The organism is Stenotrophomonas maltophilia group sp. P373, from assembly GCF_053295075.1.
Genome location: NZ_CM129994.1, coordinates 2,288,470 through 2,344,820 on the forward strand (window position 1 = coordinate 2,288,470; position 56,351 = coordinate 2,344,820).

Sequence of the window (56,351 nt, forward strand, 5' to 3'; positions counted from 1 at the left end):
GCGGTAAACGACCAGATCACTGATTCGGTCACCCAGGCCAACACCAAGGTGCTGGGCGATGCGCCCGCCGTGGCAGTGGGCAATCTGTACCAGGCCACCGCACAGGCGCTGGCCAATGCCGCCCACAACGCCACCAACGCGCAGCAGCAGTCCTACGTCACCGCGCAGTCGGCCACCACCATGGGCGTGGCCACCCTGTACTCGATCGATACCGCCACCACAGCGGTGGCGAGCAAGGAAATCCTCAGCACCCGCGTTCGCGGCCTGGGTTCCTGACCTGTCGTTCCGTAGCTGATCCGCCAACCTCAAGGAGATCGACATGGCATTCCCGACCGCTGTAAACGACCAGATCACCGATTCGGTCACCCAGGCCAACACCAAAGTGCTGGGCGACGCGCCCGCCGTCGCCATGGGCAATCTGTACCAGGCCACCGCACAGGCCCTGGCCAACGCCGCCCACAACGCCACCAATGCGCAGCAGCAGTCCTATGTGACGGCGCAGGCGGCCACCACCATGGGTGTGGCCACGCTGTATTCGATCGACACCGCCACCACAGGCGTGGCCACCAAGCAGATCCTCGGCGCGTGATGCGCCGGCAGGCAAGGAGCTGAGCCATGGCATTTCCCACGGCCGTCAACGACCAGATCACCGACTCGGTCAGCCAGGCCAACCTGCAGACGCTGGGCGTGGCGCCTGCCACGGCAATGGGCACGCTGTACCAGGCCACCGCGCAGGCACTGGCCAATGCCGCCCACAACGCGACGCTCGCCCAGCAGCAGATGTATGTCACGGCGCAGGCCGCGACCACGATGGGCGTCGCGCTGCTCTACGCCGTCGATACCGGCGCCACCGGCGCCGCCACCCGGAAGATTCTCGGCTGATTCCATTGAGTGCCGGCAATCTCCGTTCCTGTAGTGCTGTCCACCCTAGGAGCTTCCACCATGGCATTTCCCACCGCCGTCAACAGCCAGATCACCGATTCGGTCTCGCAGGTCAACACCAAGGTGCTTGGTGATGCGCCGGCTATCGCAATGGGCAACCTGTTCGTGGCCACCAGCCAGGCGCTGTCCAACGCCGCGCACAACGCCACCAACAACCAGCAGCAGTCCTACGTGACCATGCAGGCGTCGACCACCCAGGGGGTGTCCACGCTGTATGCGATCGATACCGCCTCCAACGGCGTGGCCACCCGCGAAATCCTGGGTCTGCGCTGACGTGTCGGCCCGGCGTGACGCCAACCACCGCGCCCCCGCTCAGGGCGGCGTCACGCCGGGCCCCTGATCGATGGCCGCATCGCCCGCCACCGGCTACCTGCTGGCCGCCACCAGCGCCGGATCCGGTGTGGCGATCGCCCTCGCCCCCTCGTTCGCGATGTCCGCCACCTACCTGGCGATGGCCGACAGCCTCGGCCTGGCAATGCAGAACGCGGTGGCCAACCAGCAACGCGGCCAGGTGACCGCCGGCGCAAGCCTGGCCCAGGTCCTGGCCCTGATCATCCAGAAGGGAGCCGTTCCGTCATGAGCAGTGAGAACACCGTCAACAGCCAGATCGTCGACAGCGTCAGTGCCGCCTCGACCCTGCTGGTGGCCCAGGGGCCGGCGCAGTCCTTCAGCATGCTGGACATGGTGATGCTGGAGACGCTGGGCACCGCCATGCACAACGCTGTCGCACGCCAGCAGGGTGCCGGCATGGTCAGCAACGCAGCGGTCACCGCGACCTGCGCGAAGATGATCAATGCCCCCTGGCCGGTGCCACCGCCTGCTCCGGAACCCCCTCCGCCGCCACCGCCGCAGGTCATCCCCCTGCCCGGCCCGGTGCCGGCGCCCCCTTCGCCTGCGGCCGTGATCGCCGCGGCCACCGCAGAAGGAAAGACCGCCATCGGCGTCCTGCAGGCACAGACCCACGGTGCCACTGCCGACGCTGCGGCCGCCACCAGCAGCCTGCATGCACTCCAAACGCTTGCAGGCAATGCGGCAGCGCCTGCGCCCGGTCCTGCGCCCGACGCCGCGTCCGGTCCGGATCCGGACGCAGGTCCCGCCCAGGATCCCGCGCCAGATTCTCCTTCTTCTTCCCCGGCAGCCGACGCTGACGCCGGGGCCTGACACCCTGCAGGCCGCCTGCGGCCCCACCCGCCCATCAAGGAGCCCGTATGGACCCGAGCAACGTCAACGCCCAGGTCATCGATGTGATCAACCAGGTGCAGACGGCCACCATGTCCGCATCCGTGGTGAAGACCAGTGGCGCCGGCAAGGCCTACCAGTCGGTGGCCCAGTCTGCGGCGATCGCCGTGCAGGATGCCGCCGACGCCCTGCGCAATGTCTCAACCATCGCGACCACCGCGGCCGGCGTGGCCATGGCCCAGTACCTGGCGACGGGGGACGAAAAGTATGCAAGGGTGCTCACGCAGGCGCAGAACATGATGCAGGGGGCCACCGACGACTTCAATCGCGTCGGCAATGCCGCTGCGACCGTCCTAAAGGAATTTCCGGCCCAGTGAGGCCACCAGGAGAGCCACGCATGAGCGTTTTCATTGCCGGTCGTTCCATCCCCCAGGCCAATCAGATCAGCCAACCCTGCAGGCATGTCCTTCAGTTCATCGACGGTGGCGAGCAATGGCTGAAGTGGGCCATGGAATCGCATGAGCACCGTTACGCTTTCTCCGACGAGGGCACGATGCTCGATGGGGTGCAGCAGGGTCTGCACGGTTCGCGCATGACATGGTTGCCACGCCTCGGGTTGCAGGTCGGCCCGATCAAGCTGCTCAGCCTTGGCGCCAGCGACCTCGGTGCCCTGCGCAACATGGAGTTTGACGAAGAAACACGCCTGTCGCACAACGAGGCGCAGCGGGTACTGGACAAACACCAGCTGCTGACCAACACCGACCTCGGGGCCTCGCGCGCGTTCCTGGCGGCGATCGGTGCGGCCGCTGCTCCCCTGCTGCAGCAACTGGATTTTCGTGAGTCGCTGGCGCTCCACCAACTGGCCGGTGAGGTAGGCATGCCTGCCACAGGGCGCGATGACCTGGCCGACGCTGCCCACTTCGCGCTGCTGCACGCGCGCAGGCCCATCGAGTTTGCCGACTACTTCCGTTTCTACCAGCGGGTGAGCGCAGGTGGCGGCAGTCGCGAGCATCGGCTGGCGCGTGCCACCCGCGCGTTGCAGCAGGTGCTGCCGATCCTGTTCGGCTTCCTGGACGGGCCGCAACTGCCACAGTTGCCGTCGCCAGAGCAGGTGCGTGAGGCGATCGACGCAAGCCTGGCCGCGAACCGGCAGATCGGCTACGCCCGCATCTCGCTGGCCGCCCAGCAGATGGCAGCCTGCTTCGACAACGATCCCGACCTGCTGCAGGATGACAGCCGGCTGCGCGAGGCCGTGCGGTGGCAGCTGCGCGATGCGCAGGAATTCCTCAACGAACATCCGGTTTCCCGCGGCCGCCTCGGCCAGGATGGTGCCAGCGTGCAGTTCCCGATCGATGGCTCCAGAGCGCAGGCGCTGGTGCAGGTGGAGGACAATGTGATCACCCTGCAGGACTACCGCCGAACCGGCGGCTACCTGGGCGATGAAGGGACGCTGGATTACCGGGCGGACGCGGTGTGAACCCGGCTCCGGCGCCAGGTGGCGATGGCGTGCAGGCAGCAACGGAGGCGCTCGCGTCGGCAGCCGGCGCGGCCGTTGCTGCCGGACGCCTGGCGGCCCGGCAACAGGCGCAGAAGATCCTGGCCGATGCCCAGGCGGCATTGCGCCACATCCTGGGGGAACGCAGCGACGGTGTTCCCCCCTCATCCCCAGCAGGAGCACCGACGATGACCTTCCCGACCCCGCTTCCCGGCAAGCCCACTCCCGCCCATCCGGCGGGCAAAACCCCGATGCAGATCGCCCAGGAGCTGGCGGACGCCGCGATGGCCGCCAGTGAAGACGGCATCCGCGCCGCGATGGAGGTGTCGCAACGCGCGGTCGACGCTGCCGCCGACGCGGCACGGCGCGCCGACGAAGCCGCCGAGCAGGCCGTGCAGCGCGCCGCAGAAGCAAACGCACGTTAACGCTGGATCTGCCACCCCAGCGCCCCGGGCAGGCCCGCGCCTGCACCGGGGCGTTGCTTTTACTGGTGCGGGGTTCGCCGGTAGCTGCGCGGGCTGACCCCTACCGCGCGCCGGAAGCTCTTCTCGAAGTGGCTCAGGTCACCGAAGCCGACCTGCAGCGCGACATCGGTAATGCGCAGGCGCTGCCCATCCCGCAGCAGCTGCTTGGCATGCTCGATGCGAAGTTGCTGCAGCAGCAGCTTGAACGTCGTGCCCAGCTCGCTGCGGAACAGGAATCCCAGGTGCGACTGGCTCACATGGGCCTGGCGAGCGAGGTCGCCCAGGGTGAGCGGCTCCGCAGCATGGTCCTTCAGATAGGCCAGCGCACGTTTCAGGCCGTCGTGCAGGCCCTCATGCGCTGCCCGCACCGTATCCGGCTGCACGGGCTCAGGAGCGACGATCTCCTCAAGCGTGGGCAGCCGTTGCGGCGCGCACCCGGCACCGCTGGCGACGTGGCCTGCTGCCAGATCCGGCGCGTGGCGTGCAAGATCCTCGCGGCGGATGCATCGGCCACCGGTCATCACCGCCAGCCGTACCACCACCCGCTCCATTTCCAATAGATTGCCGGGCCAGTCATGCGCGCACAGGGCTTCCAGCACATCGTCGCCCAGCACGTGGGGATTGAATCCATGCAGCTCAAGCGAACGCGCCGCCAGCGCACCGATGTCCTCCACCCGTTCGCGCAGCGGTGGAATATCCACTGTCAGGAACTCCAGCCCTGCCAGCAGGGCGCGCGAGAACTGCCTCTCTCTCACCCGTTGTTCCAGGTCCGCGCTGGTCGAAGCGATCACCCGTATCGGGCCGGCCGCCAGCGCTTCAGCATGGGCAGCAGGCAGCCCACGCATGCGATGTGACAGCTGGCCCTGCAGCGGCACCGGCAGTTCGTCGACTTCGTGGAAGTACAGCGTCCCGCCCTGTGCGCGCGCGAACCAGTCGCTGGCTTCGCCCTGCGGGTGGACACAGTTCACTTCGACGAACGGGCCCTGCCTGCAAGGGCCGCCACTGTGCAGGGCAGCGGCCAGCTCCATCTTCTCGGTACCGAACTCGCCGCGCAGCAGGACCGGGAGCGGGCTGGCCGCCGCGCGCTCGACGAATTCATCCATCTGTTTCAACGCCTCGCCAGCGCCGACCAGCAGCAGCGGCCGGCTAAGCGCCTGTTCGGCCCAGTCCTTTGCCTCGTAGCGCTTGATCAGGTGCGCGCAGCGCTGGGCAAACTGCTCCCCCAGCGCCAGCGCACTGCCGTCCAGCCGCCCCCCCTCACTTTCCAGGTGCAGTTCACCCAACAGCTCGCCGCCATAGCGGATGGGAACCCGCTGCAAGCAAACCTCTTCCGCATTCCCGGACGCCGCCGGCAACCCCGCTGCCGCCCCTGCCACCGCACCACGCAACCGCACTTGACCACCACGCATCACCTTGTGCCGGGACAGCTCCTTCACGAACGCGCCCAGCAGGTCGGGCAATGACGGATAGGGCCGATAAGCGCGCTGCAGCATCTCACTGACTTGCCTGTGCATCGAAACTCCCCTTTGGAATGGCGACCCGATGCATCTGCAACGGGCGATCTCGCGATGCAGGCCCTCCGGCATCATCGCGGGATGCTGCGACGTCCACGCCGCATGCCGTGCCCGCTGGTCGAACCGCTGTTGCCGTGCACGCTTTCCGCTCCCGCGGTGCCGGGAACTGCCATCGCTGCTGGAGGTCGGCAACGCGGACGTCGTCCAGGCCTGGGTCGTGCGCCACAGGGCGGCACTGCCTGTGACGCGGCGCTCCCTGTGTTCCGGCCATCGCGTCCCTGGATTATGGAGAGCGAGTTTCCAGAAAATAAGCATGATAATGACGTGAATATCCGCGCCGGATATCTGTCGCCCACGTTTCCGTGCGCCGCTCGCCGCTCGCCGCAAAGCAGGTGAAGGCAAGCCGCCGAAATCCCATCCACGCTGATGATCAGCGCGTCTGCCCGAACCAGAGGCGGGCACGTGTTGCGCCGCCATGACGGCTACACCGCCTGCTCGCCCAGCCCCGCAGGCCACCGCGCATGCCTGCCGCGCCGCCGCCCCCGATCAATGACCATTCGACCAGCAGAAGATTGCGCACCACGCACGGGTGGCATGCCTTCCGCTGCGATTGGCCTGTCGGCATACTCGCGCTCCCGACCGCAGCATGATCAAGGAGATCGACCGCATGGACCGCACCCCGCCACCCGTGCCCCCCAGGAACTACCTGATGTGGGCCATCCTGAGCATCATCGCCGGCTTCTGGCCGTTCGGCATCGTCGCCACCGTCTACGCCAACCGCAGCACGTCACTGGTCGCCAGCGGCCAGGTCGGCGCGGCCACCGAGGCTTCGCGCAAGGCCCTGCGCTGGATGATCGCCTCCTTCGTCACCTTGCCACTGTGCCTGGCACTGATGATCGGCTATGCCCTGATCGCGCGCGGCATGGCCTGATCGCCTGCTGCCGCCGTCGCGCCATGATGAATGGGAGGCGCGCGCGGCGGTGGCGGCGGCCCATGCCGCTCCTCTATAGTCAGTCCAGCTCGGCAGGCATGGTGCCTGCCCTCGAATCACAGGGAGTTGGACATGGGTCTGGTACAGGCGGTGAAGGGTGCGGTCGGTGGTGTGCTGGCCGACCAGTGGAAGGACTTCTACACCGTGCCCACGGGCCTGCCCTCGACGGCGGCCCTGTTCGCGGCGGTGCCGCGCGGCACCAACGCCGGTCGCGGTTCCAACACCAGCGGCTCGTCCAACATCATCACCAACGGCTCGAAGATCATCGTGCCGGAGGGCTACGGCCTGCTGCTGTTCCAGGACGGCGCGATCACCGCGTTCGTCGCCGAACCGGGCGGCTACGAGTGGCGTTCGGACGATCCCAACTCGCAGTCGATCTTCGCCGGCGACGGTCTGGTCAGCACCTTCATCAAGCAGAGCTGGGAACGCTTCAAGTTCGGCGGCCAGCCCGGTTCGCAGCAGGCGGCTTATTTCGTCTCGCTGAAGGAGCTGCCGGACAACCGCTTCGGTACCCAATCGGAAATCTACTGGGACGATGGCTTCCTCAATACCCAGGTGGGCGCGGTCACGCGCGGCTCGTACACGCTGAAGATCGTCGACCCGATCCTGTTCGTGAAGAACTTCGTGCCGGCCAGCTACCTGCAGCCGGGCCAGGTGTTCGACTTCACCGACCTGGACAACGCCGCCGCCAGCCAGCTGTTCAATGAAGTGGTCGGTTCGCTGGCACCGGCCTTCAGCCTGTACACGAACGATCCGGGCAAGGGCAACCGCATCACCAAGTTGCAGCAGGACTCGCTGGGCTTTGCACAGAGCCTGTCGGCCGCCGTCGAGCAGGGCTACCAGTGGAAGTCCGATCGCGGCCTGGCCATCGTCAAGACCGCCATTGTCTCGATCGAGTACGACGCCAACACCCGCGAACTGCTGAAGACCGTCCAGCGCGCAGATGCGCTGTCCGGCTCGCGCGGTAATTCCAACCTGCAGGCGAGCGTCGCCCAGGGCATCCAGTCGGCCGGCGAGAACGGCGGTGCGGCTGGCCTGGTCGGTGTCGGCATGGCCTCGGGCATGTTCGGTGTCGGCGGCATGCAGCAGCCGGTCACGCCGGCTGCCGACGATCCGGTGGCCAAGCTGAAGAAGGCCAAGGAAATGCTGGACCTGGGCCTGATCACCCAAGGCGACTACGACGCCCTGAAAGCAAAAGCACTGGGCCTGTAACAGCAGGACGCACAACGAACATGTCCGATCCCCGAAACGGCCCACCGCCGCTGCCCGGATCCGCGCCCGCGACGCCGCCGCCCTTGCCGGCGGCGTCGTTGGATGGGCCCGGTTCGCCGCAGGACGTCCCTCCCCTGCCCGGCAGCTTCCCGCTGGACACCTCGAAGCTGCCCCAGGCCATCCGCGATGAAGTGGAAGCGCCCGATCCTGTAGCCATCGATACCTCAGCCAGCGAGCTGAAGGACGGCCTTAACCGCTGCCCGAAGTGCGGCGCCACCGACATCCGGCCCAAGGCCGGCACCGATATCCTCGTCTGCCTGTACTGCCGTCACGAATGGCATGGCGCGCGCGTCGAGGAGGAATTCGGGCTGGGCGAGGCCATCGACCAGCTGCGCGGTACGGTCATCGCCTCCGGCGCGCGTGACATCGACGCCGACACCTCGGCGCTGATGACGTTCAAGTGCACGGGCTGCGGTGCCGAAGTCACGGTCAATACCGAAAGCACGATGACGGCGCGCTGCCACTGGTGCCGCCACGTCTTCGGCGTCAACGAACAGATCAGCAATGGTGCGGTGCCCGATGCGGTGCTGCCCTTCCACATCAAGAAGGACGATGCGGTCGCGCGCATCCGCCAGTTCGTCGACAAGCGCCGCATGTTCGCGCTGAAGGCGTTCAAGGAGCAGTTCACCCCGGAAAACGTGGTGGGCGTGTTCCTGCCCTACATGATCGTGGACAGCAATGTCAGCGCGGCCGTGGCCGGCAAGGGCGAGATCCAGACCCGGCAATACACGGTCGGCAGCGAGAAGAACAAACGCACCCTGTACGACGCCGATGTCTACCAGGTCGAACGCCAGGTGGATTTCACGGTTGATGACCTGCCCCTGGAATCCTCGGCCGAGCGCGGCAATCTGGATACCCGCGCCAACACCAACAACATCATCAACACCATCCTGCCGTTCGACACCAAGAACGCGGTGAAATGGAACGCCTCATACCTGGCCGGCTTCACCTCTGAGAAGCGCAACCTCGACGTGGAGAAGCTGCGGCCGCGGCTGGAAGACCAGCTGCTGTCGATCGCCCGCGCGCAGGTGGAAGGTTCGGTGAGGCGCTACAACCGTGGCGTGCGTTGGGAACAGGAACAGCTGGAGGTGCATGGCACTCGTTGGGTTTCGATGTACCTGCCGGTGTGGTTGTACTCCTACCACCAGCCCGGCAAGAACGGCGGCATGCTGCACTACATCGCGGTGAACGGCCGTACCGGCGAAACCATGGGCAGCGTGCCCGTGCAGCAATGGAAGATGCTGCTGGCGGCCCTGGCCACCGGCACCGTCATTGAAGCCCTCGCAATTGCCTTCCTGGTGGCATCGACATGAGCGACGACAGTGGCCTCTGGCTGTTGGCGGCAGGTCCGGCCGGCGCAACCGCGCTGTACTGGGCGCTGTACCGCTATTACCGCAACACCGACAAATCGCACTCCTTCGAACACGAGACCGAGATCGAGGCCAAACCGGTCACCGGCTCGGACCAGCAGGTCGGCCGGATCACCGGCACCGAGGACAAGCGTATCCGCGGTGACAACGTGTATGAGTACCGGAAACGGGTGGCAAGGGTGAAGCCGGATCAGTAGCGCCAGGCGATGCCTGGCTGCGGGAAGTGCCGGCCGCGGGCCGGCATTCCTTCGGTTTCTGGGCGCCAAGTGGGAGCCGGCCAGCGGCCGGCACTACCCTTCGCTGGGCTGCGCCAGCGCACATCCTCACACCGTCTCCCGCCCCACCGGTTCGATACTCGCGCGATCCACCCTTCCGAGGATCCTGCGATGGCTGCCCTGCTTGCCCGTAGCTGCCTGTCGGCGCTGTACTTCCTGGCCCTGCCCGCCCTTGCCCAGGACGCCTCGTCCGGCTTCGGCGAACAGACCACCCGCACCGACCAGATCACCCAATCGAGCAGCACCCAGACCCAGACCAGTGGCTCGGTGACCACCCAGACCACCACCAGTGGCAGCTCGCAGTCCGGGTCACGCAGCGAAAGCAAAGAGATCGACGTGGGCTTCGGTTTCCACGACGACAACGACGACTGGAGCCATGACCGCCACCGTGGCGGCCGCGATGTGCGCGACAGCGATCTGTTCGGCAGCTGGACACTGGGCCAGGAGAACGGCAACACCTGCACCATTGAGCTGAAGAACAGTGAGTGGTTCGGTGGCTACAGCGCCTACGTGCCTGCTGGCTGCCCGGACGGCTTCTTCTCGGCCAACCGCTGGGTACTGTCGGGCAACCAGCTGCTGCTGACCGATACCAACAACACCGTATTCGGGCGCTTCCGCGCGTCAGGCGGTGGGCGCTGGACGGGCTACCGTGAATCGGATGGGGCGCGTTTGTACCTCAATCCCAAGGGGCACTGATCGCGCCGTGCACACAACGGGCACGCGCTGATCGGGAAGATCAGGCGTCAGCCCCGCCCCGCCGCCGAAATGTCCGCCCCCACCGGCTCCCGTCTCGTCATCTATGCCGCCCTCGCGGGTAACCTCGCCATTGCCATCGCCAAGTTCGTCGCTGCCGGCATCTCCGGCAGCTCGGCCATGCTCAGCGAAGGCGTGCATTCGCTGGTCGACACATTGAATGAACTGCTGCTGCTGTACGGCCTGCGCCGTGCCGGCAAGGCGCCGGACCCGGTGCATCCCTTCGGCTATGGCCGCGAGCTGTACTTCTGGAGCTTCATCGTCGCCCTGCTGGTGTTCGCTGCTGGCGCCGGCGTCTCGGCGTACGAGGGCATCCAGCACATCCGCCGGCCGGAGCCGGCCACCAACCATGCGTTGAGCTACAGCGTGCTGGGCATTTCCATCCTGTTCGAGGGTGCTTCCTGGTGGGTGGCGCTGCGCGAGTTCCGGCGTACCAAAGGCAAGCTTGGCTACTTCGAAGCCTTCCGCCGCAGCAAGGATCCTTCCACCTTCACCGTACTGCTGGAAGACAGCGCTGCATTGCTCGGGCTGGGCTTCGCGTTGATCGGGCTGGTGGCCGCGCAGGTGCTGGACATGCCGGTGCTTGATGGGGTCGCCTCCCTTTGCATCGCCGGCGTGCTGGCCGCAACCGCCTTCCTCCTGGCCCGTGAAACCAAGGGCCTGCTGGTCGGAGAGCCTGCCCACCCTGCGGTGGCCGAGCGGATCATGGCGGTGGCCGAAACCGATCCGGATCTGCGCCGCGCCAATGGCGTGACCACCATGCAGATGGGCCCGGAACAGGTGGTGGCCATGCTCAGCGCCGAGTTCGAGGATGACCGCCGGACCCCGCAGATCGAAGCCTGCATCACCCGCATCGAAACGGCGGTGAAGCGCGAGTATCCGGAACTGGTGGCACTGTTCATCAAGCCGCAGACGCCGGAGGTGTATGCCTCCTGGCGCGCTGCATTGGCCGCACCGCCTGCGCCGGAATGACGCGGCGTCTGCGCCCGTTTCACCTGATCGATGCCACAGTGCCACGGTCTTTCACCCGAGCCTGCCACCACCGTGCCGGACTGGTTGCCCGCCTCCCTGCAGATCCTGCCGCGCCGCTTCTACCGGCGTCCATCGACCGACGTTGCGCCGGAGTTGCTCAACAAACTGCTGGTGCGCGACGATGGTCGCGCTGGCCGCATCGTCGAGGTTGAAGCCTATGCCGGCAGCGACGATCCCGCCGCGCACTCCTATCGCGGGCCAACGCCGCGCACGGCCAGCATGTTCGGTGAGGCCGGCCACCTCTATGTCTACTTCACGTACGGCATGCACTGGGGCAGCAACGTGGTCTGCGGCGAAGCAGGCGAAGGCGTGGCGGTGCTGCTGCGGGCCATCGAGCCATTGCTGGGCCTGGAGCGCATGCGCGAACTGCGCCCCGCCGCGCGCCGCGACCACGATCTGGCCAGTAGCCCCGGCAAGCTCTCGCAGGCCTTCGGGCTGGACCGCAGCTTCGACGGCGCCGACCTGGTGACCGGCAGCCACGGCGTCGTCATCGCCAGCGATGGGATGCCGCCGCCGAAGGATCCGGTGATCGGCCCCCGCATCGGCATCACGCGCGCTGTTGATTTCCCCTGGCGTTGGCACGTCCGTGATCATCGTCACGTATCGATTCAGCCACGTCGTACTCCCGTCCCTGCGAGGAAACGATGATGACCCCGCTCGACAAACCGCTGCGACGCGAACTGGACATCGATGGCCAGCCCTACACCCTCATCGTGGACCCTGAAGGACTGAAGCTGGTTGAAGAGGGGCGCCGCAAGGGCATCACGCTGCGCTGGCAGGACCTGGTGTCCGGTGATGCCGCACTGGCCACCGCCTTGCAGGCATCGCTCCGGCAACGCTGAGCCGACGCGCGCGCCTCACGTCGGCATCACCCCGTCATGGCGATACATAACGCGGCAAGCACTAGCGTAGTGCCAGACAGCCGCCGCAACCGCCCTCGCCACCCTGCCCTGAAAAGCACCATGGACGAAGCCGAACGACTGCTCGAAATCGAACGACTGCACCTGCTGGACACGCCGCCGGAGCCGGTGTTCGATGCCATCGTCGCCGCCGCCCGCGCCGCGACCGGCATGACCATGGGCCTGATCAGCGTGGTGGCCGAAGACCGTCAGTGGTTCAAGGCCAACATCGGCCTTGAGGGCGTCAGTGAAACGGCCCGCGAAATTTCCTTCTGCACCCATGCCATACGCCAGGACGAGCTGCTCGAGATAGCCGATGCACGCCAGGATCCGCGTTTTTCCACCAATCCACTGGTGACGGGCGGGCCGCGCATCCGTCACTACGCTGGCATCCCTCTGGGCTCCGCGCACGGCGCACGCATCGGCACATTGTGCCTGCTCGATCCGATGCCCGGCGTGCTGTCTCCGTCCCAGCGCGAGCTGATGGTGCACCTTGCCCGGGTCACCACCCAGGTACTGGAGCAGCGCAGCATGCTGATGGCGCAGGTGGGCCAGGCCAAGGCGCTGCATCGTGAGCTCAAACGCAGCGAGGACTTCCTGGAGCGCACCAACCGCGCCGCCCGGGTGGGCGGCTGGGAGATGGACCTGGTCACCAACGAAGTGCGCTGGACCCGCGAGACCAAGCAGTTGCACGGCGTGCGCGGCAACTTTGAACCGACGCTCGACACCGCGCTGTCGTTCTATCGCGAAGACAGCCGCAACATCATCCGGGCAGCAGTGCAGCGTTGCATCGACGAAGGCACGTCCTGGGAAGTGCAGCTGCCGATAACCACGGCCGACGGTCGCTCGATCTGGACGCGCGTCGTTGGCAGCCGGCAACAGATCGACGGGCATCCGCGCCTGGTCGGGGCGATCCAGGACATCACGGACGAGCGAGCCGCGCTCGATGCGCTGGAAGCGAGCGAAACCCGCTATCGGCGACTGTTCCACTACAGCCTGGGCCTGATCTGCACGCACACGCTGGACGGAACATTGACCTCGGTGAATCCGGCGGCCGTGCAATCACTGGGTTTCGAGGAAAGCCAGATGATCGGGCGCAGCCTGTGTGACCTGATGCCGCCGGAAAAACGCGCGGGCTTCAATGCCTACCTCGCTCGGATCCAGGCAAACCACACCGACGCTGGTGTGATCGAGCTGATCGCCGCGGACGGAACGCGCCACTACTGGGCGTATCACAACGTGCTCGACAACGAAGCCAGCCCGCCCTACGTGCTGGGACATGCTCAGGACGTCACCGCGCTGCGGATGCAGGAGCAGCAGCTGCGCGAAATGTCCTTCAAGGATCCCCTCACCCAGTGCTACAACCGGCGCTACCTGCACCGGCTGGATGAACTCATTGACGAGCGCTGGGCCTGCGTGATGTTCGACCTGGACCACTTCAAGCACATCAACGACACTCAGGGCCACCGGCGTGGCGACGCCGTCCTGGTCGAGTTCGCGACGTTCCTGCGCTCACCGCTGGGCAAAGATGAGACGGTGGTACGACTGGGCGGCGACGAATTCATGGTGGTACTGGTCGCGCCTGCGGACGGCCGGCTGAGCGAACTGGAGCATTGGTACCAGGACCACGCCGCGCTCTCGCCCAGCGCGTTCTCGATGGGTGCGGCCATCAACACGCCTGGCGAACCGGTGGCCGACACCATCCAGAAAGCGGACAGCCGCCTGTACCGCACCCGCGCACGGGTACGCCGCGAGCGTCGCGAAGACCCAGCCGCGCGTTGATCACGCGCTTACCGTCACCCAGGCCGGCGCGTGGTCGCTGGCCTTTTCCTGCAGGCGTACCCAGCGGTCGACGCCAGCGTCCTTCAGTCGCTCCGCCAGTACGGGATTCAACAGCAGATGATCGATGCGCAACCCACGGTCGCGCTCGGCATGCTGGCGGAAATAGTCCCAGAAGGTGTAGATCGTGGCGTCGCCGTGCACCTTCCGCACCGCATCGGTCCAGCCCTGCGCCAGCAGTCGTTCGAAGGCCTCGCGTACCTCCGGCTGGAGCAGCGCGTCGCGGCGCCAGGCTTTGGGGTCATAGACATCGGCGTCGGTGGGAATCACATTGAAATCACCCAGCAGCAGCGCAGGGTGCGGCAGCTCGACCAGGCTGCGCGCATGCCGGATCAGGCGCTCCATCCAGCGCAGCTTGTAGTCGAACCTGGGCCCGGGCTGCGGGTTGCCGTTGGGCAGGTAGAGTGCACCCACCACAATGCCATGCGCCGCCGCCTCCAGGTAGCGGCTCTGGGTGTCCTTGGGCTCGCCCGGCAATCGGCGGCGGCTCTCGACCGGCGTGGTCCCTCGTGCCAGCAGCGCCACGCCGTTCCACCGCGCCTCGCCCTGCCAGAGCGCGCCGTAGCCAGCCTCTTCCAATGCCGAAGCCGGAAACGCGGCGTCGGTCGCCTTCAGTTCCTGCAGGGCAACCACATCCGGCGATTCCCTGTGCAGCCAGTCCAACAGCTGCGGCAGGCGTGTGCCGATGCCGTTGACGTTGAACGTGGCAATGCGAAGCATCTTGCGACGGGCCATGCGGGAAGTCTCCTCGGCGCATCGGGTGAGCGTTCAGTGTGCGCGCCCAGGCATCCAAGGACCGTGGATGCCGCGTAATGATGCGGTGCCATCCGGTTCACCGACCGCTGCCATGCCGCGCAGCAGGCTGGTCACCGTGAACCCGGCATCAGCCACCTGTGGCTGCTGCCGTTCTACCGCAACGCCGGCCGTGATGGCGGCTACGATGTCACCGGGTGCGCCCCTACTCCGCCGCCAATGCCTGGATCGGGTCCAGCTGCGCGGCAGTGCGTGCCGGAAAGTAGCCAAAGCCCAGCCCGATGGCCGAAGAGCACGCCAGTGCGGCGAGCACCGGCCCCGGCGAGAACAGGAACGGCACGCCCAGCGACAACAGGCTCGACAGCGCACCCACAGCGAACGCGAGCAACACCCCCAGCACACCGCCGAACACGCAGATCAGCACCGCCTCGATCAGGAACTGGCGCAGGATGTCGTTCTGCCGCGCCCCCACCGCCAGTCGCACGCCAATCTCGCGCACGCGCTCCTTCACCGACACCAGCATGATGTTCATCACGCCTACGCCGCCCACCACCAGCGCCACCGCCGCGATCGCCGAAACCAACGCGGCCAGGGTCTGGCTGGACTTCATCACCGCCTTGCGGATCTGGTCGGCGTTGTAGATGAAGAAGTCACGACGGCCATGCAGGCGCTCCAGCTCGGCGCCCAGCGAGGCTTCGGCGGCATTGGTGGGTACGTTGTCGCGTACGCGCACGGTGATGCTCTCCAGGCGTTGGCTGCCCAGCAGCCGGGAAGCCGCCGAGGTGTACGGCACGTAGACTGTGGGGGTTGCACCACCGGCGAACGCATTGGGACCGACCGCGCCGATCACCTCGACCGGCATGCCACCCAGCAGCACCGTTCTGCCGATGGGATTGCCAGTGAACAGCGCCTTCGCCGCCTTCTGGTCGACCACGCCCACTGCGCGGTGCGCATCGACTTCGGCGTCGGTGAAGAAGCGGCCGGCCTTCAGCCGCAGCCCCCGCACGCGCGGCATGTCGGCCCCTACGCCCAGCACCTGGGTGTTGGCACGACGGCTGCCCTGCAGTGCCGCCACCGATCCCGTCAGGTTCGGACTGGCGCTGTCCACATAACTCAACGCCGCAAGATGGTCCGCGTCGGCCACCACCAGCGTTTCGACTTCCGCCGAGCGCGGGTCACCGAAATCTGCGCCCGGGAAGATCTCCAGGGTGCTGGCGCCCAGCGCGTTGATCTGGGATTCAACCTGCGCTTGTGCGCCCTTGCCCAGCGCAACCACGGTCACCACCGCGGCCACGCCGATGATGATGCCGAGCATGGTCAGCAGCGTGCGCAGGCGATGGGCCAGCATCGAACGCGCCGCCATGCGTGCCGCTTCGCGGACCGCGTCCCTGCGTGCGCGGCGCTCGGCGACCGGCGACGTGCCGCGTTCGGTCCCGCATCCTGCGGCCGCAGCCAGCAATCCCGGCTCGGCGCGGTCGGCCACCATCCGGCCGTCGGCGATCTCGATCACCCGCGCCGCGTTGGCGGCGATCGCCGCATCATGCGTCACCAGGATCACCGTGTGGCCCTGCGCGTGCAGGCGCTTCAGCTCGGCCATCACCTGCTGGCCACTGGCGTGATCGAGCGCACCGGTCGGCTCGTCGGCCAGCACGATCGCGCCGCCGTTCATCAGCGAGCGGGCAATGGACACGCGCTGCTGCTGGCCACCGGACAGCTGACCCGGCCGGTTCCCGGTGCGTTCGCCCAGCCCCAGCGCTTCCAGCAGCGTGCGTGCGCGCGCAGTGCGCGTCTGTGCGTCCACGCCCGCATAGACTGCCGGCAGCGCTACGTTCTCGGTGGCACTCAGGTTCTCCATCAGGTTGTAGCGCTGGAAGATGAAGCCGAAATGCTCACGGCGCAGGCGTGCCAGCGCGTCTGGCGCCATCTGTTCGGTGGCCTCGCCGTTCACGCGATAGCTGCCCTCGGTCGGCCGGTCCAGGCAGCCCAGGATGTTCATCAGCGTGGACTTGCCCGAACCCGAGGGGCCAATGATGGCGATGAACTCGCCGGCGTTGATGCGCAGCGAGACCTCCTTCAGCACCACCACCTCGCCGGCGGCCGAGCGATAGGCGCGCGATACGCCCTCCAGTTCCAGCAGTGCATGGGCCATGCTCACATCCCCAGCAGGCTGGCGGGTTCGGCGTCGCCACCGCTGGGCGCCTGGCCAACCACCACGTTTTCGCCCGCTTTCAGGCCAGACAGGATCTGCACGGCGGTGGCGGTGCGCAGGCCGGTCGTCACCGCACGTTCCTCAGCGCGGCCCTTGGCATCGACCACGCGCACGGTGCCGCGGTTGCCATCCTTGTCATCCGGCTCGGCCAGTGCCGTCAATGGCACCTGCAGCGCGTTGGCGACCCGCGCCAGCTGCAGGGTCACTTTCACCGTCATCGAAGGCTTCAGCTTCAGGCCAGGATTGGCTACATCGAACAGCCCGGCGTAGTACACCGCTTTCGGCGTCTGCGCAGAGCCGCCCGCATTGCCGGAAGCGGCCTCGGCAATCGAGGTCGGCGCTGGCTCCAGCTGCTGCAGATGGGATTCATAACGGCGCCCGCTCGGCCCCAGCGTCGAGAACCACAACGGCTGGCCGGGTGCGACCAGTTCCACATCCGCCTCGGCGATCTCGGCACGCACGGTCATCGTATCCATCTGCGCCAGCATCACGATGGTTGGCGTGGTCTGCATCGAGTTCAACGTCTGCCCGGCCTTGGTGACGATGGCCACGATGTAGCCGTCGCTGGGCGAGACGATGCGGGTATAGCCCAGATTGATCCGTGCAGTTTCGACCTGGGTCACAGCCTGGTCGATCTGCGCCTGCAACGAGGCCACCTCCGAACGCGCCGCATCGCGTGCCACGCGCGCGGCTTCGAAGCCTTCCTGCGACACCAGGCGCGATGCCACCAGCTGCGACTGGCGCTGGTAAGCACGACTGGCCTGCGCATAGCGCGCCAGGCTGGCCGCATGCTGGGCACGCAGCGTATTGGTGGCCGCCTCGGCGCTTCGCAGCGCGATCCGCTGCGGTTGTGAATCGACCTCGGCGATCAGATCGCCGGCCCGCACGCGCTGGCCCAGCACCACATGCAGGCGCTTGACCTGGCCGGACACCTGCGCGCCCACCGCCACCAGCTCCTTCGGATGGACCCGGCCGACCGCCTGTACGGTCTTCTCCAGATCCGCCACCCTTGCCGGCGCGGTGATCAGCGCGGCATCATCGCCGCCTGCAAACGTCCACCATCCAGCACCGGCGGCCAACGTGGCCACGGCGGCAGCAATCATCCAGGTCCTGCGGTTGCTCATCGAAACGCCCGGTTGCGGGCAGTCACCCAATGCGACCGCCGGAGCCGCAGTCTGGAAGACACTGATGGACGTTTCTTGGAGCCACCGTGGAGATTGCATGGAGGCGCCGCGGCCGTTCAGGCACCAGCGCCACGCCTGAACGCGATAGCTCCGCGTCCACGCAATCTCGACACAATCTCGACCGAATCTCCATCAACGGTCGCTAGCCTCGTCGGCCTCGCCGACTGCCTGTTTGCCGTGTCCCTTTCCTACCCGGACCTGCCATCCATCGATGTGCGCCGTGCCTACCTGGCATGGTGTGCGCCTTCGCCATGGTTGATAGCACTGGTGCTGGCATCGACCAGCACGTGGATGTGGGTCGCGCCGTATCCGGGCCTGCCATTGCTGGCCGGCTTCGGGGCCGCCGCACTGGTGGGGTTCGGCAGTGATGGGCCCGGCCGCACCCGCCGCACCGGGTCCCTCGCATCGCTGGCCTTGATCGGCCTGGCGGTCTGGGCGGCAACGCGCCCGGCCGCCAACGTCAACCTGCATCTGCTGCTTGCCCTTGCCACCACCGTGGTGGCCGCCCTGCTGGCAGTGCGCCTGCACACCATCGCGCGCATGGCTGCACGGCTGCAGGCCCGGGTGGACGCCACCCCCATGGCCTCGCGCTGGAGCAAGCTACCCTCGGCGGTGTCCACCCTGATGCAGCAGCAGCTGCGCGGCGCGGCTGCGGTGGAATCCAGCCTGCAGCGCACGCTGGTGCTGGCCACACTGGCCTGGGCAGCCAACGAGGAAGCACAGGCCATGGAGCGCCGCCGATGACCCAGCCCCTTCCCGCCCTGCCCTCGAACCCGCAGCACGCAATGAGACATGAACTCCGTAGCCGACCCGCGCCCCTGGTCCTGATTGCCGAAGATGAAGGCGAAATCGCCGATATCCTCGGTGCCTACCTGGCCCGTTCCGGCCTGCGCAGCGCACGCGCCGCCGACGGCGAGGCGGCGCTCGCCAGCCATCGCCAGCTGCGCCCGGACCTAGTGCTGCTGGACGTGCAGATGCCCAGGCTCGATGGCTGGCAGGTATTAAGCGAACTGCGGCGGCGCGGCAACACGCCAGTGATCATGCTCACCGCGCTCGACCAGGACGTGGACAGGCTGACCGGCCTGCGCGTGGGTGCCGACGACTACGTGGCCAAACCATTCAATCCCGCTGAGATCGTTGCACGCATCCAGGCCGTGCTGCGCCGCAGTGCCCCCACCGCCGCCGAAGAACCCAACGGGTTGATCCGCCAGGGGCCGTTCGAGATCGACCTGCGCAGCCACGAGGTGACGGTGCGCACCGGCGAGCAGGTGCACGCACTGAGCGTCACCCTCACCGAGTTCCGGCTGCTGGTGCATATGGCGCGCGCGCCGCGCCAGGTGCATGCGCGCGCGGACCTGCTCCATGCCTGCCTGCCCGAAGGTGATGCGCAGGAACGTACCGTCGACAGCCACGTCAGCAAGCTGCGGCGCAAGCTTGAAGAGGTGGGCGTGATCGGCATTCCCGCCACCATCCGTGGCGTCGGCTACCGTTTCCTGGACTGATCGATGAATCCCAAAGGCAAGAGCATCGGCCGCCAGATCACCCTCTCCATCACGGTCGCCTCGTTGTGTTCGACGGTGCTCTCGATCAGTGGCTTCTACCTGTTCTATTACCTGCTGGAGGTGTTCTATCCGCGCTGGTACGACGCGCCGGAAACGATCATGCCGTCCGGGCTGGAATGGCTGTGGATCGGATTGACCGCCACCGTGGTGGTCATCTTCGCCACGCTGGTCGCCTCGCGCCTGACCCGGCGCATCATCACCCCGTTGAACTCGGTGGCCGAGAGCCTGCGCCGGGTGGCCAGCGGGGATCTGGAAGCGCGTGCACGTGGCGGCAACACCACGATGGCCGAAGCGGCCACGCTGGTCAGTGATTTCAACTCGATGGCCGAACGGCTCAGCCGGATGTCCGAGAACCGTGTGTTCTGGAACGCGGCGATCGCGCACGAACTGCGCACGCCGATGACCATCCTGCGCGGCCGCCTGCAGGGTATTGCCGAAGGTGTGTTCGAGCCGGGCCCCGAGCAGTTCAACAGCATGCTCACCCAGCTCGAAGGACTCACCCGCATCATCGAAGACCTGCGCGTGGTCAGCCTGGCCGAGAGCGGTCACCTCGATCTGCGCCTGCAGCGCAGCGACGTCAGCGTGCAGGTGGCCGCGGTGGTGGAAGCAATGTCCGACGCACTGGCCGAAAGCGGGTTTTCGGTGACCCTGGAGGCACGGCCGTCACTGGCGGACTGCGATCCGGCCCGCATCCGCCAGGCGGTGCTGGCGCTGCTGGAAAACGCACGACGCCATGCCGTCCCCTGCCCACTGCGGGTTCGTGTCACGCTGGCCGAAGGCCATTGCACCGTGACAGTGGAAGACGGCGGCCCCGGCGTGCCCGACGAGCTTCGCGACAGCATCTTCGAGGCGTTCCAGCGCACCGATGTCTCGCGATCGCGACAGAGCGGAGGCTCCGGCCTAGGCCTGGCCGTGGTGCGGGCGATTGCCGTGGCCCATCACGGAACGGCGCAGTGCCGCCCGACCGAACGCGGCGGCAGCGCGTTCGAGCTCCGTTGGCCGGTGCATGCGCGTCGTTGAGGACGCGGCAGACGCTGCCCTGGTAGCGGCCCACCTTTGATGGGCATTCGCATCGCTGAACGACGCCGGTTTCTCCACGCAATCTCCATCGATCCTCCATGCCCGCTCCAAAGGGCCGCAGATACTGGGCGCAACCCGGGAGATGGCAGGCATCCGTCCCCTGCCCTGTCCCCGACCCACCCAGGCATCCCATGAAACACCCCAACGATCCAGCGGCAGCCGCCGGCAGCATCGGGCAGCAGAATGCGGCCGCCACTCTGAAGGCGATCCTGCGCACCTATCCCTGGCAGCTCACCGGCACGTTCTCGCTGGTGGCGCTGGAGAACACCCTGCTGCTGGCCTATCCGTTGTTCGCCGGCTTCGCGGTGGACGCGATCATCAGCGGCAACATCGGCCATGCCGTTTCCTATGCCGGCGTGGTGCTGTTGTTCTGGTTGGTCGGCGCCGCCCGTCGAGCGGTCGATACCCGCACCTTCACCCGCATCTATGCCGATCTGGCAGTGAGCGTGGTGCAGGCACAGCGCCGCCTGGGCCAGGCCACGTCCACCTCGGCGGCACGCGTGGTGCTGGCCCGCGAGTTCGTCGACTTCTTTGAAAAGCACGTCCCGATCATCGCCACCGCGCTGGCATCCATGTTCGGTGCGGTGGCCATGCTGCTGGCGATCGAACCGATGGTCGGTGCCGCTGGCCTGGTCACCCTGCTCGGGGCCCTGCTGGTACTGCCGTCGTTCGCACGCCGCAACGAGCAATTGCATGGCCGGCTGAACAACCGCCTGGAACACGAGATCCGCCTGGTCGACCGGGTCAGCCCCTCGGTACTGCGCCGCCACTACACCACGCTGTCGCGCCTGCGCATCCTGCTGTCCGATCGCGAAGCCGGCGCCTATGTGGTGATCGGGCTGGCTGCTGCGGCATTGTTCGCGCTGACCATCGGCCGCCTTGCCACCACCGACGGAGTTACCCCGGGCCATGTGTACGCGGTGATGACCTACCTGTGGACGTTCGTCGGCAGCCTGGATGATGCACCGTCGATGGTGGATCAGCTGGCACGGTTGAAGGACATCGGCCGCCGCGTCAGCCCCGGCATGGAGGATGCGGAGCGCAAGGACGCCGCTTGACCGGTAGATGCCCACCTTGGTGGATACCGGTGGAAGCCAGCGCCAACCAAGGTTGGCGGCTGACAGGAGCGATAGGCGCCCATGCGCCGCTTGGCGCTACAGGAACTCCGCCATGCGCTGCAGTTCGTCTTCAAGCGCGCCACGAAACACCTTGTCGCGGGCCAGCGACTTGCCGGCATAACCCACGTTCGACACCAACTCACCCTCGCGCACGCTGAGATTGGCCCAGCCCACCACCTGGTCGTGCCACAACACCGGCAGTGCGTAGTAGCCATACTGGCGCTTCGGTGCAGGCGTGTAGGCCTCGAACTTGTACACCCATCCCCACAGCAGCTCGAAGCGACGGCGGTCCCACACCACCGGGTCGAACGGCGCCAGCAGGCGCACCTGTTCGTCCGGTGCATAGCGGCGCGAACGCGGATTCTCGTCCGCCGGCCAGTACCAGGTGGTGCCCTCCAGCGTGCAGCTGGCCAGCTGCTGCTTGGCCAGCGCCAATGCCTTGCGGGTCTGCTCGGCCAGATGCGGTGCACCATAGCCCAGCAGGCGCACCAGATAGGTCAGGCTGGCCGATGGCAGCGGCGCGTACTTGCGCACCACCAGGTCGATCAGCGCGGCCGCGCGCTCGACCTGCGCTTGTTCGCTGGCATCTGGCTCGGCATGCGCGGCCACTGCATAGATGCGGGTGCCACTGTCGCGCCGCTGTACGCGCAGCAGGCCGCGGTAGTGCATGCCGTCCAGCAGGTGCGTGCTGGCATTGCTGGTGCCGCCCCAGTAGTTGGTCACCCGGCCATGCGCAAACGCCTGGTCAACCTCGCGGGGGTGCACACTGCCGCGCTCGCGCACGAACGCCAGCACCTCGGCCGCGCGGCGATGGGTCTCGGCGTCCCACTCGCGCTTGGCCGCGCGCGGGTGCATCAGCGCCAGATGCTCGCGCGGCAGGAAGCCGTAGTTCACCAAGCAGTCCTCTTCCACCGGCAAGCGGCTGTAGCGCCGCTCAAGATCGCCTGAGCGGTAGTCCTTCACACGGTGCCGCAGGGTCAGGTCCTGCGCGCGTGCCGGTGCCCGGATCGGGTCGGCCTGCACGAAGCCCAACCGCCGGATCGCGGTCAGCAGCGTGGTCGGCCTGAACAGGGTGCGCGCCACTGCATAGCGGCGAAGGTCATCGAGGGTGGGCGTAGCTGGCATGGCCGCATTGTAGATCCACGCCATGCGTGGATGGGAACACGGCAATTCCCCCGAGGGCTAGCGCTCATCGCACCCGGACACTTCACCGGGCCCAACTACAGGCGCTGCCAGACCACGCCCTCACCGCGGCGAAAGTACACCGCCACGGCGCGGCCGTAGATCCGGTCCGCATCGACCCAGCCGAAGAAGCGGCCGTCCAGGCTGTTGCCACGGTGATCGCCCAGCACCAGCACCTTGCCGGCAGGTACCCGCAGATCGGCAATGTCCGGGCCTCCGCCATGTGTTAGATCCAGTCGGGCCTGCCGCTTGCCGAACCGTTCCATGTCAGTCATGGCAGTCATCTGCAAAGGCTGGCCATTGATGGTCAATCGTCCCTCCTGCAAGCGCACGCGGTCCCCGGCTACTGCGACCACGCGCTTGATCATGCGCACGCCATCGGCCGGGGAAGCGAACACCACCACCTCCCCGCGTTGCGGCACGTTGTCGCCCATCAGCTTCAGCCCGGTGAAAGGCAGGCGCAGGCCGTGCGCCCGCATGTCGACAACCACACGATCACCCGGCTGCAGGGTCGGCTGCATCGAACCGGTTGGCACCACGTAGTGATTGGCCAAGGTGTCGCGTGCAGCCAGGAACAGGCTCAGCAGCATCAGCAGCGGCAAGGCCTCCTTCTTCAGCCACAGCAGCGCTCGCTGGGGCAACGGCGCGCGGGAAGGGGCATGCATTGAGGGCTCCGGAAGATGATGGAAGGGTCCAGCCCCCAGCCTAGACGTACGGCTCTGGGCCATGCATAGGACAAATTCCAGATGTCCTCCCTGGGCGCATGAAGTGCCCACCCGGAGGGCTGTCCGGCCTGGCTCGACGTTACAGCGCGCCGTCCGCATCCAGCATCTGCAACGACCCGATCACCAGCGCCCGCATGCCCTGCTTGAACTCGGTGATCACCTGGCCCTCTTCGTCATCCGCAATCGCGTAGATGGTGTCGGCGCCGGCGATGCAGTAGAACGCGATTGTGGCCAGCAGCCAGCGTGCCTTGTCCATCGGCAGGCCGAAGACTTCGGCCACGTGCGCCTGGTGGGAGGCGATCTTCTCCAGCATCGGCGCGGTCGCCACCGTGCGCCGCAGCAGGTACGGCGGCAGCCCGGGATGCGCCTTCACCACCTCGCACAACGATTCCACGAACACCATCAGATAGCCCTGCAGGCCGCCCGCCGCATCGGCCGAGGCGCGCGGAATCTGCCAGCGCTGGAACACCGCCTGGGCCACCAGCCGCTTCAGCGCCTCCAGGTTGGCCACGCGCTTGTACAGCGCGGCCTGGGTCACCGCCAGTTCGGCGGCCACGTTGGCCATGGTCAGGTTGGGCAGACCCAGGCGGATGCCGATGTCGGCCAGGCGCTCGGGGGTGATGGTGGGCGGGCGGCCACGGGTCGGCGCCGTTGGATCGGGGTGCGGGCTCATACGGTGCGTGTTCATACCCTGCCGAGGGTGCCAGCAAAGGGACCCTCTTGTCCGCTTTGGTCTATTTAGTTTAATTTACTCAACTAATTCGGAATGCGTCTGGTTCGCACTCATGGCGCCGCCCGAACCGAGCCCCAGGCTCACTTCCCGCCAGGTCCCCACCCAGCCGACAACCCTGCGCTGCGCGCTCTTCCCGTGCTTGCCGATGGCAGCGCGCCAGGCGCGCTCGCGCCCAAGATTCACAGGACCCTGGCATGACCACGTACCCCTCCTCTTCCCCGCAGAACCGCGCTGCCGCCGCGCCATGCGGCCAAGCGCATCTGCACGGCCTGGCCCGGCGCTACCGCGCATCGGCGCTCGCGCTTGGCCTGATGGCATCGTGCGCCGCGCTGGCCGACACCGCGCCGTCCACCCTGCCCTCGGTGCAGGTGCAGGAACAGCGCCGCGTGACCGGCGACTATGCCGGCGGTCAGGTGGCCGCCGGCGGCCGTATCGGCCTGCTCGGCGACAAGGATTTCATGGACACGCCGTTCAGTACGGTCAGCTATACCGAGTCCTTCATCCGCGACCGCCAGGCCAAGGACCTGACCGACGTCATCGCCGCCACCGACCCCACCGTCTTCAGCAACGGCGTCACCGGCGCATGGAGCGAGAACTACGCAATCCGCGGCTTCGCCTCCAACACCAGCGACACCACCTTCAACGGGCTGAGTGGCATGGCGCCCTACTACCGCACCTCGCCGGAAATGTTCGAACGCATCGAGGTGCTGAAGGGCCCGTCCGCGCTGCTCAACGGCATGCCGCCGGGCGGCTCGGTCGGTGGCAGCGTCAACCTGGTCCCGAAGCGTGCCGGCGATCAACCGCTGCTGCGGGTCAGTGCCAACTTCGCCTCCGACGCGCAGTTCGGCACCCACCTGGATATGGGCCGTCGCCTGGGCGCCGACAGGCAGTTCGGCATCCGCTTCAACGGTGCCTACCGTGATGGTGACGGCGCAGTCGGCAAGCAGAGCAAGAAGGTACAGCTCGGTTCGCTGGCACTGGACTGGCGCGGCGAACGTATGCGGCTGTCGGCCGATCTGTACAGCGCCGATGACCGTGTTGATGGCCCCGCACGTGGCGTCGGCCTGGCACCCGGCGTCGCCATTCCGCGGCCGCCGCGTGGCGATACGCTGATCAACCCGGACTGGGCCTACGTGGACAGCCAGGACAAGGGCGCGATGCTGCGCGGCGAACTGGACATCAGCGATAGCCTGATGGCCTACCTGGCCTATGGCACCACCAAGACCGACTACCGCTACAACGGCTCGATCAGCGCGCAGATCCTCAATCCGGCCGGCGACTTCACCACGGTGATCGGCCAGCTCGCCTTCGATATCAGGAAGCAGTCCGGAGATGCCGGCCTGCGCGGTTCGTTCCACACCGGCAGCGTCGGCCATCAGTGGGCTGCCAATGTGACCCACTACCAGCACACCCAGAACGACTACGGCCGCCGCAGCGTGCCGGGCTGGGACTGGACCACCAACCTCTACAACCCGGTGTGGGGCCGGGCCGCGCCGTTCGTAGCGCCGCACATCTCGCATACCGGACTGCGGCTGGACAGCATCGGCTTCGCCGACACCTTGTCCTTTGCCGATGAACGTGTGCAGCTGACGCTGGGTGTGCGCCGCCAGCAGGTGGTCAGCGAGACCTTCAACGTGGCCACGGGTGCACGCACCTCACGCTACGACGAGAGCGCCACCACCCCGGCAGCGGCGCTTCTGGTGAAGGCGACCGACACGGTCTCCCTCTACACCAACTACATCGAAGGCCTCAGCCAGGGCGCCACCGCGCCGATGACCGCCGCCAATGCCGGTGATGTGTTCGCACCGTTCCGCACCAAGCAAAGGGAGCTGGGCCTGAAGCTGGACCTGGGCCGCTTCGCGCACACCTTCAGCGTGTACGAGATGAAGCGGCCGAGCAGCTACACCGACCCGGTCACGAATATTTTCTCGTTTGGCGGCGAGCAACGTAACCGGGGTGTGGAATGGGGCTTCTTCGGTGCACCGATGGACGGCGTGCGCCTGCTCGGTGGCGTGGCCTATGTGCAGCCGAAGCTGACCCGCACGGCCGGTGCCGTGAATGAAGGGCGCATCGCCACCGCCGTGGCGCAGCGGCAGGCCAAGCTGGGCGTGGAGTGGGATGTGCCTGCGCTGGAAGGCCTGACCCTGGCAGGTAATGCCACGTCGATGTCGAAGCAGTACATCAGTGCCGACAACCGCCTGTCGGTGCCGGGGCGGACGTTGTTCGACGTGGGGGCGCGCTACAGCACCACACTGGCCGGCAGGCCGCTGGCGCTGCGCGCCACGGTGAACAACGTGACCAACAAGGCGTACTGGGGCATGCCGTTGCTTTCCAGTCTGGCGCTGGGAGCGCCGAGAACGGTGTTGTTGTCGGCGACGATGGATTTCTGAGCTGGCATGGAACTCCTGTAGAGCCGAGCCCATGCTCGGCTCTATTCCATTCCGTCACGCGATCTGCGCCCATCCTCGTTCGCACTGCGGCATGCATCCGTGCATGGCATGGATCCACAAAAACGCACTATCGGATTCGTACGAATCCGATAGTGTCCTTTCCAGCGGGACGCCACCATCGACGTGATCCTCCCCACGCGATGGTGCCATGCCCCTTCCAGCCCTCCCTTTCTTCGCCGTCTCGTTGCGGAATGTGCTGCTCGCAACGCTGCTGTTGGCACCCCAGCTGGCCAGCGCTGCATCGGTCTGCGTCATGCGTTCGGGCGAGCGCATGCTGCTGGTGCAGGATGTCACCTCGCGCTGGCAGCTTCCTGGTGGTACCGCATTGCACGGTGAGCTCCCTCCGCAGACAGCCCTGCGCGAAACGTGGGAGGAGACCGGCCTGCAGATCGCCACCACCGACCTGCTGGAAGACGACGCCGGTGTCCATGTGTTCGCCTGCCGCGCGACCCAGCCCATACAGGTGCAGGGGGCTGCAATAGATGTCCTGGACGCCCCGCATCTCGGGCGCGAGCTCATCCAGGCGCGCTGGGTCACCCGCGACGAAGCCCGCCAGCTGCGCACGCGCTTCCCGCAGCAGCTGGAGCACGCCTATCAGCGCCTGCACGCAGTAGCCGAGAGCGAAGTGCGTCCCGTCGCGCGCTTCGGGGCCGCCTCGGCCTTCCGCCAGGCGGAGCTGGATCGCGTGCAACGCACCCAGCAGTGGCCGGTGCCCGGGCTGGCGGTGGTGGGCAACGCCCTGGGCGAATTCTGGTTCTATCTGCTGGCGATGCCAGTGCTGTGGGTGGCGTTCGGCGCGCAGGCATCCCGCCTGATGCTGATGGCGTTGATGGTGGTCACGCTGGCCGTGCAGAGCATCAAGGTCTTCGCACCGGTGCCGCGCCCCTTCAGCTTCGATGCCACGCTCAGCCTAGCCGGTGCCGCCGGCCCTTCCCTGCCCAGCGGGCACACCACCAGCGCCACCTGCTTCTTCGTGCTGGCCGCACTGTGGTTGTTGGCGCGCCAGAACATCACGGGCAGGTTCAAGACTGCGGCAGTGCTCGGCATCGCGCTGCTGGCCGGGGTAATCGCCGGAATGGCCCGGGTCTGGCTGGGGGTGCACTATTGGAGCGATGTTGTGGCCGGGCTGCTGTTGGGCAGTACGATCGCGGTTGCAATCCATGGGCTGGGGAAGTCGTTGGCACGCGCCAGCCATCCTGCTGCGCGCGAGCGGATCTTCTGGGGTGTCATCGCCGTTACCAGCTTGGCCGTGGGCGTAGCCTGGCAGGCCACGCCGCTGCTGTTGCCATTCTGCGTGGCGGCCGCCTGTGCGGTGGTGCCGCGTGCAACCCAGGAGCGTTCGTCGATGGGCTCGGCAGCATGGCTGCTGGCCGGCCTGCTGGTGCTGGGTGGCGTGTGCCTGCCGATGGCCCAGCGCGCCGAGCCGTTCGTGCTTGCGGCCAGCCTGCAGGCGCTGGTCTACATGGCGCTGGGCGCGTGGGTGGCGTGGGGTGCCAGCGCCGTTACCGCGTGGTGGCCGATGAGACACCACCGGTAGCGTCCACGCATGGCGTGGCTCTCCTGTAGCGCCACGCCATGCTCGGCTGCGTTTTGCCCGGTGAGCCGAGCGTGGGCCCGGCTCTACCTGAACAGCATCCACGCATGGTGCGGATCTACTCGGGGTGCAACCGGAAAATGGCGTGGTTGGTCAGCGCCAGCGCGGCCAACTTCAACCCTTCCATCACGCGGTCGCCCACGTAGTGTTCCGGGCCACCGTTCTGGCGGGCGCGCTCGGCGGCCAACAGGATCTCGTTGACGACGCGCAGGCCGGCCAGGGCGCCGTCAGTGTCGGCCAGGGCCAGGCAGCGGCCGGGCAATTGATGGCGCTCGGGCCAAGGCTGACCGTCGGCGGCCACGCCGCGGCCGATCTGGTGCAGCAGCGCGATCAGGTTGTTGGGATCGGGCTTTGCCGTGTCTTCCTCGCCCTCATCGGCGTTGGCCGGGGCGTACCGGGTGCGCAGAGGGGAAATATCCGATGGGTTCATGGCAGGTCTCCGTACAAGCTACGGTGTCACCGCCCTTAACAAAGGCGGCGGGACGGTACGTGGCTGGAAACCGGGACGATTGGGCGTTGACCGGCGGGTGCACTCGCGTGCACCCCCACGCACCGCCCCGCCATAACGCGCAGACGGATTGCCAGCCGGCGCCACACAAGGCGACGCCGGCTGGCAAGCGTTTACTGCCCAATCGATACGGGTTTCCAGGCCCGGCCACCCTTTTCCGGTGGCAACCCATCATGCGCACACCCGGCTTGCCGTCAGCAAGCGCTGCGGTGCACAGACGGAGACATTCATGCAGCGGCCGGCATTGTCGCATACCGGCCATTCCCCGTGTTCCGGGCCTTGGCGTGGACTACCGGCCCCGATGCGACAGTTGCCCGCCGCGCTCGACGTCGCAACGGCATGATCTCATTCGCGACAGCCAGCACGTCGCTCCCGACATCGCGATGCCCGCCCTACCCGGCTGGTCGTTGCGGCCGCTTTGCGCTACCGTCCGCCAAGGCAGCACAGGAGAACGTTGGTGGCAGGGCATAAGCAGACAGGACACCGTTCACTTGGCCGAGGACCGGCCTGGCTGTTGCTGGGCCTCCTCGCCGCCTGCCCCGCCGTCCACGCCTGCACCGCCGGCCCGGCCAAATGGGTGCCAGCCACCCCCGGTCTGTACGACAGTTACAGCACCGGCGAGGTGGTGGTCGACTGGGTAACCGTTGATGTCAACTACCTGGTTGATTGCGCCCCACTCTCCACGGCCTACCTTTCCTTCCGCTCCAACAAACGATTCGTGGGCTTCCATGATGGCCAGATGACCTTTGCCACCGACCATGAAGGCATTGGCATCCAACTGCAGTTTCGATACATCCGCTCCATTTCCAGCTCAGGTACACCCGATCTATCCGACTGGCAGAACGCGGCGACGGCGGCAACGGCCTATACGGCGCATGCCGAGTACATCAAGGGCAACCCCACAGTGTCGCTGCCGATCGGCGTTCGATTCCGCTTCGTGGCGCTGCGCGATTTCGATGGGGAGGACATCCTGATGGAGGACGAAGAGCCGCTGCTTGTGGCTGACAGGACCTACGGGCAGTCGCTCAACCAGCTGACGGTGGAGGGCGTGCGGCGCCGCGCAAGGGTCAAAGCCAGCTGCGAGTTCGGCACTGCCCCGCCCCCGAATGTACAGCTCCCCCGAACCACAACGGCCGATCTGAGCAACCCAGGCGACACTGGTCCGGCTGCAGAGTTTTCATTCTCGTGGCGGTGCCGCGCAGGCAACGAGGGACACTCTGGCCGTGGCGACCTCTGGTTCGACTCCCCCGCCAAGATCAAGGACCAGCCCGGGCGACTGACCACCACTGGAGACGCCGAAGGCGTGGACATGCTGGTGACCCTGAGGCGGGCGGACGGCAACGAAACGCCCATCCAGTTCCGAGAGTGGTACGCCGACATCCTGATGCCCGGGGCGCGCGGACTGCCCAGTACCGGCAGCCAGGCAATGCAGGTACGGTTCATCCGTAACGCCAACGCACTGAAGCCAGGCTCTGCCCACAGCAGCCTGACAATCACGACCGTTCCCTACTAGCCCCTTGCATGCGACACCTGGTCCTTATTGCTGTTGTTACGCTTGCCACAACCGTGCCCGCTGCGCGAGCCGATCTGCGCGTCGGCGCTACCCGGGTGGTGCAGCACGCAGCCGACCCTGCCCCGGCGTCGATCAGGATCCGCAACATCGGCACACGGCCCTCACTGGTACAGGCCTGGATTGATGAGGGAGACGCGCATGGCAACGCGCCGATTGAACAGCTGCGAACGGCCTATATCGTCACGCCTCCGGTATTCCGCCTGGACGAGGGCCGTACCCGCGACGTGCAGGTGCGTTCGGCCGATACGCGGTCATTGCCGGCTGACCGGGAATCACTGCTGTGGATCAACCTGCTGGATCTGCCCACCCGCAGCGGGAAGGATGCCCCGCTGGACATTGCCATGCGTTGGCGACTGAAACTCTTTCATCGACCCGCAGGCCTGCCGGGCAGCGCCATCGACGCCCCGGGCCAGCTGCAGTGGCGGTTGCTGGCGAAGGAAGGCCAGATGCAGTTGCGGGCCGATAATCCCAGCCCCTACTTCGTCAGCCTGGCTGAACTGTCATTGGGCACGACGCGCGTGGCACTGGAGGCCGACCGGGCACAGATCCCGCCCAGAGGGTCATGGGTGGTCGGTGTGGCAGCCGCAGCGGCAGAGACTGCCGGTCCGCTTCCGTTGCGGTTTATCTGGCTGGATGACGACGGCCTGGACCATGAAGCACAGGCCGTTGTCCGGCCGTAATTCGTATCACAAGGCGGCGCACCACGGCTGCTCGCAGCGTACTGTTGCCTGCAGCGTCTGCGCATTGCCCGCGTCATCCACCCAGCTCCCCTTCAACTGGAGCGAGCCTTTTCCGAGCGCTTCCGGCACCGGCACCGACCACGTCGACAGTGGCTTCACTACATCCTCCGCTGCGACTTCGATGGATTGCGCCCCCAGCTCAAGCGCGATGATGCTGACGTGGTAGGCCGACGGATTACGCGCCACCAGCGCCGTGCTGCCTGGCCCGGTGCCCTGCAGTTCCCATTGCAGCTGCGCAGGCGCATCATCTGCCTTGCCCGGCAGCCCCGCCGGCCGATGCAGCAGCTTGACCCGCACACGCACGGCGATGTCCATGTTGACGCCCGCCTCACCGGGCTTCTTCTTGCTGGCCGGCACGCTGAGCATGTTGAGCCAGTACAGCGATTCGCGATCCACCGGCACGCCGGCCGATCCCAGCCAGTTCACACTGATATCGCGATTGCCGTCCGGCTGCAGCGTGAACAGCGGGGGCGCGGCAAAGAAAGGAAAGCGCCGGCTGCTCTGTTCCTGTCCCTCCGCCCCGTCGTCTACCCACGACTGGATCAATGCGGGCACCTTTCCGTAGTTCCAGACGCGCATCGACACCGTGCGCGCGTCTGCCTCGTGCACCAGGCGGGTCTCCTGGATACCAATATCCGCCCGGCCCAACGGCGCCGCCAGCAGCAGCGCTACGACCAACACTGGCTTCAGTCGATGCATGTCGTCCTCCTCTGTCCCCGGGGGGGCACGGTGCAAACCGGCCTCGGCGCTAGCGGTGGGTGAGCGAAATGGTAATGCTGCCATTGGCGGGGCCTGTCTTCAGCGCGCCTGCTGTACGCACATAGCGCACGTCAAGATACTCCCACCCATGCCAGTTGTAACCGGTATAGACTTTTCCGAACTCCAGCGGGGTCTTCGTACCACCAAAGGTGTTGGTACGTCTCACCTCCAGCACCACGCCTTCCGCCGCGCCAGGATCCGCCTTCACCGCCATCTGCCCCTGCCCGAGCCCGACGGTCGGGGTGCCTGCGGTGTAGACGATACTGGGTTCGACCCAACCATCATCATGATTGCAGGACCAGTCCCATTTGAGCTCTACCGCGGGGCCGCTGGCTCCAGGGGTCTGGAGCATCGGAGCGGTGGTGAGCGGCATGTTTAGTGTGCTGGGAATGTTCGCGGAATGGAAACGGCAACGTGCTGGCTGCGGAGGGGTGTGCGCGAGTTTGGTGTGACGCTGGGTGATCTTGTAGCCCTGCTGCTCTCCACCTGGCTTCTCGAAGCGCCAGCGATGGGGAACCGCCTCGATGGATGTGACCCCACTCAGATCTGCAAGCGGAATATATTGGTACCAGATCTTGATCTCCATCTTGCCATCCACGCTGGCGGTCCGGATCAGATTGGCCTGGCCTGACTTCACTTTGATTGCCTCGCTCCAGTCGCCCGAAGCAACGCGCCCTGCCGCGAGGAACTGAATGCCCAGACGCTTCGCGCCACTGTCTGCAACGTACACCTCCGCGCCATCAAATATCGTGCCCGTGGGCGTGAGATCAGGTTGCAGGTCCAGCTCATAGTGGGTGCCATCCATGCAGCCCTCATAGACGACGTTGGCAGGCGATGCCGCAGTTCCCCAGATCAAGGTCCAGCCATACAGCGGTTTGTCCAGCCCCTCATAGACCCAACCCTTCGGCGGACTGGCAGGATCCGGATACTGGCTGGAATTCACAGGGGTACAGGCTGCGGCAGTCCAGCAGGCCGCCAGCGCGGCGCCTGCCGCGAGCGCCTGGAACACGCGCCGCCACCCCTGCATGCGGCCAAACGGCCGGTTGGTGTTGGTAATTTCAATGTGGCTGTACATGAGCCTGTCCTCGAGTTCGTGTGATTCGTTGGCACATACGTGCCGTTCAATTCGGCGATCGGTGTGCAACGTCGTATCCGCTATCGTTCGCGGTGGTGTCGGCAACTGTTGCCGATGCTGGCGTGCAGATGCTGGTGTGGATCGGTGCATCGCCCGCCGCGGCCAGGTCATAGGCGATGGTGCAACCACGTTGCCCACCAGCGCGATGGTCGACACGCAACAGCCCCTTCTCGTTGATGCCGCGTACCCACAGCCGGCTGCCCTGCCCCACGATACCGACGACCTGGCCGTCCTCATCGTAGACATCCAGGCCGAACGGCAGCACCTGGCCCTGGCCGTCAAGCGCCTCGATCAGGGCACTGCGGCCGACCGAGGTGGGGATGACCATCTTCACCACCGCACCGGCGGTCGGCACAGCGGTGGTCGAGCCGGATTTCAGCTCCACGTCCATGGGCAGGCCCTTCGGGTCCACCGATACTTCGTTGTGCTGGTAGGCGCTGAGGTAAGGTACCACCGCATAGCCCTTGCTGTTGGTGCGAAGGCCCAGGCCGTGGCCCACAGCCGCGTTGGCTGCGCCAGGAACATGCAGCAGACCGACCGTATCGCCGGTGCGCTGGGACAGCGCAACGCCCTCGCCGTGCACAACCATGCTGCCACTGGCAGACACCCCCAGGGTCTGGCCCCCGGCGCTGCGGTTCCATGAGGCGCCCACGGTCGCGCTCGACCCCATGTAACCGACGCTAGCGCCCATATCGCGGGCATGAGCCGACTGGCCGTATGACAGGTTGTAGCTGCCCTGCTGCCTCGCACCAAACTGCCCATCCAGATTGGCCTGGAAGCTGGTACCGGCGCCGCTCGTGCTCACGCTGGTGCTGGCGCGCGGTGCCGACGGGGCCCGCCCCAGCGGCAGATAGATGCTCAGGTTGGCGCTGTCGCTCGCCTTGGTCGGTCCGCCAGACAACGATGACGTCAAGGTACGGCGCGCATTGATGTTGTACGACGCCGGCCCCAGCCGCCCGCTGTAGCCCACGGAGAAATTTGTGCTGCGTTGATCGGTATTCCAATAGTCGGCCGTGCTGCCCTGCATATACAGGGACCCCTGGCCGAAACGGTGGCTCAACGTGAGGTCCAGGCGGCTGCGCTGGCGGGAAATACCCTGGCCGGTTTCGCCCGCAGCAAGGGCACTCTGCAGCCGCGCCGCGTCGCTGAAATCGAGATAGCCATCCGTGGAATAGCGGTACGCGGCCAGGTTCAGGCTGGTCGCATCGCTGAGCCGGCGGCTGTATGCCAGCCGATAGGACTGGCCCTGCATGCGACGGCCAAACCCTTCCACATCCGAACTGAAGCGCGTGTCGGAGAAGGTCACGTCGCCGGAGAACGCACCTATGCGGGTATTCACCGCCCCGCCCAGCACCATCGCGCCATAGCCTTCGCCCAGCAGCACGCCGGCGTAGCCGGTAAATCCGTTGCTTACACCGCGGCGCAGCGTCGCCTGTACGAAGGTGGGCGCGTCGGTGCGCTCGTCACGAAGCTGGCCGGCGGTGACACTGAAGCGGTTCTGGCCTTCACGCAACAGGCCGGGGACCGCTGCGTACGGCACGGTGAACGACTCCACCCGGCCGTCGGCCTCGGTGACGACCACATCCAGGTCGCCGCCACCGGCCGCATTGCGCAGATCGTCAATTTCAAACGGACCAGGTGCCACGGTGGTCTCGTAGATGACATGGTCACGCTGGCGGATGGTAACGCGCGCATGGGTCTGTGCTACGCCACGGATGATCGGGGCATAGTTGCGGGCGGTATCCGGCAGCATGCGCGGGTCGGTACGCATATTGGCGCCGGTATAGCCGAAGCCGGTGAACAGGTCCCCTTCCGTGCTGGCTTCGCCCAGCGTCAGCTGGGCGTTGAAACGACGGATCTCGCGCTGGGCATAGGTCGTACCGGCGTCATACGACGCCTTGCTGCCGCTACTCTTGGAGAAGTAGCCGGAATGGCGCAGCCGCCACGCGCCCAGGTTCACACCAGCATCGATGCTGCCGCCGGTATAGCTGGATCTCACACCGCCATACTCGGCCATGCTGTGGCTGACGCTGTAGTTCAGCAGCATGGCATTGATGCCCGAATCCCAACGCGACGGATCCACCCAACCACTGTTTCGTGCCACATAGGCGTGCGGAACACTGACGTCCAGCATCTGCTGGGCGGTATCCAGGTTCATCGTAGAGGACGGCACAAAGCGCGCGATATCTTCGCAGGTCACGCCTTCCGGCAACGGCAGCAGGTCCGCATGCTCGGCCTTGCCGCGCAGGTCGTCAATCTTGCTGGTATGCAGGCCCATCATTTCGAACAGCTCCGACGACAGGCACAGCCGGTCCACGCCGTCTACCGCGCGCACTTCCACGTCATGCTTGCCAACGATGGTTCCATTCACCCGCACATCCACGGTGTAGATGCCTGGCAGGTGGCCCTCACGTTCAAAGCGGCTGACATCGATGTCGCCGTAGAGCAGATCGGTATTGAACTCCAGCGACGGCGCCGCCATCGCTGCTGCCGGAAGCAGCGCGACGAGCAGTGCCGCAGCGAGGCGATGCGGACGCAGCGGAGTTGTCGTCGGGAGTCGGTTCATGGCGAATTCCTGGCGTTAGGCAAAAAGGGTCCCGTGGGCCCTCTTGCGAGGGCCGCAGGCAGACGTTTCAGTGGGTTCAGGCGCGAATCAGGGACGGTGCAACGGCGAAGTCAACGTTGCCGTACGGCCCTTCTCCGTTCTGTATTCGATCGAAATATCAGTGGTCAGTGCGTTGTACTCCGCCTGGCTGAGCCGATAGGTCGAGCTGGCAAAGGGCGTAATCAGGCCACCTTCTATGGGTTGGCTACTGCCGACGGATACAAGGCTGACGTGGTAGGGCGTGGGATTGTCCGCACGCAGCGACCATGCTTGCGCCTCGCGCACCAGCGACCACTTCAGCTTCTTCGGCGCATCTGCAGCACCCGCCGAGCTGAGGCCCTGTGGGCGGTAGTACAGCGGGAAACGCGATCGCACTGCCAACTGCAACTGCGGATCTGTAGTTGCTTCCGTGGCCGGAACGTCCAGCAGGTTCAGGTAATACAGGCCCTCGCGGTCCTGGGCAGCAGGCTGGCCGGCACTGACGATGCGCAGCACCTGCTCGCCGCCGGCACCGACGCGCGCCACGGGCGGGCGGATGACAAACGGCACATTCGACGGGCTGGCCGGAGTACTGTTCGCGTCGCCATCGTCAATCCAGGACTGGACAAGAGACGACGTCTGGTCGGGGTTCATCAGTCGAACTGTGAGTTCGCTCTCCTCGGCGGACAGATGGAAGCGGGTTCCGTCCACCACCACACCCGCGTGTGCAGAGGCTGACAGAGCCGCCAGCGTGACAAGCATTGACGCGAGCATGGCCGGGCGTGGATTGCGCTTCATGATTGTTCCTCCAGGAAGGGGCGCCCAGACCCGTGCGGGCGTGGGCGCCGGGGTGTTCACGGGGTGTAGTCCACGTTGATCAGCAGGGGGGCGCTGAAGGAGCCTTCGGTCACGTCAGCGCTGTCGGCTTTGGCGAAGCGCGCCTGCAACGGAATGCTGATCGTGCCGTCGGCGGTCAGCGATTCATTGTGGGAATGGCTCCAGAGGTTCAGGTCGCCACTGGTGTTGCCCACCGCCAGGACGACATTGGTGGCAGCCCCGGCAGCGGCCTTGTTGGTCAGGCGACCGTTGGCATCGAGAGCGCTTTCCGCGAAGGTAAAGGTGTAGTTCGCGATGGGGCACGGCTTGCCCGTGTCGCCGAACTGAATCGTGAAGGGCTGCTTGGGAGCGCGGTCATCGTTGATCTCGTGGGCGAACACCGTCGGCAAGGTGAGCGTGGTCCCGCTGCCATTGATGGTCGCGGAGCAGGACATGGCCTTGATCTCGCCGGTGAAGTTGACGGTCGCTTCCGCGGCGGAAGCCGAAGCGACCGCGCCCAGCGAGAGGGCGGCGGACAGGGCAAGTGCAAGCTTGTTCATGATGATGAATTTCCTTTGATCGGTTTGAGGTTAGGGTTCAAGCCGCACTGTGCTGGGGCTTGAGCGAAGGGCGTCTGCCTTCGAGAAGAGATGCTAAAAGCGACAGGAATTGGCAGGCATAGGACCGGTACTAAAGGCAATCGCCATGCTCAGCCCAGACGAAGCCATTCAGGCTGAAAGCAATGCGTTGCAAGGCCCCGAGCCCCGCCGCCCGGCCCGCGGGAGGTGTAGGACGTTATCCAGACAGGCGCCCGCTGGCCCGCAAAAGGCCGGGCCTTATCGATCGCCCCCTACCGGAAACGAAAACACCGCCCAGAGGGCGGTGTTGATCTCACAAGTCTATCTACAACGAGGACGCAGGCGCCTAGAGCACTCGCTGCTCCGCGTGCAGCACGCCGTCGTCGTTCACCCATTCGTAGCGCACCCCTGTCAGCGGGCCGGCAAACCCTTCGGGCAATGCCAGTGTGCGGGCTTCGCCGGGCGCCAGATAGAAGGCATCCACGCTGCGCTCGCCAGCGGCGGAGAGCAGCGTCATCGTGGCGAGATTGAAGTAGTGACGTGCGGCATTGCGCAGTTCAAGCCCATTTGGCCCGCGTTCCATCGCCACCTGGGCATCGGGATCCACCGGCGCCCCCAGGCCCTTGGGACGATAGAACAGCTTCATGCGGAAGCGAATGGCCACCTGCACAACACTGTCACTGAGCTTAGCCTCGCGTGCGGGCACATCCACCACATTCACCCAATAGAGCTGCTCCTGCTCGCCTGCCGGAAGCTGCGCGGCGATGCCTCTTATCCGCAGTGCATGCGATGCCCCCGGATCCAACCGCAGCATGGGCCGGTCAAGAACGAAGGGTGCCTTCGATGCTTCCGGGGTCTGCTGAAGGTTGCCGTCTGACACCCACGCCTGAACCAGCGATGCGCGCTCGCCTTCATTCTTCAGCTGCAAGGCTACCTCACGCTGGCCCGCCGCGTAGATCACCCGCGTGCCTTCGACGGTCACGTCTGCTTTTGCACCGGCTGCCAGTAGCAGCAGCGACAACACGCCGCCGCAGCAGGTCGCCTGTAGCCAGGTCTTCGTTCGGTCGAGACAGGACATGAGACCTCAGGGGAACGTCAGGCTGAAGGTCAGCCCCGCATTGGCGGGACCGGGCGTGATGGCCGGCAGCGTCTGCCGATAGCGCACACCAAAGCTCTTGCGCAGGATCTCGGCATTGGCCGAGCCCCGGCCAAACTCATCTGACCCATAGAAACGCATTGGCGAACCATCGCCGTTGAGGAACTGATAGCCAACACCGACCACGCCGCCGCTGGCCTCGGCCATGCCCTGTTCGGCATCCAGCACCACCGTGGTGGGAACCACCTGATAATCCACCCGCCCGACACCGGCCTCACAGTCGAGCACCAGCTCATAGCTGCGTTCGCCGGCAGTGGATCCCACACCCTTGAATGCAGCCACCGGCACGAACCCCATATTGATCTCCTGCGTGCGCATGCGGCAGCTCGGACGATCCTGTATCTTCAGTGTCGTTGCGCCCACCCAGAGTTGATGACGCATTGGCCCCGTACCCCCTTCGTAAAGGCGGGACTCGATCACCATTTCGCGGTTGCTGGTGCCGCTGCCATGGGCGATGTTGCCGGTACGGATGTACTTGATCATCAATCGCGCCCCGACCGGTCCGGTGCCGCTGTCACCCTTGTGCAGCACCGCCTCGTAGTAGCCAAGTGCGGACGGACGCCCACGACTACTGCCTGCGTACTCTGCCAGGAACGCCATGCCAACCCCCGCTACGCCGGTCTCGTACACGACGTACTCCGCGCCGCTTTCATGGTAGCGCTGCTTGATGAATCCGCCGTGCGTCTCCATCCGGTAGTCGATCGAGGCGCTCGAATCGCAGCGGAACTCGGTGGTGGCCACTCCTCCGTTGATCGGCAGCCAGGGCGTCAGAGCCGCCCCGACGGGAACGTCGCGGGCAGTGAATTCCACCATCGCGGGGGGGTGGAAATCTGTGTGACCGCCGCCCCCGCTGCACGATGCAGCGGCCGTCGTGCCTGGCACGATGGCCAACAGCGAAAACAAAAACCAGGCCCTACCCGGCCCGCCCCGTGCAAACTTCCTGGAACGTGCAGAAGTGGAAAGCATGCGTGAGTCTGGCACGATGGCGGTGAATGGGACGTGGGCGCACATATACCTTGGCACGCACACCCAACGCAAGCCATGCATATCAGCGGGCAGTTCGCCCGCCCAATTCGGGAGACCGCCCCGATGTCGTGGAGCCTTGCTGCTGACCCACCCCCATAGCAGGTCGCGCACCGCGGCTGCCCGGTTCCGGATCAAGCTCAACGCCGGCCAGAGGAGTTAGAAAAAGTATGGCCGTCCCGCGTTGAACCGGAAACAGCCCAACATTGCAGACCATTGGTCGCCGCAACCCCATCGGCGGTGGTGACAATGCTATCACCGGAGCCACACACTAAGGGCTGGAGACCACGGCCTCACGTTGGTGCGCAATTCCTTCATCGTCAATCCAGGTGAACTCCAACCTTGCTCCTTCCACCTCTTCGTCAAGCGGAAATGACCACGTGGAGAATGGCTTGATCAGCGCATTGGTGGGCTTCAACTCCAACTCCCGCCCGTCCAGGCCCAGTTTGGCCAGGCTTACATGCAAGGCCGAATCGTTACGAGCCCACAGGCGGCTAGTCGCACCGTTTCTGTCCATTCCCCACCGCAGGGACGCAGCCGCCGCTTCCGGGGATCCTTTCAGGCGTGCCGGCCGATGGAAAAGCTTGATTCGCCAACTGACCGCGTAGTCCAGGTTCAGCGTGTCCTCTGCACGCGCAGCAGATGGTACATCCAGGATGTTGATCCAGAATGCAGACTCACGGTCCTGCGGCAGTGCCACCCCCTGGATCCGGCGTAGCAGGATGTCATGATTGCGCCCCGCAGGCAGCCTGAACATGGGCGGCAGTACCATGTACGGAACCTTCAGATCCTCTGGACGTGCCGATTCATTCCCGGCATCGACCCACGCCTGGACCAACGAATCACGCGTGCCTTCATTCCAGACCCGTACTGAAACAACAGAGTCGCCTATCTGAACTGCCCGGGTGCGCTCCACGCCCAGATCAGCACGGGCTTCCAGGCAGCCCCCCATCAGGACAGCCGCGATCAGGACTCTCGTCAAGCAACGCATGACAACACCTCACCAGGGCGTGATATGGATTTTCAACGCGCCGTTCGCCGCGCCGGGAATCAGCGGACTGGCATTGCGGATGTAGCGAACCTCCAGGTATTCACTACCCGTTTCAGCGTTATACCGAATCCACGCACCCGACCGGAGGTCCACGGGCACCATCCTGCCTGCCGCATTACGCCGTACCTGCAGATCAACACCCTGCGCTCCCCCAGTAACGCGCATCCGCCCGTCTGCAGCATCCACTACTGCTGTTCCGGCAGTGTAGTCGATGCCCATCGCCCTTGTTACGCCTTCCATGTTTCCGTAGTCGCAACGGAAGGCCCAGTTGAACCCAGAAGCCCTGCTGGTATCGCCCTCCTTCGGTAGTGACGTCGTATGAGTAAACGGCATTGCAATTCTCCTGCCGTCCACCGTTCCACTGAAACCACAACTCGCACGTCGTGGCGCGTCGAGGCGGAATGCCTCGAACACCCGCTGATTCAAGGTGATACCAAACGTCCGGTCTGTAACGTTCGCGACCTGCGTCCTGCCTACCGATTGGTTGCCGCTGAACGAGCGCAGCGCCACAAATCGCGCCCGGTAGTTCAGCCCGACATACTCGGTATACACGTCGGGGCCCACATAACTGACGGTACTGATGTTGACGGCCGTCGTGGACAGGTTCCTCCACGTCGACCACACAGGTCCACCGGAGCCAACACGTCTCCCGTTGAATTGATACTGGAACTGGATACCCACATTGGCATTGTCGGTGGCAAAGACCGGTATGCCGTCTACCGTGCTGACTGGGCTACCATTGGCAACAATCGACAAGCCGACGCTGGTGTTCGGCGCACACTTTTCCAGATAGGTACCATTCGAACTGCCCGACCAGGGAGTGATCACATCCCCAGCGGAGAATGATTCGAAGTACACAAGGCTTCGAGAATCGATCAGCTCGTCTGTGTCGGCCACGCAGGCAACTGCATCTGCAGCCAGTCCAGTGCCCATCACTGCAGCAGCCAGCATTGCCAGACCATGCCTTATTGCCCTGGGCCTGCCTTTGCAGGGTTCATTCATGAGGTGTTCTCCCTTCATTGCAGTATCTACCTCAGTTCTGAGCGCCGGGAGCCGCCACAACGGGGGACGGTTCGCTTCGCTCGGCGATGCTTGCGCGCAGGCAGCTGCTGATGTACAGCTGATCGCTGGATGTGCCCGCCAAGTCGTAGGCGATCACGCAGCTCCGCTCGTCGTCACCCTGCGGGGCCACCCGCAACTGCCCGCTGTCGTTGATGCCGCGCACCCACAGGCGACTTCCCTGCCCCACCACGCCGACGACCTGACCGGCTTCGTCATAGACATCCAGACCGAACGGCAGCGGTTGGCCGTGGTTGTCCAAGGCTTCGATCAGTGCGCTGCGGCCGCTGGCCGTCGGAATAACCGCCTTGACCACCGCGCCAGCAGTCGGCACCGCCGTCACCGAGCCGCTCTTCAGTTCCACATCCATCGGGAGGCCGGTCGGGTCCACCACAATTTCGTTCATGCGGTAGGCGCTCAGGTACGGCACCACCGCATAGCCACGCTTGTTGGTCTTGACGCCGCGATAGCTACCCACCCCTGCGCCGGGGCCGCCTGGCACATGCACCAGGCCGACGGTGTCGCCCAAACGCTGTGAGAAGGTAATGCCGTCACCGTGCAGAATGACGCCACCGGACGCGGAAAGACCCGCTTGTTGACTGGTGTCGCTGCGGCTCCACGACGCATTGAGGTTGGCCATTGGCGCGGCATAGCCGACATTCGCACCGAGGTTTCGGCTACCTGGCGCCTGACCATAGGACAGGTTGTAACTGCCCTGCATGCCGTCGCCGAAACTGCCATTGACCCCGGCACGGTAGCTTCCACCATTGCGATCACTGTTGACGCTGGCATTCAACCGCGGAGCGGCCGGCGCGCGGCCCAGGGGCACGTTGACGCTCAGATAGGCGCCCGTGCTCTGCTTCTGGCTGCCGGTTTTGAACAGCGACGACTCCAGCGTGCGGCGGGCACTGATGCTGTATGACGCGCGACCCAGCCGGCCGTTGTAGCCCAGCGAGAAATGCGTGGCACGCCGATTCTCGCTCCAGTAATCCGTGGTGCTGCCGTTGAGGAACATCGAGCCCTTCGGCAGACGCTGGTTGACGGTGAGGTCGAGACGACTGCGCTGACGCAGTACGTTGGAACCCGAACTGCCGTTGGCGAAGTCGTCGCGCAGGCGAGCTGCATCGCTGAAGGACAGATAGCCCTGCGTCGAGTATCGGTAGGCCGCCAGGGTGAAGCTGGTTGCCGTATTGAAGCTGCGGCTGTAGGCCAGGCGATAGGACTGACCCTGCATGCGCTTGCTGGCGCCCTCCAGAGGCGACGGCAGCCTTGCATCGGAAAAGGTGACGTCGCCGGAGAATGCGCCGAGGCGGGTGTTCAGCGCTCCGCCAAGAATAATGGCGCCATACCCGTCCGCAATGGTCGCACCGCTAAACGCGGTGAACCCGCTGCTTACGCCCCGGCGCAAGGTAGCTTCAACGAACGCAGGCGAATCGACGGACTCGTTGCGCAACTGGCCAACGGTCAGGCTGCCGCGCTTCTGGCCATGGCGCAGCAACTGCGGCACCGAGGCATACGGCACCACGAAGGTCTCCACGCGGCCGTCGGCTTCAGTGACCTCAACTTCAAGGTCACCACTGCCCGAGGTGTTGCGCAGGTCGTCAATCTCGAAGGGGCCCGGTGCCACCGTCGTCTCGAACACCACACGGCCGGCTTGGCGGATGGTAACGCGCGCGTTGGTCTGTGCCACGCCGCGCACCACGGGCGCGTAGCTGCCGAACACCTCCGGAAGCATGCGCGGATCAGTACGCAGGTTGACGCCGGTGTAGGAGATCGACTCAAAGAGGTCGCCAGCCGTGGACGATTCACCCACCGTCAACTGTGCGTTCAAGGCTCGGATTTCGCGCTCGGCAAAGCTGCGGCTCGCGCTATAGCTGCGATTGCCATTGCTGTCCTGCGAGAAATAGCCGCTATGGCGGAAACGCCACGCCCCCAGATTCACGCCAGCGTCAATGGTCGCGCCGGTGTGGCTGCTCTGGCGGCCGCCGCTTTCTAGGCGGTTGTGATTGACACTGTAGTTGATCAGTGCCGCATTGATGCCGGTTTCCCAGCGATCGGGCGTCACCCAGTTGCTGTGATTCGATCGCAGGTAAGCCTGCGGAATGGAGATCTCCAGCCGTTGCTCCCCGCCGTCCAGGTAGGCGCTGGCGGAAGGAATGAAGCGCGCCAGTGCTTCGCAGGTGGCTCCTTCCGGCAGAGCCAGCAGGTCGCGGCCCTCTTCCTTCTGCCGGTACGTCGCCAGCTTGCCCTCGTCCAGTGACATCAAGGCAAACAACGCCGGCTCCAGGCATAGGCTCACCTCACCGCCGTCCGCCGCACGCACCTCGACGTCCTGACGGCCCACCAGCACATCGTTGACGACGATATCCGCGCTGTAAGTGCCGGGAAGCGGCCCCGAGCTCTGGAAACGGCTCAGATCCAGGCCGGCACCTCCGCCGTGCAGGAAGTCTGCATTGAACTCCAGCGCGGGAGCGGCCGCGGCACTCATCGGCAGCAGTGCGGCAAGCACAGCCGCAGCAAGGCGGTGGTGGCGCAGCAATGTGATGGTAGAGTTCCGGTTCATGGCAATGGTCCACGGCAAAGGCACAGGAAGTCCCAGCGACCTGTGACGCCGTTCTGGGCTGCGGAGTTGAGGCGGCTGATCAGTTCAGCGGTGCTTTCATTTCGATCTGCCCGCCTTGATCGTTGACGAATTCGTACGTCACCTGATTACCAAGGGAGCGATGCTGCGAATCGGTCAGGCGGTACTGGACGCTCGCCAGCGGCGCGACGACACCCGATTGGATGTCCAGATCACCGCCGCCCACACTGACTCGATTCAAGTTGACGTGGTAGGGCGTCGGATTGCGTGCCTCCAGGACATGTCCCTCACTGCCATTGACGAGGGCCCAGGCCAACTGCGCCGGCGCTTTCGCGGCCCCTGCCGCCGAGAGCCCGCTAGGGCGATAGAACAACTTGATGCGGGTGCGGACAATGAGATGCAGTTGACTCTGATCTTGGCCAGCGGCCGCAGCAGGCACATCGCGCGAGTTGAACCAGAACAGGCTTTCGCGGTCCTTCGGAAACTGGCTGCCCATTGCCTGGATGCGGAGTACCTGCGCCCTTCCGCCCTCTACGCGGAAGATGGGCGGACGGATGAGGAAGGGTGCCGAAGCAGTGCTCGGTGTTGCGTCGACGTCTCCGTCATCGATCCAGGTCTGAACAAGGGAAGGAACGTTCCCGTCATTATTGAGGCGGATGCTCACCTCGCGTGACTGTTCTGGATAGACGATGCGGGTTGCACCAAGGATGACGCCCGCAGCGGCCGAATCAATGCAACCCAGACCTGCAATGGTGAACGCGATTGGGGTGAAGATATGAATGCAGCGCATGGCGAGGCTCCAATGGATGAGGGTGATCGCGGGCCGGCGTAGCTGTCCGCCGGCCCGCGCATCGATCAGCGGAAGGCCAGATCGATGCCAACCGAGCCCGAGAAGCCGCCGGCAGTGACCTCTTCGGAGGCATTCACACGGGTGTAGCGCGCCTTCACGTTGTGGGTGTAAACGCCATCAGCCAGTGAGGTGGATTCCAGCTCGGCGGTGCGCAGGTCCAGCTCGGTGTCGTCCGAATTCACCAGGGTAACGGCGACGTTATCGGCCGTTGCGCCGGCGCCGTTCTCGATCCGGCCTGCAGCATCGATCCCGCCACTGAACTTCAGGATGCTGGTGGTGCCCGGGCACTTGCTCGTGGCGCTGCCGACGACGATGGTGAACGGAGTCTCCCTGGAGGCGTTCGTGCCGCTTTCGACGTTGGCCTTGGTCACACGGCGCAGAGTCACTGCGGAGCCAGCGGCATCGGCGCCGCCGACCGCTACGCCGCAGGACGTTGCGTCGATCTGGCCGGTGAAGGTGATGGTTGCATCGGCGGCGTTGGCCGAGGCAGCGGCGCCCAGCGCCAGCGCGGCAGACAGAGCGGTTGCAAGCTTCTTCATGTTGTTGGATTTCCTGTTTAGGAGTGGGTTCTTTTCAAGCCGCGCTATGCATGGGCTTGAGCGAAGGGCATTCCCTTCGAGAGGGAATGCTAGAGACGTCGCGACCAGCCAGGCATAGGACAACGACGAGAAGTACCGCCTGGCCGTGCCGCAACGAAGTCGACTCAGAATGCGTAGCGCAGGCCCAGCGTCACTTCACGCGACACCAGATCCAGCTGCATCTTTTCGTCCTGCAGGCCACGCGCATTGCCGAAGGTGTTCCAGCCACTTTCGGTGCTGCCCAGGTCCACATAGCGGTAGCCCAGGTCCACAACCAATGCATCGCTGGCAGCGAACGAAACGCCGGCACCCAGCGACCAGGCCAGGCCGGTGCGCGTGGCCTTTGCGTACTGGCGGCCTTCATTGCCCTGCCAGCCACCAGACTCGATCTGCGACAGGCCCAGCCCGGCACTGCCATACACCGACCAGGCATCGTTGAAGGCGATATCGCGGTAGGCGTTGAGCATCAGCCGCTGCGAACGCACCTCATGGTGGTTGAAGCTGGTGGCAAAGATGCTGGAGCCGCTGGTGTAGGTGTCGTTGCGGCGCGCCACGTATTCGCCCTCGGTGCGCCAGCCATTGCCATAGGCACGGCCGAAGGACAGCGAACCGGTGGTGAAGTTCTGCTTCTGGTCGCCGGCAACGAACTGGCCGATACCCGGGCGGGCACTGGCGTCCATGTTGCGGGCCTGATGGTGGGCGTCGATGACGCGGACGGACGCGTAGTAGCCAGCGTCGGTTTCGGCGGCGGCCAGCGACGGCAGCGCACACGCTGTGATGGCGCACAGCGCCAGCAGGGAGGTCTTCATGGATAACTCTCTGGGGAAGCGGAAGGAAGGCGCGGGGCCGAAGGCCCCGTGCCGGGTTCGCAGATCAGTAGCTGCTGTTACCCCAGCGGCCTTCGCTGGCGTTGTAGCGGTAGGTCGCCTTGTTGATCGGGTGACCGTTGACGGTGTAGAAGCGCGAGTTCGACAGATCGGTGATCTGGATGATGTCGCCATCCACGGCCTCGACCGGCAGCGTCATGTTGCGCGGGGTGGTCACGTCTTCGGCTGGGCCGGAGAGCACGATGTCGGTCCAGCGCTGCTGCATCTTCGGCAGCTGCGCGGTGGTCGGCTGGAAGTGGGCACGGCCACGACGGGCGTGCCACTGGCCATCGGCACCATCAAAGACAAAACCACAGCTCTGCGCGACGCCACAGGTCTGCGCGCCACCCGCCACTTCCGGGCCCTTGATCGTCACTTCGTTCTGGGTGTAGTTCACCAGGCCCAGCACGGCACGTGCCGGCGCCTGCGGCGGCAGGCCCACGCTGGACACGTTCTGCACCACATGCAGATCGATGAAGGTCTTGTCGGTAGCAGCTGCCTGGGCGTGCGGGCCATTCTTCAACACCATACGCGTCTCGCTGAGGCCACGCGTGGAGGCGTACCAGCGCCCCAAGATGTCACTCTTGATCAGCCCGAAATTGCTCAGGCGCGGTACCGGGATGTAGGCCAGGTCCGCCACGCTGGTACCCGCGGCGTCCAGCATGGCGTCGCGACGGCCGGCCGTCGAGGTCAGCACGACCTGGTCCAGATCGCGCGGGTTGGCCGGCAGCTTCAGCTCTGCGGCAAAGTCGCTGTCCGAGAGTTCGAAGAACAGCTTGCTGTAGCCCGACGGCATGGCGCCGCTGTCGCCGTTGGACTTCGGGGTCAGGTGAGCTTCAGCCGCACTGGCGGCGAACGGGGCCAGGCACAGCAGGGTGGCGGCGCACAGGAGCTTGCGTGAAATCATGGTCTCTCGCGGTTTCAGTTGAGGGAAACCACGCCACTGCCCAAGCCTGCGGCAGTAGCGTGGTGCCCCAACGATGCCTGCGAGGCGCCATGACATCTGTCTGACGTGTACGATTTTCACGTCGATTTCACATGGTGCAAGGAAGGGCTGGAACCTCACCGGGTGCTGCCTGTCTGGCGTGTACGAGAGCGACCTGCGCCGCTGGGCCGAAATCCGTTGGCAGTGACCAGGCCGAAGTGCATGCGGCTAGCGGGTGCCAGTACGCACCTGGGCTGCGGGCGTGTCCTCATGGCAGCCACAGGGTTCGATCACCACGTCCGGCCATGTGCTGCGCAGCTGCCTGCGCTGTGCGGGCGAGGCATACAGATACACATTCAGAAGATCCAGGAATCGCTTCTGCCCTTGCGGCGACAAGCGGGAGAAGCTGGACATCAATGCGGCGATGCGAACATCGAGCAGACGCGACACGGCGGCTCCGGAATGAGAGTGAGGGGTCCCCATCACCCTATCCAGCGCAGCGGCCAGTTCTATCGGACGACGTCTGATTTGCACGGCGTCAGTCATCTTCTTTGCTGCCGGTTCCGCGGGCCAGCCGTGCACCCTGTGATGCAGAAACCATGCCTTCGCTCACGGCGTACTCGAAGATGTCTGCCGTGCGATCAAGCTTCAACTTGACCATGGCCGAGTGCTTCTGCGTGCTGATGGTCTGGCGGCTGCGCTGCAGCTGTGCGGCGATTTCCTTCTGCGACTTGCCTTCGGCGATCAACCGCACCACTTCGGCCTCGCGCTTGGTCAGCACCGCCGGCGGCGCATCATCATCGCCCAGCTGGTGGCGCACGTCGCGAGAGAGGTAGCGCACACCCTGCTTGGCGCAGCGGATCGCCTCGGCCAATTCGTCGATGGGGTCGGTCTTGGCCACGATGCAGTTCACCCCTGCCCTGCGTATGCTGCTCAGGACCTGCCGGCCGCCGACGGCGGTAAGCACCACCAGCGGGACGGCGGCGAAGCGGCGGCGCAGGAAGCCGACCAGGGCGACGCCGTCGCCGTACTGGCCCCCGGGCATCGAGAAGTCGGTGACCGCTACATCCACGGGAAAGCGGTCCATCACCTCGACCAATGCCGTAGAATCCTCTACGCTCGCTACAACCTTGATGTCGGCTACCCTGTCCAATGCTTCGCGTACGCCAGCAAGGATGACAGGATGGTCATCGGCAATAACGATGCGGATACTCATGGTGCGTTCTCCTTGAAGCGGTTCGTGTTTCCTGCTGCGCTGCCAGCCATCTCGTTTACGACCGGACAGTTCCCCTCATGATCCAGCTCGCCATCCGTGTTGCGCTCGCCGACGATCATCCGGTCATACGACTGGGCGTGCAGAGCGCGCTGGACCAGGCGCCGGCCATCCACTGCATCGGTGCGGTGGAAGACTCCACGGCGCTGGTGGCACTGCTGGAACGGGAGAACTGCGATGTGGTGGTGACCGACTACGCGATGCCGGGCGGTGCGTATGGCGATGGCCTGGAGCTGCTGGCGTACCTGCAGCAGCATTTCGCACAGCTGCGCATTGTGGTGATGACCGGCCTGGACCAGCCCAGCCTGCTCAACCGGCTGGACGTGCTGGGCGTGTCCGGCATCCTCAGCAAGGGCGACGACCTGCATCACGTGCAGGCCGCGGTGATGGCCGTGTATGCCCACCGCCGCTACTTTTCGCCCAGCGTGGCCGAGCTGCTGCAGCGCAAGGAGGCCCGGCGCGTGACCGAACTGTCGCCGCGCGAGAAGGAAGTCGTCGCCCTGTTCGTCAATGGGCTGACCGTTGCCGAGATCGCTGCCCGGCTGGACCGCAGGAAGCAGACCGTCAGCACGCAGAAAGTGAATGCCATGCGCAAGCTCAACGCCACCAATGACGCCGAGCTGCACAAGTTTGCCGTTGACCTGGGCCTGAACCTGCTCGGCAGCTGAGGCGGTCTGGCGCGCTGCGGGAATCACGGGGCCGCCTCCAGCGTCTGCCGGTACTGGTCCAGGCGCACCTGCAATGCGTGCTGCAGGGCATCCAGTGCTTCGGCATCGACCGTCTCGCCGTCACGCAACGCACGTTCGATGACGCCGCACTGCTCGGCCAGCGTCTTCTCGCCCAGCATCTGCAGTGCGCCCTTGAAGGCATGCACGCGCTCCAGCAGGCGCAGCGCGTCGCCGTCTGCACGGGCCTGTGCAATCGCACGCAGGTCCTTGTCGCCGGTTTCAACGAAGATGCGGCGGATCGCGGGCGACACGGTTGCTGCGGGCGGAGCCGCGTCCATGGCGGGCGTTGCATCCACACGCACGCGGGTCAGCCCGGCTTCCAGGCGGTCCAGGTTCAAGGGTTTCAGCAGCAGGTCGTCGATGCCGGCCGCCAGGCAGCGCTCACGCTCACTGGCCAGCGCAGTGGCGGTGATGGCCAGGATCGGAAGCGAGTGACCACGGCTGCGCAGTTCACGCGCCAGCGCGTAGCCGTCCATCACCGGCATGTTGATGTCGGTCAGCACCGCCAGGTAAACGCCGTCCTGCCACAACGCCAAAGCCGCCTGGCCGTCTTCGGCAGCGTCCACGGCAAAGCCCAGCTCCTCCAGCTGTTGCTGGATCAGTTCCCGGTTCACCGCGTTGTCCTCCACCAGCAGTACCCGTCCACGTGCGTTCACCGCTGGCACCGGGTTCGCCTGTGGCGCAGGCGCGGCGCCTTCGTCGGCCCCGATCGCCGCCAACAGCGCATCGCTGGCATAGCAGGTGACTTCGGTATAGACGCCGCGCAGTTCTGGATTCAACGGACCCTGTGCGTAGGCCAGCACGGCATGACGATGGGCGGCAGCCAGCTGCCGTTCCTCCTCGCGGTCCCACGGACGGTGATCGCCAATGACCAGCAGCGAATCGCCAGCGGCTTCGGCCTGCGGATGATCCAGTACGGTGACAGCCGCACCCCACTGCACCAACAGGCGCTCGAACTCGCCGCGCCATTCCGGTGACGACGACAGTACGGTGATGCGACGCCCACGCAGTGGCTGCGGCCGCGCCGTCGTCGCCGCCTGCGTGCGCACCGGCAGCCACAGGGTGAAACTGCTGCCCACGCCCACCGTGCTCTGCACCGACACCTGGCCGCCCATGGCGTGCGCCAACTGCTGGCACAGGGCCAGGCCCAGGCCACTTCCGCCGTAGCGGCGCGAGACGCTGGCATCGGCCTGCTGGAAAGGCTGGAACAACTGCTCGGCCTGTTCGGCGGTCATGCCGATGCCGGAATCCACCACCTGCACCCGGAGCTGCGATGCGCTGCCGTCGACCCGCAGTTCCGCACGCAGCAGGATGCGACCGGAGGCGGTGAACTTCACCGCGTTGCTGACCAGGTTGTTGAGAATCTGGCGCAGCCGGTGCACATCGCCGATGCAGTCCTGGCCGGCCGGTGCTTCCACCGCGAAGTACAGGCGCACGCCCTTGCGCAGGGCGTCGGGTGCGTACAGCAGGGCCACACTCTCGATCAGTGGCCGCAGCGGGAACGGAGCCAGCTCGACATCCAGCTGCCCGGCCTCGATCTTGGAGAAGTCCAGCACGTCGCTGATGATCCGCATCAGCGCGTCTGCGGAGAACCGGATGCGGTCCAGCCGCTCGCGCTGGCTCGGCTGCAGCGGCGATCGGCCGAGCAGCTCCAGATGGCCCAGGACGCCGTTGAGCGGGGTGCGGATCTCGTGGCTCATGGTGGCCACGAAGGCCGACTTGGCCCGGGTGGCGGCTTCGGCGGACTGCCGCGCGGTCTCGGAGTCCTCGCGCGCGCGGCGCAGGTTTTCTTCCAGCTCGACCTGCGCGGTGACATCGCGCAGTGCACACACCCACACCGCCTGGTCGTGGTACCTGGCCAGCGCCAGGCTGATCTGCAGCTGGGTGGCATTGCCTTCTTCGGCCGACCAATGAAGGTCCAATGATTCGTCACCCTGCACGCCCCGCCCGGCTTCGGCCAGGCGCGCGTACAACGGCGGCACTTCACCTTCCTCGGCATCATCCTCCTCAACGGCCCGCACCAGTTGCCGCGCGGTTTCGTTCTCAAGCAGTGGGCGGCCATTGTCGCGGGCAAGCAGCGCCAGCCCAATCGGTGCAGTACCGATGATGGCGCGGCTGAGGGCCTCGCTTTCGTAGACACGCGACGCATCGGCCAGCGCCGGCGCAAACACCCGCCGGTCGATGCGGCGCAGCAACCACCACAGCAGGACGATGATCAACAGCGCGCTGATCCAGCGTACCAGCAGATAGTTGCCCTGCGCCTGCCAGATGTCGGACCAGTCATAGACGTGGCTGAGCGTCCAGTCCACGCCGGGCAGCGCGCAGGCCAGGATGAAACGGCCGTTCGCATAGTCGCGCACCGGCTTGGTGCCCAGCCCGCTGGCGACGGCAGCCAGTGCCAGCGCCTGCTCGTCAGCGGTGAGCCCACCACTGCTGAGCACCACGCGATGATCGCCGGTGGCCACCAGGTAGCGGCCCTCCTCGCGCGCTTCCAGGCGTGCACGGATGGTATCGATGGACTCGAACACGACCCGCCTGAAGTACGGCGTGGTGCCTTCGGCCATGGTCACGGTTCCCACCAGGGATGCCTGGCCATTGAACGGATTGACGGCGAAATGCGAGCGCAGGCGTCCTTCACGCGACGCCGAGCGGATCGGGCCGGGGCGCGCTGCCAACCGCCGTACATCGGGCTCGTCGCGCAACAGCCGTGCGAAGGCCTGTTGCCGCGTCGCAACCCCAAGCGTCTGCAGCAGCTGCGCCTCATCACGCACGTTGGACACGGCCAGCAACCGCCCCTGTGGCTCGTAGGCGTAGACCATCACCGCGCCGGGAGCCTCCTGCGAGGTGATCGAATCGGCGGTGTAGGCCGAGTAGATCTCGATCATGCCCAGATAGGCGCTGAGCTCATCCGCCGGCAGCGGATTGTCGCGTAGGCCGAGCACCAGCCACGGCACCGCCGTGCGGCCTTCGGCGCGCACCAGGAGCTTCTGGTCCTGCGCCTGGAAGCGCTCGGCCAACGGTCCGCCGGCGTGCTGCAGGACCGCCCGCTGGTCGCGCCAGAGCACGTCGTTGCCGTTGACCACCGTGGCATACGCGCGGTCACGCTGGAACAGGAAGTAGTCCATCGCAGCCCGCGCTTCCATGAACGACTGGCGTTCACGGCCATGGAACTCTTCCACGTCGGCGATGGAGCTGACGATGGCCGCCAGCAACACCAGCACGGTGATCAGGGCGCCGCCGCCGATGAGGAGGCGCTTGCGCAGGCGGCGCAGGTCGTCCAGGCGCGCTGCGGCAGCCGAGCTTCCTGCGGTGGGCGCGGTTCCGGAACCTGCCATGACATTGATCCTGACGTGGGTGCCCATGCAATTTATCCGATTGCGACATTCACTGGCGGTTCTGGCTCGCTTTGAACCAGAGCCTGATACAGCGATTCGCTGGCATAGCAGGACACCACCTGCCCCTCCCCTTGCCACTGCGGACGCAGCGGGCCTTCACGGCAGACCCGGACCCACGCACGGCCGGAGCGCTGCACGCCCTCCCACTCGCTTGGAGCAGGCTCAAACATCACCACCACCGCCCCTTCGGGAATATCCAGCCACGGCGCCGTCGCCAGCAGCTGCGGAGTGACGACCTGGGCTCCCCAACCGCGGATGCGCCGTTCAAGTTCCGCGCGCCACGGGCCGGCCGCAGCCAGCAGGCCCACCACCCGGCCCGCCAGGGGCACCGCCGCCGCCTGTGTGACCGAGGTCGCCAGCGGGGTTTCGAACACGAAACGGCTGCCGACCCCGGGGGTGCTTTCCACCCATATGCGGCCGCCCATGCGCTCGCAGAGCTGCTGGCACAGTGCCAACCCCAGGCCCGAACCACCAAACCGCGACAGGATGGTGGTGTCGGCCTGCACGAACGGCTGGAACAGCCGATCGCACTCGGCCTGGCTCAGGCCGATGCCGGAGTCGGTCGCCTCGAAGCGCAGCCACGCCAGCGCGTCCTCGCGACGGCAGGTTACGCCCAGCTGCACGCGCCCGGACGCAGTGAACTTCAACGCGTTGCTGGCCAGGTTGCGCAGCACTCGCTCGATCGCCGCCATTGGTGCCACCGCACCTTCCGGGACGTCGGCACCCACCACGCAATCGAGCTGCAGGCCCTTGGCATTGGCCATGGGTGCGTACAGCAACGCCACCCGTTCAAGCATTGCCGCAGGCGAGAAGCGTTCGGGCGTCAGTGTCCACTGGCCAGACTCGATGCGCGACAGGTCCAGCACGTCGGTGATGATGTCCATGAGTGAATCGGCGGACTGGCGCAGGCGCAGCACCCGTTCCATCGACTCTGCGGGCAGGAGTGCGCGCGCCAGCAGTTCCAGGTGGCCGATGATGCCGTGCAGCGGCGTGCGGATCTCATGGCTCATCGCCGCCACGAAATGCGATTTGGCGCGGCTGCACGATTCTGCGGCAGCGGTCTGCGCCTGCTCGGCCAGCAGGGCACGCATGTCCTCACTGATGTCCTCCACCATCAGCAGCACCCCGCCCGGCCACGCGTGCCCGCCGCAGTGAACATGAGTACGGTGGAACAGGCGCTGCTGCGGATCGCTGGCCAGCGGCAGCTCACCGCCGAGGGTGACCGGGCCATCGGCCAGATCAGCCTGTTCGACCGCAGCGCGCAGCTGTGGAATCAAGCGGCCACCGCTGGCGCGGTCCATCCGCTGCAGGGGACTGTTGAGGTCCTGTACCTCACCACTGCGGGCATCCAGCAACGCGACCCCGACTGGAACATAGTCCAGCAGCAGGCGCAGGCGCTGGTCACGCGCGTAGATCGCCTTGACCTGGCGCAGCGCCGGCATGTACATGCGCTTGTGCAGCCAGAGCAGGAAGATCCACAGCACGGCCAGCGCGGCGATCAGCGAGGCGCCGCCCGACAGCAACATCGGCGCTATGCCGCGCAGGATGTCGCGCCAGCGGTAGGTTTCCACCAGCGTCCAGGGCGTGCCATTCACCGCCAGCGCCAGGGTGAAGCGCCCGTTGTGGAAGCGTGCGCGGGTGGCATTGCCGAGCAGAACCCAGTCGGCGTCGGCGCCGCTGACATCACGTGCATCCTCGTGGCTGGAGAGCACGCGCAGGCCGTCACGGTCCAGCAACATCAGGTGGCCCTGGCTGTTGCGGCGAAGCAGGTCCTGCAAGCGGGCCAAGGGCTCGTACGCGACGAACGTGGCAATGGGGGCGTCGCCGGCACTGGCCTGGAACACCGAGACCAGCGACGGCTCGCCGCTGATCGGATGGCGGCCGAAGGTGCGCTGCGGTGCGTCGCTGCGTGCCAGGCTCTCCAGCAGCGGCACCTGGTCATGCAGCGAGGCGGGGGCCAGCAGCTGCGCAGGAGCCCGCAGGTGCTCGAAGATCTCCTCGCGCGAGCGCATGCCCAGCGCGTCCGCGAGGCTGCGCTCGGTCAGGCCGTTGTCCAGCGACAGGTACTGTCCGCTGGGGTCGAAGAAGTACGAAGCCCCCACCGGCTCGCCTTCATCGGAGGTGCGGGTCAGGCGCTGGATCAACGAGACGGCGGCACTCAGCTGCAGGTAACGCTTCAGCTCCTGCGGCTGCCACTGCAGTGTCTGCAGGCCCAGCGCCATCTGCGGCCGGCTGCTGTCGTCGGCCACCACCAGCAGCCGCTGGCCGCCCTGCAGATACGCCTGGTACATCGCATCGGAACTGGCCTGGCCCAATCGCGCGTCGTGGCCCCAGGCGTACTCGGCCATGTTGGCCAGGCGGGCGTAGCTGGCATCCTGCCGCGCCAGCTGGATCTGCAATGCATTGTGAGCACGCCGGAAATCGGCGATGCGGCGGGCTTCGTAGGCGTTCACCTGGACCACGATGAGGGTGATCAGCACGCTGATCGAAAGCAGGCTGAGTACCGCCCCGCACGCCAGCATCAGCCGCCGCGGGTAGCGTCGCAGTGCCTGCAGCTCGCCGCCATCAGCCGGACCCGCGCCAGCACGGGCGTGCAGGCGGTACGGGGACGCTGCGACGGTGGTAGGGGACGACTGCATGGCAGGAGGCGGCGTTGGAGGCTCGCAGACAGATCGGGGACGCTCAGCATGCAGTCGCGCCCCCCCTATCGATGTAGGACGATGTCCAAATTCGACGTTTGATGTGTCGTATTCCGCCCAAATCTTCACGCCCCTCACAATTCGTACTTGTCCGGTTTCTGCCCGTCCCACCCGCCGCGACCCTCTCCGTCCCGAACCCCAGGACATGGAGAGACCGCGATGTGGGCACGACGCATGGGCGAACGCTGGTGGCTGCTGCGGCTGCTCAGCCGGCACGCACTCGATCAGGCCAGCCTGCGCTTGGGCGGCTTCGCCGCGCGCCTGCTGTCGCCGTCGCAACAACGGCGCGTCGCCTGCCGCATCTCTGCTGCGCTGGGGCCCAGCCTGCAGCCCCGTCGCTACCAGAGCGCCTGTAGCGCCCTGCAACGGCTCGGCCTGCCCGCCGGCACGGCGAGCAGGCTGGGCAGCATCGTAGTGGCGCACGCGTGGCTGCGACGAATGCGCCTGCGCCACCTGCGCACACTCCCCTTCCCCGCTGTGAAGCGGCATGCGCGCCTGATCACCTGGAAGGACCCTCAGGCGCTCTGGGCAGCAGGAGCCGGCAGGCGCCGGGTGGTCTGCCTGCTGCCCACCGGTGATGTGGAGCTGGCCATCGCAGCGGTACTGGATCGACCCGGTGCGCCTGCGCACTATTTCATCCGCAGCCCGCACGCTCCAGGGTCGGCCGAGCATCGAATCCTGGCGGCACTGCAGGGCCAGGGCCATCGCCTGGACATCGGATCATCGCCCAGTCCCGGCCAGGGCTGGCGGCAGCTGCGACGCGGCGCCACGATCATCGCGCTGCTGGACCCACTGCTGATGGCACATTCCGCCCTGCCGGGCCATCGCCAACCCGCACCGTTGCGGCTGGCACGACTGG

54 protein-coding genes (2 of these 54 only partly in view) are annotated in these 56,351 nt (G+C 65.9%); 28 read left to right on the forward strand and 26 right to left on the reverse strand.

Annotated elements, in window-relative coordinates:
- The 9 genes from ACSYHF_RS10640 to ACSYHF_RS10680 all read left to right on the forward strand — a co-directional run.
- On the forward strand, window positions 1-276 hold the 3' portion of the coding sequence (locus ACSYHF_RS10640) for a RebB family R body protein (protein WP_005416648.1). 15 nt of this gene lie to the left of the window's left edge; only the last 276 of its 291 coding nucleotides appear in the window; its start codon lies beyond the left edge, outside the window; the stop codon is at window positions 274-276.
- A gap of 43 nt (window positions 277-319) precedes the next feature.
- Window positions 320-589 carry a RebB family R body protein gene (locus ACSYHF_RS10645; RefSeq protein ID WP_005416649.1) on the forward strand — a complete coding sequence of 90 codons (270 nt, stop codon included), beginning with the start codon at window positions 320-322 and terminating at the stop codon, window positions 587-589.
- A gap of 26 nt (window positions 590-615) precedes the next feature.
- A complete protein-coding gene (locus ACSYHF_RS10650) occupies window positions 616-882 on the forward strand; it encodes a RebB family R body protein (RefSeq protein ID WP_005416650.1) in 267 nt (88 codons plus the stop codon).
- A 60-nt stretch (window positions 883-942) separates the two neighbouring features.
- Window positions 943-1,215, forward strand: coding sequence for a RebB family R body protein (locus ACSYHF_RS10655; RefSeq protein ID WP_005416651.1), 273 nt, complete (start codon window positions 943-945; stop codon window positions 1,213-1,215).
- Between the two features lie 70 nt (window positions 1,216-1,285).
- Window positions 1,286-1,522, forward strand: a complete 237-nt coding sequence (locus ACSYHF_RS10660) for a RebB family R body protein (RefSeq protein WP_005416652.1) — start codon at window positions 1,286-1,288, stop codon at window positions 1,520-1,522.
- Window positions 1,519-2,103: a RebB family R body protein gene (locus tag ACSYHF_RS10665; RefSeq protein WP_111128124.1), complete on the forward strand. Its 585-nt coding sequence runs from the start codon at window positions 1,519-1,521 to the stop codon at window positions 2,101-2,103. The genes ACSYHF_RS10660 and ACSYHF_RS10665 overlap by 4 nt, the downstream gene beginning before the upstream one ends.
- Window positions 2,104-2,150: 47 nt before the next feature.
- A complete protein-coding gene (locus tag ACSYHF_RS10670) occupies window positions 2,151-2,498 on the forward strand; it encodes a hypothetical protein (protein WP_005416654.1) in 348 nt (115 codons plus the stop codon).
- Window positions 2,499-2,518: 20 nt separating this feature from the next.
- On the forward strand, window positions 2,519-3,598 hold the full coding sequence (locus ACSYHF_RS10675) for a hypothetical protein (protein ID WP_111128125.1): 1,080 nt from the start codon (window positions 2,519-2,521) through the stop codon (window positions 3,596-3,598).
- Window positions 3,599-3,627: 29 nt separating this feature from the next.
- A complete protein-coding gene (locus tag ACSYHF_RS10680; protein WP_447575607.1) occupies window positions 3,628-4,041 on the forward strand; it encodes a hypothetical protein in 414 nt (137 codons plus the stop codon).
- Between the two features lie 59 nt (window positions 4,042-4,100).
- Here the strand turns inward: ACSYHF_RS10680 and ACSYHF_RS10685 are convergent, their stop codons facing one another.
- On the reverse strand, window positions 4,101-5,594 hold the full coding sequence (locus tag ACSYHF_RS10685; protein WP_032954184.1) for an AraC family transcriptional regulator: 1,494 nt from the start codon (window positions 5,592-5,594) through the stop codon (window positions 4,101-4,103).
- Between the two features lie 646 nt (window positions 5,595-6,240).
- Here ACSYHF_RS10685 and ACSYHF_RS10690 point away from each other — a divergent pair.
- From ACSYHF_RS10690 to ACSYHF_RS10730, 9 genes are all read left to right on the forward strand, one after another.
- Entirely contained in the window at window positions 6,241-6,525 is a 285-nt protein-coding gene (locus tag ACSYHF_RS10690) for a CD225/dispanin family protein (protein ID WP_447575608.1), read from the forward strand.
- A 132-nt stretch (window positions 6,526-6,657) separates the two neighbouring features.
- The gene (locus ACSYHF_RS10695; protein ID WP_065186440.1) at window positions 6,658-7,797 is read left to right on the forward strand and encodes an SPFH domain-containing protein; all 1,140 of its coding nucleotides are present in this window, start codon (window positions 6,658-6,660) and stop codon (window positions 7,795-7,797) included.
- A gap of 20 nt (window positions 7,798-7,817) precedes the next feature.
- Window positions 7,818-9,170, forward strand: coding sequence for a membrane protein (locus ACSYHF_RS10700; RefSeq protein WP_032954186.1), 1,353 nt, complete (start codon window positions 7,818-7,820; stop codon window positions 9,168-9,170).
- Complete coding sequence (locus ACSYHF_RS10705; RefSeq protein ID WP_005416661.1) at window positions 9,167-9,424, forward strand: hypothetical protein; 258 nt, start codon at window positions 9,167-9,169, stop codon at window positions 9,422-9,424. Before ACSYHF_RS10700 ends, ACSYHF_RS10705 begins: the two co-directional genes overlap by 4 nt.
- A gap of 189 nt (window positions 9,425-9,613) precedes the next feature.
- Window positions 9,614-10,198, forward strand: a complete 585-nt coding sequence (locus ACSYHF_RS10710; RefSeq protein WP_447575609.1) for an AprI/Inh family metalloprotease inhibitor — start codon at window positions 9,614-9,616, stop codon at window positions 10,196-10,198.
- Between the two features lie 69 nt (window positions 10,199-10,267).
- Entirely contained in the window at window positions 10,268-11,227 is a 960-nt protein-coding gene (locus ACSYHF_RS10715) for a cation diffusion facilitator family transporter (protein WP_447575610.1), read from the forward strand.
- Window positions 11,228-11,299: 72 nt separating this feature from the next.
- Window positions 11,300-11,935, forward strand: a complete 636-nt coding sequence (locus tag ACSYHF_RS10720; protein WP_447575611.1) for a DNA-3-methyladenine glycosylase — start codon at window positions 11,300-11,302, stop codon at window positions 11,933-11,935.
- On the forward strand, window positions 11,935-12,129 hold the full coding sequence (locus ACSYHF_RS10725; RefSeq protein WP_447575612.1) for a hypothetical protein: 195 nt from the start codon (window positions 11,935-11,937) through the stop codon (window positions 12,127-12,129). Before ACSYHF_RS10720 ends, ACSYHF_RS10725 begins: the two co-directional genes overlap by 1 nt.
- 120 nt (window positions 12,130-12,249) lie before the next feature.
- On the forward strand, window positions 12,250-13,968 hold the full coding sequence (locus ACSYHF_RS10730) for a sensor domain-containing diguanylate cyclase (protein WP_447575613.1): 1,719 nt from the start codon (window positions 12,250-12,252) through the stop codon (window positions 13,966-13,968).
- On the opposite strand, the gene xth is transcribed toward ACSYHF_RS10730, so the two are convergent.
- From xth to ACSYHF_RS10745, 3 genes are all read right to left on the reverse strand, one after another.
- Window positions 13,969-14,760 (reverse strand): exodeoxyribonuclease III, encoded by a 792-nt coding sequence (xth, locus tag ACSYHF_RS10735; protein WP_005416667.1) that lies wholly within the window; start codon window positions 14,758-14,760, stop codon window positions 13,969-13,971.
- 223 nt (window positions 14,761-14,983) lie between these two features.
- Window positions 14,984-16,927, reverse strand: a complete 1,944-nt coding sequence (locus tag ACSYHF_RS10740) for a MacB family efflux pump subunit (RefSeq protein WP_197598977.1) — start codon at window positions 16,925-16,927, stop codon at window positions 14,984-14,986.
- A gap of 2 nt (window positions 16,928-16,929) precedes the next feature.
- The gene (locus ACSYHF_RS10745; RefSeq protein ID WP_447575614.1) at window positions 16,930-18,111 is read right to left on the reverse strand and encodes an efflux RND transporter periplasmic adaptor subunit; all 1,182 of its coding nucleotides are present in this window, start codon (window positions 18,109-18,111) and stop codon (window positions 16,930-16,932) included.
- A gap of 237 nt (window positions 18,112-18,348) precedes the next feature.
- Here ACSYHF_RS10745 and ACSYHF_RS10750 point away from each other — a divergent pair, with 237 nt between their 5' ends.
- The 4 genes from ACSYHF_RS10750 (at window position 18,349) to ACSYHF_RS10765 (ending at window position 21,871) form a co-directional block, all read left to right on the forward strand.
- Complete coding sequence (locus ACSYHF_RS10750) at window positions 18,349-18,915, forward strand: hypothetical protein (RefSeq protein ID WP_447575615.1); 567 nt, start codon at window positions 18,349-18,351, stop codon at window positions 18,913-18,915.
- 41 nt (window positions 18,916-18,956) lie between these two features.
- Window positions 18,957-19,673: a response regulator gene (locus ACSYHF_RS10755; protein WP_032954218.1), complete on the forward strand. Its 717-nt coding sequence runs from the start codon at window positions 18,957-18,959 to the stop codon at window positions 19,671-19,673.
- Window positions 19,674-19,676: 3 nt separating this feature from the next.
- Window positions 19,677-20,753, forward strand: coding sequence for an ATP-binding protein (locus tag ACSYHF_RS10760; RefSeq protein WP_005416672.1), 1,077 nt, complete (start codon window positions 19,677-19,679; stop codon window positions 20,751-20,753).
- Window positions 20,754-20,944: 191 nt separating this feature from the next.
- The gene (locus ACSYHF_RS10765; protein ID WP_065186450.1) at window positions 20,945-21,871 is read left to right on the forward strand and encodes an ABC transporter six-transmembrane domain-containing protein; all 927 of its coding nucleotides are present in this window, start codon (window positions 20,945-20,947) and stop codon (window positions 21,869-21,871) included.
- 96 nt (window positions 21,872-21,967) lie between these two features.
- On the opposite strand, the gene ACSYHF_RS10770 is transcribed toward ACSYHF_RS10765, so the two are convergent.
- The 3 genes from ACSYHF_RS10770 to ACSYHF_RS10780 all read right to left on the reverse strand — a co-directional run bounded on the left by ACSYHF_RS10770 (window position 21,968) and on the right by ACSYHF_RS10780 (window position 24,511).
- Window positions 21,968-23,080, reverse strand: coding sequence for a DNA glycosylase AlkZ-like family protein (locus tag ACSYHF_RS10770; RefSeq protein WP_005416674.1), 1,113 nt, complete (start codon window positions 23,078-23,080; stop codon window positions 21,968-21,970).
- Between the two features lie 71 nt (window positions 23,081-23,151).
- Window positions 23,152-23,778, reverse strand: coding sequence for a signal peptidase I (gene lepB, locus ACSYHF_RS10775; RefSeq protein WP_447575616.1), 627 nt, complete (start codon window positions 23,776-23,778; stop codon window positions 23,152-23,154).
- 139 nt (window positions 23,779-23,917) lie between these two features.
- A complete protein-coding gene (locus ACSYHF_RS10780) occupies window positions 23,918-24,511 on the reverse strand; it encodes a TetR/AcrR family transcriptional regulator (protein WP_005416676.1) in 594 nt (197 codons plus the stop codon).
- A 254-nt stretch (window positions 24,512-24,765) separates the two neighbouring features.
- On the opposite strand from ACSYHF_RS10780, the gene ACSYHF_RS10785 reads away from it, so the two are divergent.
- Both ACSYHF_RS10785 and ACSYHF_RS10790 read left to right on the forward strand, forming a co-directional pair.
- Window positions 24,766-26,961: a TonB-dependent receptor gene (locus ACSYHF_RS10785; protein ID WP_447575617.1), complete on the forward strand. Its 2,196-nt coding sequence runs from the start codon at window positions 24,766-24,768 to the stop codon at window positions 26,959-26,961.
- 208 nt (window positions 26,962-27,169) lie between these two features.
- On the forward strand, window positions 27,170-28,558 hold the full coding sequence (locus ACSYHF_RS10790; protein WP_447575618.1) for a phosphatase PAP2 family protein: 1,389 nt from the start codon (window positions 27,170-27,172) through the stop codon (window positions 28,556-28,558).
- A gap of 115 nt (window positions 28,559-28,673) precedes the next feature.
- On the opposite strand, the gene ACSYHF_RS10795 is transcribed toward ACSYHF_RS10790, so the two are convergent.
- Complete coding sequence (locus ACSYHF_RS10795) at window positions 28,674-29,045, reverse strand: hypothetical protein (protein WP_447575619.1); 372 nt, start codon at window positions 29,043-29,045, stop codon at window positions 28,674-28,676.
- A gap of 535 nt (window positions 29,046-29,580) precedes the next feature.
- Here ACSYHF_RS10795 and ACSYHF_RS10800 point away from each other — a divergent pair.
- A complete protein-coding gene (locus tag ACSYHF_RS10800; protein ID WP_447575620.1) occupies window positions 29,581-30,636 on the forward strand; it encodes a fimbrial protein in 1,056 nt (351 codons plus the stop codon).
- Between the two features lie 53 nt (window positions 30,637-30,689).
- Window positions 30,690-31,376, forward strand: a complete 687-nt coding sequence (locus ACSYHF_RS10805) for a fimbrial biogenesis chaperone (protein WP_447575621.1) — start codon at window positions 30,690-30,692, stop codon at window positions 31,374-31,376.
- A 6-nt stretch (window positions 31,377-31,382) separates the two neighbouring features.
- Here ACSYHF_RS10805 and ACSYHF_RS10810 read toward each other — a convergent pair whose 3' ends face one another.
- The 16 genes from ACSYHF_RS10810 to ACSYHF_RS10885 form a co-directional block, all read right to left on the reverse strand.
- A complete protein-coding gene (locus ACSYHF_RS10810; protein WP_447575622.1) occupies window positions 31,383-32,135 on the reverse strand; it encodes a fimbrial biogenesis chaperone in 753 nt (250 codons plus the stop codon).
- 49 nt (window positions 32,136-32,184) lie between these two features.
- Complete coding sequence (locus tag ACSYHF_RS10815) at window positions 32,185-33,270, reverse strand: hypothetical protein (RefSeq protein WP_447575623.1); 1,086 nt, start codon at window positions 33,268-33,270, stop codon at window positions 32,185-32,187.
- Window positions 33,271-33,316: 46 nt separating this feature from the next.
- The gene (locus ACSYHF_RS10820; RefSeq protein ID WP_447575624.1) at window positions 33,317-35,896 is read right to left on the reverse strand and encodes a fimbria/pilus outer membrane usher protein; all 2,580 of its coding nucleotides are present in this window, start codon (window positions 35,894-35,896) and stop codon (window positions 33,317-33,319) included.
- 87 nt (window positions 35,897-35,983) lie between these two features.
- A complete protein-coding gene (locus ACSYHF_RS10825; RefSeq protein ID WP_447575625.1) occupies window positions 35,984-36,712 on the reverse strand; it encodes a fimbrial biogenesis chaperone in 729 nt (242 codons plus the stop codon).
- Window positions 36,713-36,768: 56 nt separating this feature from the next.
- A complete protein-coding gene (locus tag ACSYHF_RS10830) occupies window positions 36,769-37,290 on the reverse strand; it encodes a fimbrial protein (RefSeq protein ID WP_447575626.1) in 522 nt (173 codons plus the stop codon).
- A gap of 364 nt (window positions 37,291-37,654) precedes the next feature.
- On the reverse strand, window positions 37,655-38,386 hold the full coding sequence (locus ACSYHF_RS10835) for a fimbrial biogenesis chaperone (protein ID WP_447575627.1): 732 nt from the start codon (window positions 38,384-38,386) through the stop codon (window positions 37,655-37,657).
- Between the two features lie 6 nt (window positions 38,387-38,392).
- Complete coding sequence (locus tag ACSYHF_RS10840) at window positions 38,393-39,277, reverse strand: fimbrial protein (RefSeq protein ID WP_447575628.1); 885 nt, start codon at window positions 39,275-39,277, stop codon at window positions 38,393-38,395.
- Window positions 39,278-39,758: 481 nt separating this feature from the next.
- Window positions 39,759-40,478 carry a fimbrial biogenesis chaperone gene (locus ACSYHF_RS10845; RefSeq protein WP_447575629.1) on the reverse strand — a complete coding sequence of 240 codons (720 nt, stop codon included), beginning with the start codon at window positions 40,476-40,478 and terminating at the stop codon, window positions 39,759-39,761.
- 9 nt (window positions 40,479-40,487) lie between these two features.
- Window positions 40,488-41,540 (reverse strand): hypothetical protein, encoded by a 1,053-nt coding sequence (locus tag ACSYHF_RS10850; protein WP_447575630.1) that lies wholly within the window; start codon window positions 41,538-41,540, stop codon window positions 40,488-40,490.
- Between the two features lie 31 nt (window positions 41,541-41,571).
- Window positions 41,572-44,160, reverse strand: coding sequence for a fimbria/pilus outer membrane usher protein (locus tag ACSYHF_RS10855; protein ID WP_447575631.1), 2,589 nt, complete (start codon window positions 44,158-44,160; stop codon window positions 41,572-41,574).
- A 79-nt stretch (window positions 44,161-44,239) separates the two neighbouring features.
- Complete coding sequence (locus ACSYHF_RS10860; RefSeq protein ID WP_447575632.1) at window positions 44,240-44,968, reverse strand: fimbrial biogenesis chaperone; 729 nt, start codon at window positions 44,966-44,968, stop codon at window positions 44,240-44,242.
- Window positions 44,969-45,033: 65 nt separating this feature from the next.
- Window positions 45,034-45,567 (reverse strand): fimbrial protein, encoded by a 534-nt coding sequence (locus tag ACSYHF_RS10865; protein ID WP_447575633.1) that lies wholly within the window; start codon window positions 45,565-45,567, stop codon window positions 45,034-45,036.
- A gap of 164 nt (window positions 45,568-45,731) precedes the next feature.
- A complete protein-coding gene (locus ACSYHF_RS10870) occupies window positions 45,732-46,415 on the reverse strand; it encodes an outer membrane protein (protein WP_447575634.1) in 684 nt (227 codons plus the stop codon).
- Between the two features lie 64 nt (window positions 46,416-46,479).
- Window positions 46,480-47,379: a hypothetical protein gene (locus ACSYHF_RS10875; RefSeq protein ID WP_447575635.1), complete on the reverse strand. Its 900-nt coding sequence runs from the start codon at window positions 47,377-47,379 to the stop codon at window positions 46,480-46,482.
- Window positions 47,380-47,625: 246 nt separating this feature from the next.
- Entirely contained in the window at window positions 47,626-47,943 is a 318-nt protein-coding gene (locus ACSYHF_RS10880) for a hypothetical protein (RefSeq protein WP_155760276.1), read from the reverse strand.
- Window positions 47,936-48,613: a response regulator gene (locus tag ACSYHF_RS10885; protein WP_065186482.1), complete on the reverse strand. Its 678-nt coding sequence runs from the start codon at window positions 48,611-48,613 to the stop codon at window positions 47,936-47,938. Before ACSYHF_RS10885 ends, ACSYHF_RS10880 begins: the two co-directional genes overlap by 8 nt.
- 77 nt (window positions 48,614-48,690) lie before the next feature.
- On the opposite strand from ACSYHF_RS10885, the gene ACSYHF_RS10890 reads away from it, so the two are divergent.
- Window positions 48,691-49,338 carry a response regulator transcription factor gene (locus ACSYHF_RS10890; RefSeq protein WP_065177737.1) on the forward strand — a complete coding sequence of 216 codons (648 nt, stop codon included), beginning with the start codon at window positions 48,691-48,693 and terminating at the stop codon, window positions 49,336-49,338.
- 23 nt (window positions 49,339-49,361) lie between these two features.
- Here ACSYHF_RS10890 and ACSYHF_RS10895 read toward each other — a convergent pair whose 3' ends face one another.
- Both ACSYHF_RS10895 and ACSYHF_RS10900 read right to left on the reverse strand, forming a co-directional pair.
- The gene (locus tag ACSYHF_RS10895) at window positions 49,362-52,733 is read right to left on the reverse strand and encodes an ATP-binding protein (protein ID WP_447575636.1); all 3,372 of its coding nucleotides are present in this window, start codon (window positions 52,731-52,733) and stop codon (window positions 49,362-49,364) included.
- Window positions 52,734-52,765: 32 nt separating this feature from the next.
- Window positions 52,766-55,432, reverse strand: coding sequence for an ATP-binding protein (locus tag ACSYHF_RS10900; protein ID WP_447575637.1), 2,667 nt, complete (start codon window positions 55,430-55,432; stop codon window positions 52,766-52,768).
- A 219-nt stretch (window positions 55,433-55,651) separates the two neighbouring features.
- On the opposite strand from ACSYHF_RS10900, the gene ACSYHF_RS10905 reads away from it, so the two are divergent.
- Window positions 55,652-56,351, forward strand: partial view of a hypothetical protein gene (locus ACSYHF_RS10905; protein WP_005416693.1) — the 5' portion only. 173 nt of this gene lie beyond the right edge of the window; the window shows 700 of its 873 coding nt (coding positions 1-700); it begins with the start codon at window positions 55,652-55,654; its stop codon lies off the right edge, out of view.

Bases quoted from the DNA above. Each gene is read 5' to 3' on its own strand.
- ACSYHF_RS10645 (WP_005416649.1), top strand. From the start codon at position 320: ATGGCATTCCCGACCGCTGTAAACGACCAGATCACCGATTCGGTCACC.
- ACSYHF_RS10650 (WP_005416650.1), top strand. From the start codon at position 616: ATGGCATTTCCCACGGCCGTCAACGACCAGATCACCGACTCGGTCAGC.
- ACSYHF_RS10655 (WP_005416651.1), top strand. From the start codon at position 943: ATGGCATTTCCCACCGCCGTCAACAGCCAGATCACCGATTCGGTCTCG.
- ACSYHF_RS10660 (WP_005416652.1), top strand. From the start codon at position 1,286: ATGGCCGCATCGCCCGCCACCGGCTACCTGCTGGCCGCCACCAGCGCC.
- ACSYHF_RS10665 (WP_111128124.1), top strand. From the start codon at position 1,519: ATGAGCAGTGAGAACACCGTCAACAGCCAGATCGTCGACAGCGTCAGT.
- ACSYHF_RS10670 (WP_005416654.1), top strand. From the start codon at position 2,151: ATGGACCCGAGCAACGTCAACGCCCAGGTCATCGATGTGATCAACCAG.
- ACSYHF_RS10675 (WP_111128125.1), top strand. From the start codon at position 2,519: ATGAGCGTTTTCATTGCCGGTCGTTCCATCCCCCAGGCCAATCAGATC.
- ACSYHF_RS10685 (WP_032954184.1), bottom strand. From the start codon at position 5,594: ATGCACAGGCAAGTCAGTGAGATGCTGCAGCGCGCTTATCGGCCCTAT.
- ACSYHF_RS10690 (WP_447575608.1), top strand. From the start codon at position 6,241: ATGATCAAGGAGATCGACCGCATGGACCGCACCCCGCCACCCGTGCCC.
- ACSYHF_RS10695 (WP_065186440.1), top strand. From the start codon at position 6,658: ATGGGTCTGGTACAGGCGGTGAAGGGTGCGGTCGGTGGTGTGCTGGCC.
- ACSYHF_RS10700 (WP_032954186.1), top strand. From the start codon at position 7,818: ATGTCCGATCCCCGAAACGGCCCACCGCCGCTGCCCGGATCCGCGCCC.
- ACSYHF_RS10705 (WP_005416661.1), top strand. From the start codon at position 9,167: ATGAGCGACGACAGTGGCCTCTGGCTGTTGGCGGCAGGTCCGGCCGGC.
- ACSYHF_RS10710 (WP_447575609.1), top strand. From the start codon at position 9,614: ATGGCTGCCCTGCTTGCCCGTAGCTGCCTGTCGGCGCTGTACTTCCTG.
- ACSYHF_RS10715 (WP_447575610.1), top strand. From the start codon at position 10,268: ATGTCCGCCCCCACCGGCTCCCGTCTCGTCATCTATGCCGCCCTCGCG.
- ACSYHF_RS10725 (WP_447575612.1), top strand. From the start codon at position 11,935: ATGACCCCGCTCGACAAACCGCTGCGACGCGAACTGGACATCGATGGC.
- ACSYHF_RS10730 (WP_447575613.1), top strand. From the start codon at position 12,250: ATGGACGAAGCCGAACGACTGCTCGAAATCGAACGACTGCACCTGCTG.
- xth (WP_005416667.1), bottom strand. From the start codon at position 14,760: ATGGCCCGTCGCAAGATGCTTCGCATTGCCACGTTCAACGTCAACGGC.
- ACSYHF_RS10740 (WP_197598977.1), bottom strand. From the start codon at position 16,927: ATGGCCCATGCACTGCTGGAACTGGAGGGCGTATCGCGCGCCTATCGC.
- ACSYHF_RS10745 (WP_447575614.1), bottom strand. From the start codon at position 18,111: ATGAGCAACCGCAGGACCTGGATGATTGCTGCCGCCGTGGCCACGTTG.
- ACSYHF_RS10755 (WP_032954218.1), top strand. From the start codon at position 18,957: ATGAGACATGAACTCCGTAGCCGACCCGCGCCCCTGGTCCTGATTGCC.
- ACSYHF_RS10760 (WP_005416672.1), top strand. From the start codon at position 19,677: ATGAATCCCAAAGGCAAGAGCATCGGCCGCCAGATCACCCTCTCCATC.
- ACSYHF_RS10765 (WP_065186450.1), top strand. From the start codon at position 20,945: ATGAAACACCCCAACGATCCAGCGGCAGCCGCCGGCAGCATCGGGCAG.
- ACSYHF_RS10770 (WP_005416674.1), bottom strand. From the start codon at position 23,080: ATGGCGTGGATCTACAATGCGGCCATGCCAGCTACGCCCACCCTCGAT.
- lepB (WP_447575616.1), bottom strand. From the start codon at position 23,778: ATGCATGCCCCTTCCCGCGCGCCGTTGCCCCAGCGAGCGCTGCTGTGG.
- ACSYHF_RS10780 (WP_005416676.1), bottom strand. From the start codon at position 24,511: ATGAGCCCGCACCCCGATCCAACGGCGCCGACCCGTGGCCGCCCGCCC.
- ACSYHF_RS10785 (WP_447575617.1), top strand. From the start codon at position 24,766: ATGACCACGTACCCCTCCTCTTCCCCGCAGAACCGCGCTGCCGCCGCG.
- ACSYHF_RS10790 (WP_447575618.1), top strand. From the start codon at position 27,170: ATGCCCCTTCCAGCCCTCCCTTTCTTCGCCGTCTCGTTGCGGAATGTG.
- ACSYHF_RS10795 (WP_447575619.1), bottom strand. From the start codon at position 29,045: ATGAACCCATCGGATATTTCCCCTCTGCGCACCCGGTACGCCCCGGCC.
- ACSYHF_RS10810 (WP_447575622.1), bottom strand. From the start codon at position 32,135: ATGCATCGACTGAAGCCAGTGTTGGTCGTAGCGCTGCTGCTGGCGGCG.
- ACSYHF_RS10815 (WP_447575623.1), bottom strand. From the start codon at position 33,270: ATGTACAGCCACATTGAAATTACCAACACCAACCGGCCGTTTGGCCGC.
- ACSYHF_RS10820 (WP_447575624.1), bottom strand. From the start codon at position 35,896: ATGAACCGACTCCCGACGACAACTCCGCTGCGTCCGCATCGCCTCGCT.
- ACSYHF_RS10825 (WP_447575625.1), bottom strand. From the start codon at position 36,712: ATGAAGCGCAATCCACGCCCGGCCATGCTCGCGTCAATGCTTGTCACG.
- ACSYHF_RS10830 (WP_447575626.1), bottom strand. From the start codon at position 37,290: ATGAACAAGCTTGCACTTGCCCTGTCCGCCGCCCTCTCGCTGGGCGCG.
- ACSYHF_RS10835 (WP_447575627.1), bottom strand. From the start codon at position 38,386: ATGTCCTGTCTCGACCGAACGAAGACCTGGCTACAGGCGACCTGCTGC.
- ACSYHF_RS10840 (WP_447575628.1), bottom strand. From the start codon at position 39,277: ATGGTGGAATTCACTGCCCGCGACGTTCCCGTCGGGGCGGCTCTGACG.
- ACSYHF_RS10845 (WP_447575629.1), bottom strand. From the start codon at position 40,478: ATGCGTTGCTTGACGAGAGTCCTGATCGCGGCTGTCCTGATGGGGGGC.
- ACSYHF_RS10850 (WP_447575630.1), bottom strand. From the start codon at position 41,540: ATGAATGAACCCTGCAAAGGCAGGCCCAGGGCAATAAGGCATGGTCTG.
- ACSYHF_RS10855 (WP_447575631.1), bottom strand. From the start codon at position 44,160: ATGAACCGGAACTCTACCATCACATTGCTGCGCCACCACCGCCTTGCT.
- ACSYHF_RS10860 (WP_447575632.1), bottom strand. From the start codon at position 44,968: ATGCGCTGCATTCATATCTTCACCCCAATCGCGTTCACCATTGCAGGT.
- ACSYHF_RS10865 (WP_447575633.1), bottom strand. From the start codon at position 45,567: ATGAAGAAGCTTGCAACCGCTCTGTCTGCCGCGCTGGCGCTGGGCGCC.
- ACSYHF_RS10870 (WP_447575634.1), bottom strand. From the start codon at position 46,415: ATGAAGACCTCCCTGCTGGCGCTGTGCGCCATCACAGCGTGTGCGCTG.
- ACSYHF_RS10875 (WP_447575635.1), bottom strand. From the start codon at position 47,379: ATGATTTCACGCAAGCTCCTGTGCGCCGCCACCCTGCTGTGCCTGGCC.
- ACSYHF_RS10880 (WP_155760276.1), bottom strand. From the start codon at position 47,943: ATGACTGACGCCGTGCAAATCAGACGTCGTCCGATAGAACTGGCCGCT.
- ACSYHF_RS10885 (WP_065186482.1), bottom strand. From the start codon at position 48,613: ATGAGTATCCGCATCGTTATTGCCGATGACCATCCTGTCATCCTTGCT.
- ACSYHF_RS10890 (WP_065177737.1), top strand. From the start codon at position 48,691: ATGATCCAGCTCGCCATCCGTGTTGCGCTCGCCGACGATCATCCGGTC.
- ACSYHF_RS10895 (WP_447575636.1), bottom strand. From the start codon at position 52,733: ATGGCAGGTTCCGGAACCGCGCCCACCGCAGGAAGCTCGGCTGCCGCA.
- ACSYHF_RS10900 (WP_447575637.1), bottom strand. From the start codon at position 55,432: ATGCAGTCGTCCCCTACCACCGTCGCAGCGTCCCCGTACCGCCTGCAC.